The following is a 57,671-nucleotide window of genomic DNA, read 5'->3' on the forward strand; positions in this document are numbered from 1 at the left end:
GCAGGCTGGCAGCGTCTGGGAAAAGGACTGACTAGAACAGATGCACCCGACCTGAGCGGTTGGGTTGAAGTTGGTTGCCGACTGGGTGGATTTGGGTGGGGGTGCGATGCCGGAGAACCTCCGCGTCGACTGACGGATGATCAACGTAGTGACCTGCACACCCTGCTGAAGCGGCGGGAGCTGAAGCACTACACTCGGCGACGGGCGAGCGTGTCGGTTTGCTCGGTCGGGGGTGGGCGGTGACCGAGGCCGCCGGTCTGCTGGAGTGCAGCCCTGTCCCGGGCCGCGCCGCTGTCCACCGCTTTGTCGAGGGCGGCATCGTCGGATTCCCCGACGCGTCGTGCCTCGGCCGCCCGGCGAAAGTGCCGGGGGCCAATGACGCGGATTCCCCAGCGGCGTGTGATGCCTTCTGTCGTTCCGCACGCTCCGTAGCGGCCGTCCAGCGGACCTTGGATACGGCTGGTGGAGCCACTCGCGGCATTCGGTTGACAAGCAGCCACCCCTGGCACGTTCGTTTTGCCGAAGCCCCAGCTCAGCCAGCTTCTCCAAAGGAGCTACACACCAGCCGCTGAGGCCCCTAGGCGGTGGTGAAGTGGACGACGTAGATGCCTCGCGTGGGGAGTGAGTGCTGACAGCGGGGGCAGGGCCGGGCGAGCGCGGGGGCTCCTGGCCGGTCGACGCGGGCCACATAGGCGACACGGCCGGGCGGGGTTCCGGCGCGTCGCAGCAGCATTTGCCCTGCCTGAGAGGTAGCGTGGCGGTAGTCGATCGACGGTGCAGCACGGTGTCGGTAATAGGCATGCGCGAGGGCTCAGCGGCCCTTTGTGGGTACGCCTCCTCCCTGTTGCAGCGGCAGGGCAAGTGCGCGGCTTGTTTCAGTGCCAGAACTAAGAAGGCGAACATCGACGATCTCTTCTCCTTCTAGTACGGGGAGGGCCGACGACGTGGTTCGTCGGTCCGGACTGACCACGGCTGTGGGCAGGGACGTGAGCGAGGTGGGAGTCGAACCCACAGATGCCCTGAAGGGCTGCGGCTTTTAAGGCCGCCGCGTCTGCCATTCCGCCACTCGCCCGGGAAGTGGGAAGGCTATTCAGGGCATTTTGTGCGGGCGAGGCCCGTATCTCGATGGTTGGTGATCAGCTTTCCGCTGAGATGCCCTCTCGCTTTGAGATAAGCAGCCTCAGCGAGTGAGCCGAGGGGAGATCGCCGAAGCGCGACCTCAAGGCTGACCAGAGGTTTTGAATAGCCGTGCAGGTTCAGCAAGTCAGTTCACCTCTGACGCTGCGAGAGGATCTGGGTGGAGTGCCTGCGGGCACGTCAGCCAGGCTGGCCGCTTCCGAGGAGTGCGTCACAAGGACAGATCGAGACCGGCTCAAGACCGTGCGCCAGGACTCGACACGGCGGCATCGAGCCAGCAGGCGCTGGTGCCAACGCGCAGTGGCACCACCGTAGACACCGTGGCTGATGGGTTCGTCCTGGGTATAGGCCAGGCATTCGGTCTGGAGCGAGCCTTGGACGCACTGGGCCAGGGCAGCCCGTTCGACGGGCGAGCCGACTTCAGAGAGGAAGCGTTCCGTCGCCAGCCCAGCACACGAAGCCTGTTCAGGCAGGTCCGCGTTGCATGCCGCACCGACCGGACTCCAGGCTGATTGGCCAAGGCCGACAGCCCGGCTCACCGACACCTCCTGCACCATGCGGAGCAGTTCCGGCACGGGGAAACAGCCTTGTCACCGCCGCTCGAAGGAGGGATTCCATTGCGGCGGCCAGGCGCCAGGGCAGCCGCCTCCATCGTGCGGCGCGGCGCTGGAATGTGCCCCCAGCCAAGTGTGGCGCTGCGCGCCTTCCAGTACCGTGCGCGGCAAGTCGCGCAGGCGGGCCTGGCGCAGGAGCCGGATACCCTGGTGCTGGCTGACGCCCCCCAGCGAACCGTGATCAGGAGCCTGGCGGCAGCCCTCAGCCCCCAGCGTCGCAGGCTGAACACATAGAGTGGCAAGGAGACCGTGGCCCACCACCGGGCCTGCTGGATACAGCTAACCATGCCAACGTGCACCTGCCACTTCCATCGTTCGAAGACGTCTGCCAGGTAGGACGACATCACGGTGACGCGGCCGGGAATCCTGCCGTCGTCTAAGCACGGCACTGGCTTGCGTATAGGCAGTAGCAGAGGGTGTCGAGGAGAAGGAATCATCACGGTCTTCCTTCGAGTAGGAGATGGTGTCCTGCTGTGTGGTGTAGGGGCGACCGCTCCAGGGCGGCGGGTCGTGCGCTGGAGCCTCCTGAGCGGTACCCTGGTGGTCTGGCTGGCCGTCAGATACCGGGCCCTGGCCGTGAGCCGACCGCAGAGGCCCTGGCGCTGGCCTTGGAGAGAGATATGGCCAAGTCAGCATCACCGTGTCACGGTCAGCAGCAACTGAAGTAGTGGAGCCAGATCTGCTGTCGACAAGCACTTAGATCTGGCCATGGCCTGCACTTCTGCCGTGATCGCCACTGCACTACCCGGCGGGACACGACCCGAGCAGGGCCACAACGGGGGCCACCACTCGTGGTAGTCGGAACAGTTGGGTCCAACTGCCGAATGTTTGTCAGCGCGGTGCGGCACTACGGCGAGACGTGAGGACAGAACAACCAGTCGACAGTGCAGGATGGAGAAGCGCCGCTCGTGAGCGTCCGCTGGCGGGAGGGCTGGTGTGCGCCTGCCAGCATCCAACGTCAGTACTCTCGCTCGTAGTCCTGTGCTAGTTGCCAGCACCAGACTCGGAGCGGGCGGGCGGCCAGGAGTCAGCAGCCTTTCCCCTGCCGCAGCGGGTTGTTCCGCAACCCATGCCCACGGTGTTTCCGGTGCCCGCCAGTCGCGGGAGTCTGCGACCGTGGCAAGGACACGAACAGGCAGTAGGGGGGACATCGCAGGGGGGTATAGCCTCTCTGGAGGCACCGGCTGAGCTGGGGCTTTGGTGAAGTCGCTTGTCTGCCCAATGCCGCGGGTGGCTCCACGAGCCGTACCCAAGATCCGCTGGACGGCCGCTACGGAGCGCAAGGAACGACCGAAAGGATCACGCACCGATCCGGAATCCGTAGCTCTGCCCTGGCAAGGCGGTCGGTGCCCCCCACATTCGGCCAGGTACCTCACATACGCGCGGAGGTTAAGCATCTCCAACGCCACAATCCCGTCGGCACCGAGAGTACTCAACCGGCCGAGCACCTCGACTCGGGCAGGCATCCATGTCATGCCGCCCTCGGAGTACGGTCTCCAGCCGCTCCCACCGCAGCCCTCAGAGACAGCCATCTCCCCATCGCTGCCCAGAAGCCATTCCGCCGCTGTCCGCAGCGACGGGCGGTCATTTCGCCAGACGCGCACACGATTAGCCGGATCTACTCGGTTGTTTTGCGGCGTATATGGCGAGAGTCGACGAAGCTCGTCGGCGGCAGGCAGTTCCGCCGTGCTGATCGCAGCCTGGGGGGAAGCTGACGATGCTCGCTCTAGGTGGCTTGCTGTCCTCGTGTGGAGGCTGGCGCTCGCATGCTCTCCTGGAGACGACGCTGCAGCCCGAACCGTCACTTCGGTGCCAGCCGCTGACCTCATGGATGGAGCGGCCTTGAGAACTGGCGCTTGCGGTACCGGACCGCTTCCCTGCAGCACCGAGCACCGCGCGAATTGGGCCGACCGCGACCAGGAGATCCGCAGGCGCCAGGGCAAGATCCTCCGATTGGTGTGCGGCTGGATCATCTTCGTATATCCCGCTCCCGGGCACGGCCCGGATACTCCGTGCCGCCGCGGCACCAAGCGGCCGACTGCCGCCCCCCTCTCGGCGGTTGTGAGGACGATCGCCGACAAGAAGGCCAGGCGCTCCAACACCCACCTCCGGGCCTTCTCGAGGATTTGTTGGATTCTCACGAGCTGCTACTCCGAATCTCGGTTCGTGCTGAGCTCACTACGCTGTTTGCGCAGCTGCTTGCCGTCCGCCTTGCGCGGGAGCGAAGCGTTCTTCTTGCATCTGGTGCACTGCTGCTGACTCCATGAGGAGATGATTCGACAGCGGCTTCGGAACCGATATTTACATACCATCACGGTGAAATCTCGACGAAGGGATAGGTAAATGCCTGCAAAGGAAGCATCAGTGCGCAGGGGGAGTGAGGAAATGCCTGAACTGCACTCGTAGAAAACCGATGCCGAGTCGATGACCCAGCTCAGGAGTCCGATTCACAGGGGTGCCAGCCCCCTTCTTTCTGCGGCAGGCGCCAAGCATGCATGTCGTGCCGCGATCCGGGAACTGGCCCCGAGGCCGCGAGAGACCGTCAGCAGAGCCCCGACAAGGGAGCGGCGCCCTTGCGGCTGGAGCTGATGCCGTGGTGCTTGCTGGAGATCAGCGCCCTGCCCTGGCTGGCCCAGGCTCAGGTGAGTATCAGGGTGCCGTCGGCCCGGACGACGCGGCCAGCGGACGGCTTCAGCCGGGTCGGGGATAAGCGCGGCCAGGATCCGCTCCACCGTCGGCAGCAGTGCTGTCCACTGTCTGGAGGCGGTGACCTGGCTGATGCCGGGAGTCATCCTGATCAACTCCATGAATAGGCCTCTGGCTCAGCCGCGTGCGGGCCAGTCCCCGGCCGCCTGGCAGTCCGAGAGGCCACTCAAAACGTCTGGTCGACCTTTGGTGGCGCTTCGGTGATTCTGCCTTGGAGTGCTCGCCGAGGGCTCGTTGACTCAACGTGGGAGGGCATCTCGGCGGAAAGTTGACCTCCAACAGTTGAGACGCTGTCCCAACCTGCGGAAGCAGTCCTGAATGGCTTTCGGGGCGCATGGCCCTTCAAGCGGCGGAACAGGATGATTGCCTAGAGGCAAGCGCCTAACTCCTGAGCGCATTCCAGGCAAATGCCAACAGGTTCGCTCTGCGTGCTCCTGAGAACGGTATAAGTATGAGAGTAAGACAGTCGCGCACAGGCTGGGGAAACTCCCCGACTCCGAAACCTGGAAAATATTTCAGTATTCCAGGCGGAGTGCGCGACTCCCCCCCCCTTTCCCTGTGCGAAAGGGAAGAGGATAGGAGTAACCGTCGTCGTGGCAAGACATGGTTCTATGCGGTCCACCCAGGTGTGGACGCGCCCAGTGGCCCTGATTGGGGCCTTCGTCCTATTCACCGCTACCATCGCAGGAGCCGGCATGGCTACCGCCTACTGGCTATTGGCTCCTCAGTCACGACAAAGTGTTGCAGCCGGACCACCGCCAGCTGATACGGTCCGCCAGCCAACCCGGACTGCCTCACGTCCACGCTCCGTCGGCGTCCCATCAGCTGAGGATTGGCCGATGTACCGACGAGGCCCTGACCAATCCGGCCACCATCCCCGCCTGACTGCGGTGGACCACACCACGGTGGGCAAGCTCGTGCAACGTTGGCGCACACGGATTCCCGGAACCACATCCCCTGCCGTGGCCGCCGGAGGTGCTATCTACGTAGGTGCCAAGGACCGCCATCTTTACGCACTGGACGCCGTCAGCGGCGCCATCAGATGGCGCTACGCCGCCAGCGGCACCGTCGTGTCTGCGCCTTCACTGGTTGAGAACCGAGTGGTCTTCACCGCCAGCGACGGCACCCTCACCGCGCTGGAGACTAGGCGGGGACATCGCATGTGGACCTACGCCGCTGGCTACGGCGCCTCGGCGCCAACGATCACGACACCCGGACCGGGCAAGGCACGCCCATGGATCTACGTCGGATCCAATAGGGGGACAGTGGATGCACTTGACCTCGACGGGCGTCTTAAGTGGTCGTACCGTACCGGCGGACCGGTGGCGTCCTCCCCGGCTGTGGTGAGCGGTACCGTCTACGTCGGTTCCGCAGACAAGAAGGTTCACGCCCTGGACGCCACCACCGGAGCCCGGCGCTGGCAGGCGCCAACCGCAGGTAACGTAACAGCAACTCCGGCTATCCACCACGGCACTGTTTACGTGGGATCAACGGACTCCATGATGTACGCCTTGAACGCGCGTAGTGGACGTCCTTTGTGGACGCACCGAACGTATGGGCCGCTGCGTTCCGCCGGGGCCGTCGCCCCTGGACGAGGCCGGACGGCTGGCACCGTCTACATCGGCTCCGACGACGGAAACCTCTATGCCTTCGACGCCAGCAGAGGTAGCACTCGGTGGAAGACTGCCCTCAAACCCGCTACCGCTCCTGCTCACGCCAACGGACTGCTCTTCGTCGGCACTGCATCATCTACCGTCGTCCTAGATGCCCGTAGTGGCCATCGCCTTTGGGCTAGCCCTACAACCGGAGCCGCTAACACGGCGCCCATCCTCGCTCGAGGACACCTCATCGTCAGTGCCGTCGACGGTCACCTCTACGCCTTCGCGCTGCCTGGTCACCCAACAGGCCCACCCCCGCCTCTTTCGGGGCCCGAGACACCCAGCACCCCTGTCCCTCCGACAGCAACTCCTGCACCAAGCTCACCCCGACGACCTCCGGCCGCTATCTCGAAGCCCATGGACGTGATGTCACCACCACTTGGTAGCCCTCCCGGTCAGAGGAACCCGGCTGCGTGCCCTCTTCCCCCCACACCCGCTCCACAAGGCCAACGAACAAGCCCTACCTCGTAAGCTTGTCCTTGACGTTAGAGCGTGCGCGGATAGGCGGAGTGGGAGGGCCTGGGTATGCAGGCACGGGTCTGCGCGATCATGTGAGTTCCTACGCTCCGTGATCGTGGAGCCTCCGTGCCTGCGCTCCCATCATGGCTCACCGGCCCGCTGTGGAGCCAGTTCGAGGAACTGCTTCCCATGCAAGGTGAGTTCAACCCGAATCACCCGCTGGGCTGTCATCGCCGGCGCACTGGTGACCGCACGGTCTTCGACCGGCTGGTGCAGGTGCTGGTGTTCGGCTGCGGTTACCGGAAATTGAGCGTTTTCCAACCTTACGCTGATGCCTGGTGAAGGCCGTCCTCATCCTTCACCAGGCATCAGCGTAAGGTTGGAAAACGCTCAGTGCGCGTGCGTCAGATCAGGACGCTGTCGCTTGTCCCGGCCGAGCCTCCTCGGGATGAGGCGCTGGAGACGGCGCCGAGGTAGAAGCTGCGGAAGGCTCGGCGCGAGCGGCCGTGTCCCGGCAGCGCAGGTCCGCGCCGGCGGGAGCTACCACTGCTGGCGAAGGTGGGCGGCGATCGGGTCGGGGTCAAGGTGGGCGATGCCGCGCCGGATTGGCTGTCGGGCCTTGACCCTGCGTCCTGGACACGGGCTTATGCGGCTTCGGGCAGCGTAGTTGATGTTGTTGCGGAGGCTGTCTCGTAGGCGATGGGGCTGCGGTGTCCGAGGCGGGAGTGTCGCCGTCGGGTGTTGTATCGGTGGAGCCAGCGGAACGTGTCGAGACGGGCCTCGCGCTCGCTTGACCAGCCCTTTCGCCCCTTCAATGTCTCCCTTTTAAAGCTGGCGTTGAAGCTCTCCGCGGCGGCGTTGTCCGCCGGGCTGCCCACGGCGCTCATGCTCTGGAGCACGCCCGCGCGGTGGCAGGCGTCGGTGAACGCCCTACTCGTGTATAGGGCCCCGTGATCCGTGACGCTCCTATAGATCGTCAAGTCGTGGGGCAGAGCTGTTCGGAGGTGATCTGTGGGTGTGGAAGCAGGCGGTAGATCTCGCGGGCGGCGAAGCGTTTCAGGCACCGGATGATCTCCATCTTGGACATGCCTTCGGCGGTGCGCCGGGAGACGTATTGCTGGGTGCGCGGGTCGTACTTCATACGGACCAGGACGATGGTGTGCAGGGCCTTGTTGGCCTGGCGGTCTCCGCCGCGATTGAGTCGGTGACGGTGGGTGCGGCCGGAGGACGCGGAGATGGGCGAGGCCGCGCAGAGGTGCGCGAAGGACGCTTCGGAACGGAGGTGTTCGGGGTTGTCGCCCGCGGTCTCCAGAAGCTGGCCGGCGGTCTCGGGGCCGACGCCGGGCAGGGCGACGAGCCTGGGGGCGGCCTGTGTCACGAGCGGTCCGGTCTCGGCCTCGGCGTCCCGGATCTCGTCGTCGAGTACCTGGTAGCGGCGGGCGAGCCTGTGCAAGGCGACCTTGACCGTGTAGGCCGGGTCATCGGGGCTGCCGGTGGGGCGGGAGCGGGCGAGGGTGTCGATCAGGGCCTTGGTGGGCAGGCCTCGGAGCTTGTCGCGGACCTCGCTGGTGGCGCTGACCATCAGGGTGCGGATCTGGTTGATGACCTGGGTGCGGGCCTTGACGGCGGAGTTGCGGACCACGCGCAGGGCGCGGATGGCTTCCACGATCCGGTCGCGGGTCTTGGGGGTTCCGGTGGCACGGCCGGACAAGACGGCGGTGGCGGCGGCGTAGGCGTCGACGGGGTCGGACTTGCCGTTGGCGCGTCGAGCCTTGCGGTCGGGGCGGTCGGCTTCGATGACGGTGAGACCGTTCCCGGGCAGGAAGCGGGCGAGCTCGGCGCCGTAGGAGCCGGTGCCTTCCATCCCCACGGCCAGGATCTCGCCGTGGGAGGCGAGCCATTCCAGCAGCTGCATGTAGCCGTCGTCGGTGGTCTCGAACTGCTCGGTGGCCAGGTGCCGGCCGACCGTGTCGATGACCGCGGCCTGGTGGAAGTCGGTGTGGGTGTCGATGCCGCTGATCACGGCTATCTCGTGTACTGCCATGCTGGTGGTGCTGTCCTTCCGAAACGCGCTCTGGGGGATGGCACGGGCCGGTCGGGCAGACGGACAGCACAGTGATGGGACCTCTGGTCAGGCTCCTATTACTGATCTCTTCGGGGTGTTGTCGGGTGGTGACGTTCCTTGATCCCTGCGGTAAGCCGGGACTATGCGGTATGCGCAGGGTGGAGGGCTGACTCCGGAGCGGCAGCGGTTCCGTGAAGGGATCCGGTTTGAGGCCGGTCAGCGGTTCGAGCGGGGTGAGAAGACCGCGGCGATCGCGAGGGAATTGCGGGTGAGTGAGCGGTCGGTGGAACGCTGGCGGCATGCGTGGCGGCACGGCGGCATGGGAGGTCTTGCCTCATCGGGGGCGGCGAAGCTGCCCAAGGTGTCCGATGGCCAGTTCGCCGCCCTGGAGGCTGAGCTGGCGCGGGGGCCGGCCGCACACGGCTGGGAGGACCAGCGGTGGACGCTCCAGCGGGTCAGAGAACTGATCGCCCGCACCTTCGGTGTCGTGTGCTCGTCGGCGGCCGTGTGGCGGCTCATGCATCGGCACGGCTGGTCCTGGCAGTGCCCGGCACGTCGTGCCCTGGAACGAGACGAGCGCGCGGTCGAGCTGTGGAAGAAGGAGGTGTGGCCGCAGGTGGAACTATAGCGGCGACGCTCGGGGCCTACCTCGTGTTTGAGGACGAGGCCGGATTTGCAATGACGCCGTCCATCGCCCGCACCTGGGCCCGACGTGGCCACACGCCCGTGGTGCAGGTCCGGGGCCGGTCCTGGCGCCGCTACTCGATCGCCGCAATGTGCTGCTACAAGCCCGGCGAGACCTCAAGGCTGATCTTTCGGCCGAGGCGAAACCCGTCCCCCAATCGCTCCGGACGCAGGAGCTTCGACTGGTGCGACTACCGCGACCTGGCCGTGCGCGCGCACATCCAGCTCGGCGCCCCCATCGTGCTCGTCTGGGACAACTTGAGCACGCACAGAGCCGCCGCGCTACGCAAGTACGCCGATGCCCATGACTGGCTCACTATTGTCCACCTTCCCTCCTACGCGCCGGAGTTGAACCCGGTCGAGGGAGTGTGGTCGCTCCTGCGCAGAGGACCGCTGGCCAGCGTCGCCTTCACCGACGACGACCACCTCGAACGTACCCTCCGCCGCGGACTACGGCACATCCAGCACCACCCCGAACTCATCGACGGATGCCTCGCCAGCACCGGACTCACCATCACCGACTACCACCCGACAACACCCCGAAGAGATCAGTAATGACGGAGCCCCCTCACCCCCGAGTCCTTGCCGCCCGTCCGGTCGTTTGCCGGGTGTGGATGATTTCAGTCAACCGCTCCTGCTGACCGTCGGCGCCCTGCGCCGCCTCCTGGATGCACACGGTGTCGAGGACCGTGTGCCCATCGCGATCCATGCCGACATCCTCGGCGGCACCTACACCGCCTCCCTGCGCTTCGAGTCCGCCACCCTCGTCGGCCAGACACCACCCCACCTGCTGTCCGACAGCGGTGGCCGGCCCCACGACCACGGACACATCACCCGTGTCATCCTCAACGCAGGCCCCGGCTACGGCCCCTCCCCGCACCCAAAGGCCCCCACGCCCAGGGACTGACCCGGCTGGCACGGAGGCGCACCGCCCCTCCGGCGGCTGTCGGGGCCGGTCATGGCCGACGGCGTGGTTCTCCGGCGGCGTCCAGGAGGTTGCGCAGCATCAGGGACGTGGTGTCAGCGTGTGCGGCGATCTCATGCAGGCACATCCCGGCTCGGCTGTTCTCGTGGGGCTGGTGTGATCAAGCTGCGTATGGAAGGCCTGCTTGGGCCCAGGCTTGGTGGACGGCCTGGATTCCGGCGTGGGCCGGCTGGTCGGGGGTGGCAGGGAGGAACCGGGCGGTAATGATCACGCAATGCCGCGAAGTCAAGGAAGACCCGCGGGTGCCAACTGGGGCCGGGCATACAGATGGGGACTCTGCTGTTCAGGCGATCGACCAAGATCTTCCCGAAGCAGAGACCCCGGGTGTCCAAGTATGTCATGGCCGGTGTCCCGGCTGCCGCAGACGTCCGTCTACGTGTGGACGCTCACGTAATTACGTGAGCGCCGACAGTCTGGGGCAAGATGGTCGCAGGACTCGACAGTGCGATGCCGTCTCCGTCGGAGAGGCCCTGCGCGATCTGCGCCGCCGCATCGACATCGCGCCCGTCGAGCAAATGTTCGACACCCTGCCATGATGCCCTGGCTCTCAGGGACGGGCGGGCATCCCTACAGGTCCCAGACGTCACCAGCGTCGCCCGCGATCTTCGTGATGCTCTTTGCCGAGCGTACGGCGTGGTGGGCCAGGGGTCAGCGATTCCCCCCGCCCCTCGATGTCGGTGTGCAGGGGTGTCCGGCGTTCGGCCTCGATACCGAACTCGCCTCCTGGCCAGATCATGAATCCGTAGGCCGTCGACACCCGCGGGCCCCTCCCGCGGCAACCGACCCCAAGACCCTCCAAGGCCCCCCGGCCAGCCCGGCGACGTGCGACGTGGGTCCGTGTCCGTCAGGCTCGGGCATCTACGTCATGGGCACCTTGGTGACCGCCCTCACCCCGACGGAAACTCCGAGGGGGAAAACGGGTCGGGTTCGTCGTGCTCCTTCCACCAGCCGCTGTCCAGGCATACTCGGCCTTCCGGGTCCAGATCACCCACCTGGTAGTCACCGTAGCCAGTCGTTTCGCCGTTCGGCCCCGTGAACCAGCTCGTGTAGTAGTAGCGGCATCCCTCCCGGGCATGGGCGACGGAGGCGGTCCCCGCGACGGCGGCCAATGCGCAGGCCCCGGCGACCGCAAGGCGGCTCAGCGTCCTCAGCGTCATGGTCAGCTCCTCGGCTGTCTGATGAGCTCGTCCTTGATCAGGTACGGCGGGAGCAGCATGGCAAGAGGACGACGGCGAGCGGGCGACGTGGCCTGGCAGTCCGGGGAAACCACCACAACGGGTGAGTGACCTCTCCTGCTCCGGCCTCCTGGCGCCACTGGTAACTCCGCAGGTGGCCAGGCAGGACGACTTTGCAGTGTGACGGGACTCCGTTGCTCAATTGCCTGCGGGTGGCGTCGGGGTGAGGGCATGATCGCTTCTGTGGTCGGGGGCCGGTCGTGTGGTGTTGGTGGGGAGTGGAGCGATGTCGATGCGGCTCAGGGGTCTGCCGCCGGTTCCGGAGCAGACTGCGGTCGTGGCCTGTGCGGCGTTTCCGAAGGGCAGTCTGGCGATCCGGGTCCGTGACCGGCTGGCCGGGGTGTTCGCCGACGCGCCGTTCGCCGGCTCGTTCGGGGTGCGGGGCGCCCCGGGGATGTCTCCGGCTGTGCTGTCGCTGGTCACCGTCCTGCAGTTCGCCGAAAGCCTCACCGGCCGGCAGGCCGCGGACGCGGCGCGGGACCGCCTGTCGTGGAAGTACGCCCTTTGGCATGGATCTGACCGATGCCGGCTTCGACTTCACCGTGTTGAGCAAGTTCCGCGCCCGTATTGTCGAGCACGGTCTGGATGGGGTGGTCTTCGACCGGTTGGTGGACCACTGCCGCCAGGCCGGGCTGGTCGGCGGGGGCGGCAGACAGCGCACCGACTCCGCCCACGTCATCTCCGCGGTGCGCGACCTGAACCGTCTGGAGCTGGCCGGGGAGAGCGTGCGCGCCGCGCTGGAGGCCTTCGCGGTCGCGGCCCCTGCCTGGCTGGCCGAGGTGATCGACGTCGCCGAGTTCGCCCACCGCTACGGGCCGAGGATCAACGGCTGGACCATGCCGGACTCCCAGGCCAGGCGGGACCGGCTGGCGCAGGTGTTCGCCACCGACGGCTATGCGCTCGTGCGGGCCGCCTATACCGCTTCCGCCCCGGTGTGGGTCCGTGACGTCGAGGCGGTGCAGATCCTGGGGCAGACCTACTACGTGCGTACCGACTGCCGGGGACGGGAGGTGATCATCAAGCGGGACGCCGACGAGGAGGGCGTCCCGCCCGGCAGATTACGCCTGGCCTCTCCCTGTGACACCGACGCACGCTGGGCGGCCAAGGGCGAGGACCTGTTCTGGTGCGGATACAAGATCCATCTGACCGAGAGCTGCGACGCTCCTCCCGAAGCCGAAGCCGAAGCCGAAGCCGAAGCCGAAGCCGAAGCCGAAGCCGAAGCCGAAGCTGGACGGCGTGTCGGACCACGGCCGGCTCTGATCACGGATGTGCACACCACAGATGCGACTGTGCCGGACGTGAAGGCCACCGCCGGCATCCAGCAGCGCCTGGCCGAGCGCGGCCTCGCCCCGGGCGAGCACTATCTCGATGCCGACTACCCCTCGGCCGACCTGGTCACCGCCGCCGCGAAGAACAGCATCACCGTGGTCACCCCGCTGCTGGCCGACCACTCACCGCAGGCCAAGGCCGCCGAAGGCTTCGCCAAGAGCAGCTTTCGCATCGACTGGAGGCCCCGGACCGTCCGCTGCCCCGAAGGATCCACCAGCACCGGTCGGCACCCCGTCACCCAGCACCGACGCGACGCCATCGTCGTGGAGTTCGACCGACGGGACTGCCGGGCCTGCCCCTCGCAGAAACGGTGCACCACCTCGGCCCGCGGCTCCCGCATGCTCATCCTCCGCCCGGAAGAAGCCCACGAGACCCTCACGCGAGCCCGCACCGAGCAGAAGACCCAGACCTGGAAGGACAAATACGCCCTAAGGGCGGGCATCGAGGGCACCATCAACCAGGCCCTGGACATCACCGGGATCCGCCGGGCCCGCTACCACGGCCTGCCGAAAGTCCGCCTCCAGCACACCTTCTCCGCCACCGCGATCAACATCATCCGACTGGACGCCCACTGGACCGACCGAACCCTCCGCCGCCAACGCACCAGCCGCCTCGAACGCCTCGCCTACCGACTCACCGCGTGACCAGCAATTGAGCAACGGAGTCTGCCGTGGCTCCCTGGCGGTGCAGCCGCTGAGATATCGTGGAGAGCCTGATGAGCACCGCACATGATCTGGGGGAGTCCCACGTGGCCGAGGACCGCATCACGCAGCAGGAGATTCACGCGCTGACCCGCCGTGTCGAAGCGGTGGAGGACCGTGTCGAGGCGCTGCAGGTGCAGACGGGCGGGAATTTCGCGGCGGTCATCGAGGGCCAGGCGGCGTTGCGCCGTGAGGTTCGTGACGGGTTTACCAAGGTCAACGCCCGCTTCGATGCCCTTGAAGAGAAGATGGACCACAACCAGGCGCAGATTGTCGGTCTGTTGACGGAGCTCGTCGGCAGGAACGCGGACGAAAGCTGATCGCCCTGGCGGCTGCCGCCGCCACAGTGTTCCTGAAGGCCCGGATCTTGCGATCCGGGCCTTCGGTGTTCTGGCTGCCACGCACAGCCTCCTCAGTGGGTGACCACCTGGTTGCCGCGTCCGGCGGACCGTATGCGGCTGACCGTGCCGGGGCGGCCAGCGACTCGACGGTGGCATGATCCTGGCGACTTCCGACCGGCGGTTTCACATGTTCAGGACCCTTTGGATCTTCTTCCAGTGCCTGGGCGGGAAGTCCGCGAACGCGGTCAGATCTTCCTTCGCGCCCAGCAGCATGGCTTTGGCCTGGGGGAACTGGGCGCCGGGCATGTCGGCGACGGTGTCCAGCTGGGCGCGCACGAGTTCCGCGGCGGGCTGGGTGAAGACGGTGCGGATCGTCGCGGCAACCATCTCCCCGGAGTCCTGGTCGATCACGCCGAAGACGTTGCGCAGGAAATGCACCCTGTACCGCTGCCAGGCGGCGCCGAGCATCACCTTGCGGACCGCGGCGACCAGGCCCGAGTGCTGGCCGGTGACGACGAGGCGGACCCCGGACAGACCGCGTTCGCGCAGGGAGCGCAGGAACTCCTTCCAGAACGCCTCGCTCTCGCTGTCGCCGGCCATCAGGCCGGGGACCTCGCGGCCTCCCTCCTCGGTGATGCCGGTGGCGACCACGACGGCCCGCGAGACGATCTGGTGGTTCACCCGCGCTTTGCAGTAGGTCGCGTCCAGGTAGACGTAGGGGAAGCGGACATGATCCAGCGCACGGGTGCGGAACGCGGTCAGCGGCTCGTCCAGCGCCGCGCAGATCCGCGAGACCTCCGACTTGGAGATACCGCTGTCCCCGCCCAGGGCTTTGACCAGGTCATCGACGCTGCGGGTGGAGACGCCGTGCACGTATGCCTCCATGATCACAGCGTAGAGGGCCTGGTCGATCCGGCGTCGGCGTTCCAGCAGCGACGGGAAGAAGCCGCCGGTGCGGACCTTAGGGATGGCCAGGTCCAGATCGCCGGCGAGCGTGGTCAGCACCCGCTCGCGGTGCCCGTTGCGGATGTTGGTCCGTGTCGGCGTGTGCTCGTTCCACTCGGCACCGATGTGGGCCGTCGCCTCGGCCTCGATCAGCTCCTGCACCATCCGCTCAGCAATCGCGCGGATGAGTCCGATTCCGTCGGTCGAGCGCAGTGACTCAAGCAGCCGTATCAGCTCAGACCGGGACAGGGCCACCGCGCACTCCTCGTGGTTGAACTGGCAGTTCACCAAGGAGGGTTACGCGATGGCCCACCCCCTGTTCAGGGAGCGGTACGCACCCGTGGAAGTGCGCCCCGGGCAGACGCCCGCGCACTCCCAGCCACTGATCCCGTACACCACGACAAGGGACACGATCCAGCAACCTCCCTTCAATTCCTCCCGGCTGAGCCGGGGATACGACAAGGCGCCTCATGGCGCACTGCCACCGATCTGCGATCTGGACAGCGTCCGGGGCCGCGGCGGAGGCGGCCGAGGCATACGCCCCGGCACGGTCTCGGCAGATCGCCTCGATGCCCTCGCGTCCGGCGAGCCAGCGGGCGAAGGTGTCCGCTTCCCGGTCTTCCAGCAGGTCAACGGGTGCGCCGGTCTCGCAGTCCACCAACACGCTGCCGTACACGTACGAGCGTTTGAAGGCGAAATCGCCCACGCCGAGCACCCTCGGTGTCGGCGCGGGAGCGTCCGGCGTCAGCATGACCAGGCGCAGGATGGTGGTCCGGCTCCCCGGCGTGGGCAACAGCGCCGCGAGCCTCGCGCCCGGCAGGCCCGACAGCGCGATGCCGATCGCCGTGAGCAGACGGTGAAGAAGGGGCGTGCGCCTTTGGTACCGCCCCGTCAACCCTTCGGTCTGTTCGGCGAACGTCACCCGCTCGCAACGAGAGTTGTCACAGAACAAGCGCCGGACCACCAAGGCGATCACGACCATGCGCCCGCCAACCGCACTGAAGCTCCCCTCCTACTGTGGAGACCGTGGCCGGAGGGACAGTTGAGGTCATGGCATCTAAGTGGACGTTAAGTCCGATCTTCCTCGGTTCGTGATCGCTCGATCGTGGTACTGATCGCCGCGCCGGGCACTTGCTGGTCATGTTCATGCTGAGATGCGGGTCATGGAGAGAAAGCCGTACCCCAGCGACTTATCGGACGAGCAGTGGGCGTTGATCCAGCCGATGATCACGGCCTGGAAGCAGGACCGGGTGGCGCGGTCGGCGACCGGGGATCCCGGGGCCTGCGACCTGCGGGAAGTCGTGAACGCGATCTTCTACCAGAACCGAACGGGCTGCCAGTGGCGCTACCTGCCGCATGATCTGCCGGCCTTTCTGTGGAATCAGTTTTGTCAAGAACATCCCGGCTTGCCCTGGCGGACGTCGACGATCGGCAGCAGTGTCGCCGTGGCTGGCACTCCGATCTGGCGTAGGGTCGACCCGGCTGGGGTGGGGACGTCGGTGAGCCGTTCCAGGAGCTGGTCGAGGGCGGCCTGGCCGTCGTCGACGGCGGCTCGTCGTCGTCGGTGAGCGGGATGCTGGCCAGCATCCGCTGGAGGTTCTCCTTCGCTTCCAGCAGCTGGCCCTTGCTGGAGTTCTTCGGGGTGTAGAAGTCGCAGCGCGCGCAGGCCATGCGATGCTGGCACTGTTCGAAGAAGGTGTAGGTGCACCAGCCGTGGCCGAGGTCGAAGTACTGCCAGGGCTCGCCGTTGGCGGCGGCGCCGGAGGCGACCGCGTCGCGGTCGACGAGGGCTTCGACGGTGCGGACGTTGCGGGCGAAGTATCCGGCGTCGTTGTAGGCCCTGGCCAGCGTGTTGGGGGTGAGCTTCGCGTAGTGCGTGGTCGCTTCAGGAGTCCGGTGACCGAGCCATTCCTGCAGCTCGAAGAGGGTCATGGGTTCCTTGGCGTTGTAGAGCTGGCTGGCGATCGTGGACCGTGCCCGGTGACTGGTGATGTTGCCGCGGACATCGGTAGTGGGGACGCCGACCTTGCGGCAGAGCATCGGGATGACCGCCGTGTTGATGTAGTGCTTGGCGGCCCCACGGGCGCGATGGGCGAACAGGAAGTCGGCGTACTCGTTGGTCTTGCGGTCGAGCATGGACGGCTGGGCGGACCTGACGGCCTGCCATGCCTCGATGGCTTGGCCGAGCAGGGGATCGACAGGCTTGGTGAACGAGGTGCCGGTCTTGTGCGTGGGCACGTCCAGCAGGCAGACGGCATCGCGGGCGAGGACTTCGCCGGAGTCGCCCGGGATGGGCAGGCCGTCGTGCTGCCAGCGGATGCAGCCCACTCGGAGCCTGGCGATCTCATCGCTGGGTTGACCGGCGAATAGCCAGGTCAGCGTGATGGCGCGGATCAGCTCGACCGGATAGGTGCGGCCGTCCGCAGTCGGCAGGTCGCCGGACTCGACGTTCAGGCCGGCCCACAACAGTTTGGCCCAGATGCCATCAGCGATCACTCGGGGATCCGGACCCATCAGAGCGCGGACGCTCCGCGGCGTTCTCAGCGCATGGGCGGGGTCGAAGCGTCGAGGGACCCACTCCCATTCGTGCAGGTCACGGTAGAAGGCGCGAGGCACCTTGAGATAGCCGGACTTCGACTGCGGTGTGAGTGGTTTGCCCAGGCGGCCCTGGGAGCGCATGCCGTGCGTCCACTGCGAGAAGTCGCCGACGGTCATCCGGTCCACCGCCGCGACCCAGGAAGTGCAGGTCTGGCGGGTCCACTGGTTGGGTTCGGTGATCTCGGGGTGTTCGGCGGCCAGCCAGCGGCCGATCTTGGCGAGCACGCTGCGGTAGCTGCGGTGGATCTTCGGGGTCAGTGTCGACGTCACGTACCAACGCTCGACCCATTCCGCCCACGGGGCCGGGACTCCTTCCATCGCTGCGGGCCCGGATGCGTGTCCTGACAGCGGCGGGTCCGCGTGACCGAGCGCCGCGACCGCACGGTGGAGACCGTAGAGGTCCTTGCCCCACTGTCCGCTCATTAGGAGACCATCCCTTCTGCAGCCCTCTTCGGTAGGGTTGTGACCTCTCGGTCCCGGTGGGTGCACGGCCATGTTCGCGAGCCGCTCGACGGCCACGATGAGTTCCGCCGGCCCCACCGGGCCGAGGCCGTCTGATCGGCTTCAGGGACACGCCCCGCAGAGGGCCGATTAATGAGCTCCCGGCAGACGTCCTCGCCACCGAGCAGGTGCTCCGCGCACGACACAGGAGTACTTCTTCCGTGTACATCGGCTGGGACTGGGCCACCGACACCCACGACGTGACCGTCATGGACGACACCGGCAAGCGCATCGACAGGTGGGAACTGCCCCACACCGAGGAGGGGTTCACCAAGACCCTGGCGAGGCTGCGCAAGCACGGCGACCCGGCCGACCTGCCAGTGCCCATCGAGACGACCCGTGGCTTGGCCGTCGACCGGCTGCTGGCCGCCGGCCATCCGGTCATCCCGGTCCACCCCAACGCCTTCCACGCCATGCGCCCGCGCTGGGGCGCCTCCAAGGCCAAGACCGACGCGGGCGACAGCATGAAGCTCGCCGACTACCTGCGCACCGACGGGCACCTGCTGCCCCGCCTGGGGCCCACCGAGCAGGCCACCTTGGACCTGCAGGCCCTCACCCGCCAACGCGCCGACCACATCCACGCCCGCGTCGCCGCCGTCAACCAGCTCGCCGCCCTGCTGGACGAACACTGGCCCGGAGGCAAAGTCCTCTTCTCGACCCTGGACAGCGACATCGCCCTGGCCTTCCTGGAGCGTTACCCCACCTCCGGCTGGGCCGCCAAGCTCACCGCCGGGCGCCTGGAAGCCTGGTGCAAGCGCCGTGGCTACTCCGGAGGCAAGACCGGCAGCGTGCTGATCGAGCGCCTGCGCTCGGCCCCGGCCGCGGCCTCCCGCCTCAGCGAACCTGTCGCCCGACAGCTCATCCTCATGCAGGTCCAGCTCGTTCAGGGCATCCGGGCGACCATCCGCGCCTCGGAGAAGGCCATCACCGCGGCGGTCGAAACCCACCCCTACGCCCCGCTGTTCGCGACCATGCCGCGTATCGGCAAAGTCAACCTGGCGCAGATCATCGGCGAGATCGGCCCCTTCCTGGAGCGCGCTCAGAACTGCGAACAGCTCATCGCGGAGACCGGAGTCGTCCCCGTCACCCGCGCCTCGGGCAAAACCCGCTCGGTCGGCTTCCGTTTCGCGGCCAACCGCAGAGCGCGCCTTGCGATCGCCACCTTCGCCGACAACAGCCGCCATTCCAGCGACTGGGCATCCAAGATCTACAACGACGCCCGGGACCGGAAGAAGCGCCACCCCCACGCCACCCGCATCCTCGCTCGCTCCTGGCTTCGCGTGATGTGGGCCTGCTGGCGCGACGGCACCTGCTACGACCCCGAAATCCACCAGGCCAACGGCAAGATCAAACCGGCAGCCGACGAGCCCTTGGCGGCCTAGAGGTTGACTCAGGAAACTCATCAGGGAGGGGTGCCCGGCGAACCGCTGGTGGAAGGCGGCCTCGTGGATGACCGCCCACAGATTCAGGGGCCCCTCGGGGCGGGTGAGGATGGCCTGGCGGGTCTTGCGGACCTCGGCCAGGGCGGCGACCTCGCCAGGGGTGCGGGTCAGGGCGGTCGCGGCGATGATCTCCCGGGCGTAGGCGCCGGTCTGCAGCAGGCCGGGGATCAGGCTGGGGGCGTAGATGTGCGTGGAGGCGGCGTCGGACTCCAGGGTGAGGAAGTCCTTGTAGCCCAGCGCCACGACGTCCCCGTACGACTGCCACCAGCCCTGCTTCCCGGCGTCCTTGGCGAGACCCTCCAGCGCGGCGATGACCTTGACGTCGCTCTGCCCGTACACGGCCAGGAGCTGGGCGACTTCGGCCGGGCGGATGCGGGCGAGGGCATTCTCGATGCGGGAGAGCTTGCTCTCGGCCCAGCCCATCGCCGTGGCGGCCTTCTCCAGGCTGAGTGGGGGGACGGCTTCCTTGCGGGCCCGGCGCAGGGCTTCGCCGAGCCGGCGGCGGCGGAGCGTGGGCGGCGACACCCGCGGGGCCCCGCCGCCGGTGCGCTACGGCGGCCCCGTCGTCGCCGTCTTCGTCCACCACACCGACTCGCCGAACGGGTACGACTGCGCCGACGCGCCGCGCATCATCCGGGCCCTCGCGGCGGGCCAGACCGGTGCCCGGCTCTTCGACGACATCGGCTACAACTTCCTCGTCGACCGCTGCGGAACGATCTACGAGGGCCGTGCGGGCGGTGTCGACCGGTCCGTCGTCGGCGCCCACACGCAGGGCTTCAACCACCGCACGGCCGGGGTCGCCGCGATCGGCACCTTCACCGCGGGCACCCCGGTGCCTCCGCCGATGGCGGAGGCCATCGCCGCGCTCGCCGCGTGGAAGCTCGGCCTCATGGACGTCGACCCGCGGCTGCGGGCGCAGCTGGTGTCCAGCAACAGCCTCAGCCGGTTCCCGGTGGGGACGCGCGCTACGTTTGATGCCGTGGCCGGGCACACCGACGGCTACACCACCAGCTGTCCGGGCGCCGCGCTCCGCGCCCAGCTGCCCGCGATCCGCGAGCGTGCCGCCCAGCTCCAGGGCCGGTCTCACGCGCTGAAACAGACGCGAGAGCCGCACAGTGAACTTCTTCAACAATGAATCTTCAGTCTGGATCCACCGTGTAACGGTCGTCCTGCGGAGGGTGGTAGGAGAAGAGGTGTCTGCTGACCTGCGAGGGTGGGAGTTCCTACGCCTCCACCCGGCACCGTCAGCAAGGCACCTCGTAAGCGGAATCCTCCCATACCGCTGCGGCGACGGTCGCGGCGTTCGATGACCCGAATCTTCTCGCCCACGGCGGGCTCGCGCCAGTGGTGCGGCTGGCGGAACGGTGCAGTCTGCCCGTGCTGGTGCGGGACAAGGTCCGGCTGGCCAGGGCGGTGAACGGCACCGGGACGGCTGCGGACGCGAAGGTGATGTCGCTGGTCGCGGCGATGCTCGTCGGCGCCGACAGCGTCAACGGCACCGACGTGCTGCGGCACGACGCGATGACCAAGGCATTCACCGGGATGCGGGCACCGTCCATGCTGGGCACCTTCCTGCGCGCCTTCGCCATCGTCTATCTGGACATCACATCGACTCCAAGGTGAAGCAGGTCTACGGGGCCGCAAAACAGGGGGCCGAGCACGGCTACACCAAGGTCCGGGGCCTGCACTTCCAGATCGTCACCGCTTCCACCTCACTCGTGGCCCCGGCCATTGTGGCCACCCGGTTGCGCAGGGGCTCGGCCGGCTCGGAGTGCCGCTCTGCTGATCTCCGAGGGACTGTCAATCTACTGATCTCTTCGGGGTGTTGTCGGGTGGTAGTCGGTGATGGTGAGTCCGGTGCTGGCGAGGCATCCGTCGATGAGTTCGGGGTGGTGCTGGATGTGCCGTAGTCCGCGGCGGAGGGTACGTTCGAGGTGGTCGTCGTCGGTGAAGGCGACGCTGGCCAGCGGTCCTCTGCGCAGGAGCGACCACACTCCCTCGACCGGGTTCAACTCCGGCGCGTAGGAGGGAAGGTGGACAATAGTGAGCCAGTCATGGGCATCGGCGTACTTGCGTAGCGCGGCGGCTCTGTGCGTGCTCAAGTTGTCCCAGACGAGCACGATGGGGGCGCCGAGCTGGATGTGCGCGCGCACGGCCAGGTCGCGGTAGTCGCACCAGTCGAAGCTCCTGCGTCCGGAGCGATTGGGGGACGGGTTTCGCCTCGGCCGAAAGATCAGCCTTGAGGTCTCGCCGGGCTTGTAGCAGCACATTGCGGCGATCGAGTAGCGGCGCCAGGACCGGCCCCGGACCTGCACCACGGGCGTGTGGCCACGTCGGGCCCAGGTGCGGGCGATGGACGGCGTCATTGCAAATCCGGCCTCGTCCTCAAACACGAGGTAGGCCCCGAGCGTCGCCGCTATAGTTCCACCTGCGGCCACACCTCCTTCTTCCACAGCTCGACCGCGCGCTCGTCTCGTTCCAGGGCACGACGTGCCGGGCACTGCCAGGACCAGCCGTGCCGATGCATGAGCCGCCACACGGCCGCCGACGAGCACACGACACCGAAGGTGCGGGCGATCAGTTCTCTGACCCGCTGGAGCGTCCACCGCTGGTCCTCCCAGCCGTGTGCGGCCGGCCCCCGCGCCAGCTCAGCCTCCAGGGCGGCGAACTGGCCATCGGACACCTTGGGCAGCTTCGCCGCCCCCGATGAGGCAAGACCTCCCATGCCGCCGTGCCGCCACGCATGCCGCCAGCGTTCCACCGACCGCTCACTCACCCGCAATTCCCTCGCGATCGCCGCGGTCTTCTCACCCCGCTCGAACCGCTGACCGGCCTCAAACCGGATCCCTTCACGGAACCGCTGCCGCTCCGGAGTCAGCCCTCCACCCTGCGCATACCGCATAGTCCCGGCTTACCGCAGGGATCAAGGAACGTCACCACCCGACAACACCCCGAAGAGATCAGTAACGGTAGTTCGTTAAATCCGGCGGTAGAGGTCGAGGGGTTTGCCGGTGGTGACCGCGTCGATCAGGGACTGGAGGTGAGCGGGTGGGTCCTTGTCGGTCCAGGCCTGCCACCAGCGTTGCAGGGTGGTGGCGGGGGTGAGCCAGGCCCGGATGGCGCGTAAAGCCCTGGGCCAGCAGGGCAGTTGGGGCTGGTGGGGCATGGGGGTGCCCCCTCTCTGCCCGGTCGTCGGGGCAGGGGTCGGGAGCGGTGGTGTCCACGGGTCCGGGTGGGGCGAACCATTGGTCCCAGCAGAAGGAGAACGCGCAGTTCACCAGGGTCTGGTGACGTGCGATAGCGCGGGCGGACCGGACCTGGAAGTCGGCCCACCCGAGCTCGTCCTTGATCTGTTTGTAGCTCTGCTCGATCCAGGGCCGCAACCCGTACAGCCGGACGATCTCGGCGAGGTCGGCGGGCGGGTGGGGGTCGGTGGCGGCGTGGGGTGCGTCGGGGTGGGGCAGGTTGGTGGCCAGGTACCAGGTGGCCTTGGGCGGCAGGGTGGCCGGGTCGGTGGTGGCCACGACCAGCCGTACCCGGTTATGGGGTCCCCAGCCGCTCAGGCGGGCGTCGGCGGCCCACCAGGTCTCGGTGTGCCCGTCGCGGAAGTGGCGCTCAACCGGTGTCCAGTCGCCGGGGTGTTCGGGGTCGTGCCAGGCCAGGGCGCTGGCGGCGTCGACGGGGGTGTGCGGCTGGTGGGCGGGTGCCCAGGTGCCGCGGTGCGGCTTGAGGTGAACCACGTAGGGCAGGCGGGCCTCGCGCAGCGCGAGATACCAGTCGTCGCTGACGGAGTAGGCGCAGTCGGCCACCACCGCCCGGCACGCGAAGCCCGCCTCCTTGCCCCGGGCCGTAAGAGCTGCGGCGATCTGCGGCTTGGTGCGGAAGGCGGGATCACGCCGGCCGCGCGGGAAGTGGTGGGCGGGGGTGTAGGGCTGGGCGTGCAGCGGGTAGTACACCCGCCCATCGGTCCATACCGTGGTCACTGTGACGATGCAGTTGTCTGTCTTGCCGTACCGGCCCAGCCACTGCCGGCCCACGTGGGCGGTGGCCGTGCCGTCCTTGCGGTCTCCGGAATCGTCGATCACGATGACCCCGCCCGGGTGCGGAGCGGTTTCCGGCTGCTCGCGCAGCAACTCAAGCCGTCTGCTGTTGACTTGCCCGGCGTCCCAGGCAGACTCGGACAGGAAGAACTGCAACCGTTGCACCGCCGGGTTGCGGGCACCGACGACCGGTTCCGCACCGGCCAGACAGGTCAGCGTCTTGTTCCGGTCCCGCGGCGCCAGCAGGCCCGTGAGGTACTCGCGGAATCCCCGCCGTTGGGCCAGGGAGGCGAACAGGTCGTCGAAGCACGCGGCATACCTCTCCAGCGGTCCCGGCGCCGGTGGACACGGGCGACGAGCGGTCATCGTCACCACCCCCACCATCCGGACTACCGCTGCCCTGCCCCCAAGTCAACGAACTACCGGTAGTGCGGGAGAAGGGGGAGCTGTCCCAGGCACGGCTGGCCGTCTCCCCATTACCTTCTTGGTGGCCCCGCAATGGGGCGCCCGGCCTCCGGAGTTGGCATGACTTTCTCCCCCTGTCGAACGCATGGCAATGCCGTTGCTTTTGGGGCTACTGAGGTTGATCCTTTGGAGACTCTGCTGGTGAATTTCACCCGGCGGCAGGAGCGGCTGAGGCATCTTCTGGGACGGTGGTGGGAGAGTCGATGACGCGGGGAGCCGGTGGGGTGATCCGTGATGTCGTTGTGGCCTCGGCCTGGTTATGTGTTTCCTGCGGTGACGGCCCGAGTCGCCCGGGCGGCGTTCCCGAAGGGCTCGCTGGCGATCCGGACCCGGGACGCACTCGGTGAGATCTTCCAGGATGTCGAGTTCGCCGAGCTGTTCGCGGTCCGCGGCCGGCCCGCGCTTTCCCCGGCCCGACTGATGACAGTGCTGGTGCTCCAGTTCACCGAGGGCCTCACCGGCCGGCAGGTCGCCGACGCGGTACGCGCCCGGGTGGACTGGAAGTACGCGCTCGGTCTGGAGCTGGAAGACCCAAGGTTTGACGCGTCGGTGCTCAGTGAGTTCCGTGCCCGGCTCGCCGCGGACGGGCAGGCGTCCCGGTGGCTGGAGCTGATGGTTGCCCGGCTGCGGGAGAAGGACCTGGTGACAGTGGGCGGCCGACAGCGCACGGATGCCCCCCCATGTACTGGCGGCCACCCGCGCATTGAACTGGCTGGAGCTGGTCACCGAGACCATGCGGACCGCCCTGGAGGCCCTGGCCGCTGCGGCTCCCGAGTGGCTCATCGCCCACGTGGACGAGGAGTGGTTCGAGCGGTATGCCCGGCGCGCGGACGATTATCGGCTGCCGGATGGGGACACGGCTCGTACGGCGTTCGCCGTCACCGTGGGCCGGGACGGCATCGCGCTGCTGCAGGCGCTCTAACCTTGTCATTTATCCAGTTCGCCGGGGTTTCGTGCCCTTCTGGTGGTGGGCGGGTCGTGCGTAGGCCTCGCCGGTCGCGAGGACTCTGCCCACGTCATGGCGGGTGGCCGGGCGGTGGTTCTTCGAGCCGGGCGGACGGCCGGGGCCGGGCCGTGTCGGTTTCGGTACACCGGCCGGAGAGCCGGTCTTCGTGCGCAGGTTTCTGAAACCCCTGCGGACGCGGGCGGGTGTGAGTCTGTTCGGCGGAGACGGTTTCTCCCAGGGACGCCGGAGGTCGGTGGCCAGGGGACGGGCGAGCCGAAGCTGGGCATATGCGGAGATCACCAGCCAGGTCCACCGGTCGGCCGCCTCCGAGCTGCGAAGCCGGGGCTTGGTCCATCCGAGGGTCTGCTTGAACAGGCGAAACGTGTGCTCGATGTCGAATCTCCGCAGGAAGGACTGCCAGCAGCGGTCCACGTCGTCCGCGGTGGCGTCGGTGCCCGACCACCACAGCCAGACCGGCTTGTTGACCCCGCCGCTGGGCAGCTTCTCCACGACCAGGCGGATGACAGTGCCCTCGATGAGTGGCAGCGGCCCTCGTGGTCGAGCCAGGCCGCCCGACGCGTCAGCCTCGGATGCAGTCGGTCCCACGCCTGCGCGGTCGCCTTCCCGTAGAGCCGGGTGTCGGTGACGGTCACCACCTGCTCGGTGTCCCAGGTAGCGGGGTCGCCGAAGACGAACTCGCCCCCGTGCTTGGGCGGACGGCCTGGCCGACACACTCGTGGTGGTGTCGGGCGCCGCATGACGCGGTCGGAGCGGAGACGGCCGAGGATCTCGACGGGCAGGCCGCCCAGCAGATGGGCGATGCGGGGTGCGTCGTAGCCGGCGTCCAGGACGACCAGGACCTTCGGGTCACCCGGCTTCCACTGGCCGGCGGCCACGAGCCGTTCGACGACCTCGCGGAGTTGGACCGTGGCCACTGCAGCGACGTCAGCGCCGGCTCCAGACGGACCGCGTCAAGCACTGCCGTCCAGGACGTGCGGCCGGTCTCCAGCGCGGCGACGAACGAGTAGGGCCAGCCCGGGACCATCTGGTGCTTGCCTTCCCCGCGGCCGAAGGTGTGGCCGAAGGCCCGGTCAGCGCAGGTACCGGCGCCCGGCCGCAGCCACGGCGAGACGTCCGCGGCCAGGACGATCCGGCCGTCCGCCGCCTTCGGCAGCGGCATCCCGGCCAGCGCGCGACGCAATCGGGCGACATCGATCCGCCCCTGGTTCAGGCCACCGTAAAGGGCGCCGTGCCCGCGGCGGTGTTCCGGTGCGAGTGCGAGATCGACCAGCGTCCGCACTGGCCCGTCCGTGCACAACAACGCATCACACAACTCGAACATGGCGTCGCCCCGCGCGGTCAGAGATGCGTACAACTCCGTCCTGAAGCGTGACACTTCCGCGAACGCATCCCGCAGGACATCCTGATGCTCCAGACTCACAACCACGGCCTTCGTGCTGTTCCTCTGCCTCTGTGACGGAGCACAGGATCAGACGAAGGCCGCCTTCGCGTCCGCTGAACTGCGAAAACACTGATCAAGTTCGAGTCGCGTTCGACGCCACACCATAAATCACAAGCTCTGTGGACCGGGACGGAAGCCTCACGCTCAGTGACCAGGGCCAACTCGAGGCCCGCCCCCTGACAAAGACAGAATGCCGCGCCGCCCGCCGCCTGGTCGAGACCCGTGCACGCGATGAGGCCGACCTGCGTCTGCTGCTGGCCGCCCTCGGCCTGACGGACGCCCCACCGCCCGGCAGCACCCCTTAACAGGCGCATCAATACGGCGCGGCCTCGGTGTCCCCGGCCGCACGTCCACCCTGTGACGGCTCAGATGCGACGGTCCCGTGCCCCCGGGCGGTGGCCCAGGGGTCCTCGGGGGCGGTGGCCTGGGCCGGCATCATACGGGTGGCCCGATGGACGGCCACGGTGGCGAACGCCATCGAAGCGGCAACCTCATCCGCGTCCATGACCACCTTCGAGCGTCTTTCCCCCTCCGCCGTTTCTCACCGCTCGGTCCGCAGCCTGCCCACCACCAGACGAGCGCCCTTGCGAACCGAGGCAGCCACGTTCTCCGCGAGCTGCCGCCACACGGTGCAGTCCAGGAACGTCGGCTCCCCATCCCACCATGCATCCCTCTCCCGGTCAAAGACCCGTGGAGTCGAGGCGACGGTGAAATTGATCACCGGCGTCCCGTTCGGGGTGAGCCGCAACACGGGAGGCCTCCACCAGATTCCCGGTCACCGTCAACGGAATCTCGTTACGCATACCCCCGCCCCTCACACACCCCACCCACACCCCGTGCCTCCTCGCCTGCCCTTCGTGGCGCTGGAAAGCCAGCCACACCCCGCACAAGGGAAAAACTCCCTCATGCCGTCACTCCCGCCGCCACACACAGACCGGCTGCCAGACGGGCAGGTGCCCGCGCCGATGAGAACAGAGGGGGGTACAACGCAGCCGCCGCTGTGGCAGGGGAGGCCAGGCTCGCGACGGCTGCCAGACGATCTTCACGGCGCTGACGGGCGACGGCAAGCGATCCGACACCCTCCCGAAGGAAACAGGGCTTTCGTCCCGACCCTTCAGACAACCGCGAGCACGCCCGACACTCCGCCAGGCACCCTTCTTCCCTCCACCCAGCCAGACCCGTGTCAGGCCGCCATGGTGAACAGCAACGCGGCCAGGATGGTCGCGGCGGCCAGAACCAGCATCAGGTCCCGGAGCCGCCCCCACCAGAACCGCCGCTCATGCCCGCGCGGCAAGACCACACCACGCCCCACGCAAGCCTCACAAGCACACATCACAGGACACTTAACCGCGCACTCCCAGAAAAGCAACGGAATTGCACCCACACGGCGAGCACCGCATGGGTTCAACCAGCGCCAGCCCACTTCACCCCGATGGAGCGTGACCGGAACCAGGACGAGGCAGTTGTCTCACATGTCGCGTGCGGTGACATCCATCCCCCACGAAACCGCACCGATAGCCCTGCCCGGCCCCACGCCCGGGCAGGACCCCACACCCAAGTGCGACCAAGGCGACGCAAGCGCAGCCGGACCACCCAGACACGACCTCCACCAAACACCGGAAAGTTCTAGGAGAACAGCTCCCCTAGGACCACCGTGCTGACATGTCAGCACACAAAAACCCGGCCTGACCAACATTTCCGCAGGTCAGACCGGGTTTGCTGCTGTGGAGCCTAGGGGACTTACTGATCGTTTCAGCATGAGTTGAGCTGTGGGTCTTGTGCTTGCTGGTCTTGGTCGGCAGGCCGTCCCAGGTGCGTGCCGATCTTGTTCCTGATGGCCTGTGGGAGCGGGTGGCTCCCCTGTTGCCGCCGACTCCCGAGCGCCGCCGCTATCCGGGGCGACTGCGTATTCCGGACCGAACGGCGCTCGCCGGCGTCATGTACGTGCTGCGGACCGGTGTCACCTGGCGTGATGTCCCCGCGGAGACGGTGGGCTGCTCCGGGGTGAGGGCCTGGCGCCGGCTGCGGGACTGGACCGAGGCCGGCGTATGGCCCCGCCCGCACGCCGCCCTGCTCAGCGAGTTGCGCCGCGCCGATCTATAGGACCTGGACGACTGTGCCGTGGACGGCTCGCACGTTCGGGCATTGAAAGGGGGGGGGGATCACGTCGGTCCCTCACCCGTCGACCGGGCCCGGCCCGGCTCCAGGCACCACCTGACCCTCGACCATCACGGGCCCCCTCGCCGTCACACTCACTGGCGGCAGCCGGCACGATGTCACCCAGATCCTGCCACTGCTGGACGCGGTCCCGCCGATCCGGGGCCTGCGGGGCCGCCCCCGCCACCGGCCCCGGCGACTGTACGCAGACCGGGGCTACGACTACGACAAGTACCGCCGCCTGCTGTGGAAACGCGGCATCAAACCCATGACCGCCCGACGCGGCGTCGCCCACGGCTCCGGACTGGGCAAAGTCCGCTGGGCGATCGAGCGCGCCTTCGCCTGGCTGCACCAGTTCAAGCGACTCCGCCTCCGCCACAAGCAACGCGCCGACATCCACCAGGGACTGCTCGAACTGGCCTGCAGTCTCATATGCCTCCGCCGCCTACGAACCTCGTTCTGAAACGATCAGTTAAACCCGGAACTGAGACCCTTCTCACCTGCGGTTTTGTCAGAGAACCGGGATGAACAACCCCGTTTCCATCCGACTCGATCTCCCTCGGTCCGGCTCCGTCCGGGACGTGTGCCCACGCGTGGGCACACCCGGACTGGCGTTTGCATTCAACAATCCGAAGTCGCGAAGTGCCCTGCTCGAGGACCCATCGGGGCGGCGCAAGATGCAGTTTGCAGCGAATTGCTGTGGCGCACTCCCGCGGCGTGTCTCCGTCAGCTGTTCTCCGGTTCGGGCCGGGGCAGCTCGTCCAGGTCGAGGGTGAAGGTCCGCCCGTCGGCCAGCTCGATGGGGAGCTTGCCGGTGCCGTAGGGGTGGGTGCGTGCCGTGATGTAGCCGGCCCCGGCGGGTTCGGTGTGGACGACGACCTCCCCGGCGTACGGGTCCACGATCACGTAGACCGGAATGCCGTAGCGGCCGTACTTGGCAGTGCAGTCGTCGTAGTCCTTGCGTGCGGAGGAGACCGAGACCACCTCGGCGATCAGCAGGACGTCCTCGAAGCTGTAGCGCTTGCCCTGCTTCCGCGCGTCCTCACGCAGGATCGCCAGGTCGGGGGCGGAATTCTCGTCGGCAGGAAAGTCGATGTAGACGTCGGACGTGACCTTCGCGTGACGACCGAGAGCGAGGGTGTCGATCTGCATCGAGCGGATCGTGCTGGAGTGCTCCTCACTCTGCGGAGTCATGATCACCTTCCCGTCGGCACCGAAGAAAACCGTGTACCCGGCGGGAAACTCGGTGTACAGGATCGCGTCGACGCTCATCAACGACTCCTTCCGTCACCTCTCAGAATACGGTCGCGACAGCGCGGCGGGGTGCGATGTGGCGGCCCCTGGGCGAGCAGGGCCGGACTGACACCGACCGGGCGGGGAGTCGCAAGCTACCTGCTCACCAGAGTGCTGCTCGGACGCGCCCAGCGTCAACGGGCACCAACACCGCCGCCGGGCCGGGCACCACCGGCAGCAGCGGATCGTCCCCGTCGAACAGGCCCGGCTCCATTATCTTCCCGCACCCGTCGCAGTCGATCAGGACCGGCACCCCGTCGTCATCCTCGTCACCGGAAGCGGAGGACTGCCCCGGCCCTCTGATCAGCATTGAGGCCCGGATCAGACTCTGACCAACATCCACACAGGGTCTCTCACCGAACTCGCGGCAGATCTACATCCTGGTTGACCGGCGGGACTGGCAGCGAGGCATCAGCCGCCGCGCCAGTCCCCGGCCCTCCGGTTCCGGTCTGCCCGGTGCCCTCAGGAGAGGATGATCTGCACGCAGCCCGACTGGCTGGAGGCGCCGCTCTGAGCATTGACCTGGCCGTCGGAGTCGACCACCACGTCGCCTCCCTTGCCGGAGGAGCCACAGGCTTCGGGCACCGGCGTCGGGGGCAGTCCTCCGGCGCCACCCGGTTGCGCTGCCCGACTGCAGCGTTTTCGCTTGGCCGTCGCCTCCCCGCCCGCCGCTGCGCGCGCTGATGAGCGTGCTCCCCTGACAACTGCCGCGCTCGGTGGGATCCTCGGACGTACCGACGGAACCGCCGCGGCCTCCTCTGGCGCCGGAAACATTGGCCGTTTCCCCGCCGTCTCCTCCCTGTGCGGTGACGAGGTTCTTAATTCCGGTTTCCTCAGGGAGGAGAACCTGAGCGGCACTGCCACGAGCGCCCCCTCCGCCGCTCACCTGGGCCAACACCGGGAGGTACGATGACCGTATCGTCGGCCGCGGGGTAGACCTGTCCCGGGTCGTAGCCGATCGTGAAGCCGCATTCCGCGCCTGAGCCCCCACCTCCGCCCGAGGTTGCGCCACCCCTAGTAGGGCTTGGTCGGGTTGGTGCGGGGTCGGGGATGTCGCGGTGACAGGTGGGGCAGGCGCCGGTCCAGAGTGCGAGGAGTAGCTGCACTTCGCGGACGACTCGGTAGAGGCTCAGGCTGGCGCCGTCTCTTTTGGGGAGCGGGTCAGCCGCTGCAGGGTGCAGAAGGCGTGGGCGACCGAGACGAGGGTGACGTGTGGTGGTGCCAGCCGGGCCAGGTGCGGCCTTCGAAGCGGGCCAGGCCCAGGGCCTGTTTCATCTCGCGGTAGTCGTTTTCGATGCGCCAGCGGAGTTTCGCGGTGCGGACCAGGACGGGCAGCGGGGTGTGCTCGGGCAGGCTGGAGAGCCAGAACTGCACCGGTTCGTCCTGGTCGGCGGGCCATTCGGCCAGCAGCCAGCGCACCGGCAGCTCGGTGCCGGCCGTGGCTTTGCGGACTTCACGTCCGGCGGGGCGGATCCACAGGGCCACGAAGCGCGAGTACATGCGCTTGTCTCCGCTGCGGCCGCTGCCCGGCCGGGAGCCCTCGCGCCACTGCACCGGACGGGCTACGCGTTTCCCGGCCGCGATGACCAGTTCTTTCACCCTCAGGGCCGCCTCCGGGTAGGCGGGCACCGGCGGGCGGCCCTGGCCGGTGCAGGGCGGGGTGCACGGCCGGGCGTCCTCGGGCTGGGCGGTGGTCGTGGTGGAGATGCCCACCACGTAGTCGAGGCCGCGCTCTTCCAGGCCGAGCCGGAAGGCGGCGGTGTCCCCGTAGCCGCCGTCGGCGAGGACCTGGGGCACCTCGATGCCCCAGGACCACGTCTCGTCGATCATGCCGAGGGCCAGCTGCCACTTCTCAACGTGCCCCGCCCCGGCGGGGATGGCGCACTTCGCACGTCGTTTCACCTTCACTGCATCGGCCTTCGCCGAGGCGGGATCCCAGCTCTCGGGCAGGAACAGACGCCAGTTCACCGCCGCCGAGGCCCCGTTGGAAGCCAGATGCAGCAAGACCCCGGCCCGGCAGTGGGTGACCTTGCCCGGGGCTCGTACGTAAATAACTGTCAGATTGGATCTGCAGTGCTGTTCTCGGCAGGCCCAAGGCGGGTCTTCAGCTGGTCGAGAGTGCGTGCCGGTGATCCGGACATCGATGTGATGTCGATCTTGTGGAGATCGAGAATCCGGTGGCCGTCCTGGAATTGGTTGGACAGGTTGGTACGGGTGACTCCCAGCAGGTGGGCCATGAGGGTGCTGGTCACGGCCCTGCGGCGGCGGAGCAATGCGGTCAGGAGCCGATGGAAGTGGTCCAGGCTGCTGGTCTGTGGGTGGAGGTAGCTGCGCGGGCGATGGAAGCGGCGCTGGAAGAACGCCTCGGCCAGGGCGTCCCAGTACGGTTCCGAGATCTCCACCAGGTGTGCGAAGTCCGAGCGCGGGATGCCGGTCAGCACCGGATCGGTGAGCATCAAGGTCACGGCCGGATCGATCGGTTGGCGGGTCGGTGGCTCTTGGGAATGCTTCGCGCAGTCGCGGGCCAGGGTGTAGTTCCACTCGCCGTGGAAGGGGTCGGGCGTGATCGGCAGGGCGTGGAATTCGGCGACGTCACAGTGGCGCCCAGCGGGTAGCTGCCGGTGTCCAGCTCGGCGCCGATCGTGAGCCCGGCCCCGGTGGTCGTCGCTGTGATCGTCTCGATGACGACTTGGTAGCTGGTCAGTGGCTGGCCGCGCCAGTTGGCGGTGATGTGGCAGAACATCCGGTGCTCGATCCGGTTCCATTTCGATGTGCCGGGCCAATGCCGTTGTTTGAGTTACTGAAGCGTTGCCGGGCTGAGGGTGATCACCTTGGCGGGGACTCGCCGGGTGGGGCCGGGCTGCTGTTTCTTGACCGAGGGCGAGTATTTCGCGTCCGGGCGTTTGAGGACCCGTGGCGCACTACGGCTGCGGCGAGGCCCGGTGTCGAGCTTGCGGCGGATCTTGACTTCCAGCATCGCCAGGAATGCCCCGACGGCCGAGACGGCGTCCTTGGTCTGCTGGATCACGCTGCGCCGTACGTGCTTGTGAGCCTTGACGAAGGAGATCCGGTGCGGGTCGATCCGCTCGCCGTCGGCGACTCTCATGATGATCCCGTTCAGGCAGTGGTGCACCACCAGATGCGCCCAGACCTCCTGATGCGCCAGCGCCGGAGTGGCCGAGCGCAACACCTGCGCGGGTCCACGCTGGAACGTCTTGACCTGCCGGTAGGCCGATTCCGCCTCCCAGCGATCATGGTAGAGCGAGGCCAGCTCCGCTGCTGGATAGGCCTCGGCGTCCAGCAGATCGGTCAACAGCCTGATCAGCTCGCCGCCGTCGGTGCGGTACTCGACGACCCGGACCGTCACCCCGCCCGGATGCGAGGCCCGCTGCCTACCCAGGCTCACCCGCCCCAGGTAGCTCCCGTCCGGCAGCACCTCAAGCGGCCGGGAGGCGACCGTCGACCGAGCCCTCAGCAGCAGATGTGCTCCGGCGTGGGTGTACGCCTTCCACAGTTCCACCCCGGGGAAGTTGCGGTCCATGATGACCAGCATCCCGGCCGCGGAGGAGGCCATCTGTACCGCCAACTCCCGCTCGCCACCGTTGAAGCCTCCGATCCGGGCGTCGATCGAGGCGTGTGTGCCGGTCTCGGTCAGCGTCACCACCCGCACCTGCGGAAACCCGGCCGGCGCCCCGCGCGCGTCGCTCCACCCGCCAAAGAGCTCCCGGTTGGCCTTGTTGTCCGGCAGGTCCAGTACGAAGCCGTCGACGGCGGCCAACCGCATCCCGCGCCAGAACGCCGTGCCCACCCGGGCAGGGGCCACCGGTCCGCACACCCGACGGAACACCGTCTCCAACACCTCTGGCCCCAGGCGCTGCCGGGCGCGGGTGAACAAGGCCCGGTTCGGGATCGTCTCGTCCATTCCCTCCAGCGCCCCGACCAGGTTCTGCGCGACATCGTCGTAGGAGTCCTGCGCGAACAGCGCCAACGCGAGCGTGAAGTAGACCATGAACCGCGGCGAGAGAGCACCCGGCCTCACCCCGCCCCGGCCCCACGTCATCGGATCGCCCCGTCCACGGATGCATGACGTGTCAACGCCTGGCGAGCCGAATACCTCCCGCCCACCACGAACTGATGAATGGTCAAACAACGGCATTGGGTCCCGGGAGGGAAGTGGCACACCGTGATCTGAAGGCCGCTCTCGTGGGCGAAGGCGTGCAGCTGCTTCTTCCAGGTCCAGTAGCGGGGATTGTTCGAGCCGCCGGAGTCCGCCGTGATCAGCAGCCGGGTGGCGCGCGGGTGGTCGAGTCGTCCGCGTCGGCGCCACCAGCGACGGATGGACTCCACGGCGAACGCGGCGGTGTCGTGGTCGGTCCCGATGTTCACCCAGCCGGCGTTGGTGGCGAGATCGTAGATACCGTAGGGGATGACAACCGGCTGAGGCGCCCCCGGTGGTGTGGACACTCTGACAATGGATCTTGTGGATCCGAGGAAGGGTGTCCTGGTGGGACGAAGGTCTCCGTATCCGGCGGAGTTCAGGAACGATGCGGTGGCGCTGTACCGGACGGCGGGAGGGAAGCGCACATATGCCGCGGTCGCGGCGGATGTCGGGGTGACCGGCGAGACCCTGTGCAGTTGGGTGCGCCAGGCCGGCGAACAGGCCGGCCGCGCCAGCAGCCGCGGAGGGGAGTCTGCGGCGGAGAGCCGGGATGAGGAACTGGCGCGGCTGCGGGCGGAGAACGGCCGGCTGCGCAGGGCCGAGAAGGAGTGGGAACTCGAGCGGGAGGTCCTGCGCCGGGCAGCCCCGTATTTCGCCAAGGAGATGAGGGCATAACCCGCCGCTGGGACTTCATCTCCGCCCACCGCGCCGACTTCGGCGTCAAGCGGATATGCCGGGTCCTTCACGTGTCCCGCTCGGGCTACTACCGGTGGCTCGCCGGGGCGAAGGCCCGCAGCGAGCGGCGGGCCGCGGACTGCGCCCTGGTCGCTGAGATCCGCGAGATCCACACCGAGCACAAGGGCACGTACGGGGTCCGCCGGGTCCACGCCGAGCTGCGGGGCTTCGGGCATACCGTCAACCGCAAGCGCGTCGAGCACCTCATGAGGAAGCACGGGATCAAGGGCCGCCACCTGCGGCGCCGCAAGCGCACCACGGTCCCCGACCGGCTCGCACCACCCGCCCCCGGCCTCGTCCGCCGCGACTTCTCCGCCCGTCAGCCAGACGAGAAATGGTGCGGCAATCATCACCTACGTGCAGGTCGGCGGCTCGTGGCTGTATCTGGCCTGTGTCCTGGACATCTGCTCGTGCCGGGTGCTCGGCTACTCGATGGCCACCCATATGCGGTCCGAACTGGTCATCGACGCCCTGAAGATGGCCGCGTCGGCAGCGTCGGCGGGGTGATCTTCCATACGGACAGAGGCGCGCAATACACCTCGGACGCGTTCGCCCAGGTCTGCGCGGGTTTCGGGATCCGCAGGAGCATGGGCCGGGCCGGCTTGAGCTACGACAATGCCCTCGCCGAGTCGTTCTGGCAGGGGCTCAAGAGGGAGACGATGCACGAGAGGCTGTTCTCGACGGTGCGCCAGGCAAGGCTGGAGATCTTCCAGTGGCTCACCTACTACAACACGCGCAGACGCCACAGTGCCCTCAGCTACCTCTCGCCCACAGAGTTCGAACAACAGCACCTACGAGCAGATAGACTCACAATCGCGGCATGAGCCCCTGTGCCCACACACCGGGCGACGCCTCAGATCGCTGTTACACCAGATGAGGGGACACGACCCCGAACGGGGGCGGATCGCGAGCAGTGCGCGTACCTGTTGTGCAGGCTGGCAGGGGAGCCGACGGGCGCTCCGCCTGGCGAAGGAGAATCTTCTGTGACGAGCCGACGTTCAGTGAGCCGGGAACGGGTCCCCGCACAATCACGACGGGTGCCGCGCGTGCGGTGGAGCGGCCGGACATGGCTGGGACAGGTGACGGGCGTGGCCACCGTGCTGGCGGCTTCCTGTGCTGGCACACTGCTGGCCGCCCCGCTCGCGCACGCCGCAGACGACCAGCTGCCGGCCGGCTGCACGGCCGATGCCACGGCCGGCGCGGCCATCACGGTCGAGGACACCACCATCCCGGCGGGCGCCGCCTACATTGACTGCCCCCAGGGCATCACCACGCCCATGGTTCTGAACAACGGCAGCCACTTCGTCTACGTCCACGGCGGCAGCGTCAGTAGCAGCATCGATGCCTCCGACACCGGCAACACCGACACCATCCTCATCCAAGCCCCCAACGGCTCTGACAACACCGGCAGCTATTCCAAGGGCTCGGATACCCCTGGGCGTGGCGGCCGGGGTGCCGACGGCATCACCGGCACCGGCGCCGTCACCACCCACGGCGGCACTCTCAACCTCGCTGTCCAGGCAGGCACCGGCGGCAACGGCAACACCGGCAGCAGCACCCTTGGCATCGGTGGCCACGGCGGCACCGCCATCGCCGGCACGATCACCACGAACGGCGGCAGCAGCATCAGCGCCGCCGGTGGCAACGGCGGCAACGGCAACGGCAACGGCAATCTGCGCGGTGGCGACGGCGGTAACGCCATCAGCGGCACCGTTACCGCCGACACCAGCAACACCACTACTGTCCTGGCCCGCGGTGGCAACGGCGGCACAGGTCATAGCGCAGGTGGCGGCGGCGCAGGTGTCAGCGGCGAAGTCGATGCCCGTTGGGCCTCACAGTTCACTCTGTCCAGCACCGGGGGCAACGGCGGCGCCGGCTACTTCAGTGGTGCTGGCGGCGGCGCCGGTATCGGCGGAGCCGGCGCCAGCCACAGCCGGGATCTGGCCGCCACCGGGGGCGGCAACGCCCGAGTCGCCGGCCCCGGCGGCAGCAAGGGCTACGCGAAGGTTACGGGAGGCAACGGCGGCAACGGACTCAGCGGAGGCACTGCCGGTGGCGGGGGCGCTGGCACCGGCGGTGGCGGGGGGGACGTCAATAACGGTCAGGGCAACGGTGGCAGCGGTGGCAACGCCGAGGTCGAGGGCGTCAGCATCACCTCCGTCAGCGCCGGAGGCTACGGCGGCAGCGGGGACGGCGGCAATAGCGGGGGCGGCGGGGGCGGTGCCGGCATCGGCGGTGGTGGCGGTGGCAGCGTCAGCGTGGGCGGCGCAGGTGAGAACGCCAGCTTCCGCGGTCTCAATGTAGGCACCCCTGGCCTCGGCGGCATTCCCGGCGGCGGCAGGGGTGATTCCACCGGCAGCGGAGGCAGCGGTGGGGGCGGCTTCATGCCCTGACAGCGGCCATGCCAAGCGGTAGGGCCGAGGGCTGGCGCGGCAGCTGATGCTCCGTTTCCAGCCCCCTCCGCCCGAGGCGCATTCCATGGGTCGTCGCAACACAGTGGTCAACTGGCTGCCGCCAGGAGCTTAGCGAGACGCTCGGCTGGGGTTTCCCAGCCGAGCGTTTTACGTGGGCGGCCGTTGAGTTCGGCGGCCACGGCGTCCAGTGAGGCGTCGCCCGGTGTGTGGGCACAGGGGCTCATGCCGCGATTGTGAGTCGATCTGCTCGTAGGTGCTGTTGTTCGAACTCTGTGGGCGAGAGGTAGCTGAGGGCACTGTGGCGTCTGCGCGTGTTGTAGTAGGTGAGCCACTGGAAGATCTCCAGCCTTGCCTGGCGCACCGTCGAGAACAGCCTCTCGTGCATCGTCTCCCTCTTGAGCCCCTGCCAGAACGACTCGGCGAGGGCATTGTCGTAGCTCAAGCCGGCCCGGCCCATGCTCCTGCGGATCCCGAAACCCGCGCAGACCTGGGCGAACGCGTCCGAGGTGTATTGCGCGCCTCTGTCCGTATGGAAGATCACCCCGCCGACGCTGCCGACGCGGCCATCTTCAGGGCGTCGATGACCAGTTCGGACCGCATATGGGTGGCCATCGAGTAGCCGAGCACCCGGCACGAGCAGATGTCCAGGACACAGGCCAGATACAGCCACGAGCCGCCGACCTGCACGTAGGTGATGATTGCCGCACCATTTCTCGTCTGGCTGACGGGCGGAGAAGTCGCGGCGGACGAGGCCGGGGGCGGGTGGTGCGAGCCGGTCGGGGACCGTGGTGCGCTTGCGGCGCCGCAGGTGGCGGCCCTTGATCCCGTGCTTCCTCATGAGGTGCTCGACGCGCTTGCGGTTGACGGTATGCCCGAAGCCCCGCAGCTCGGCGTGGACCCGGCGGACCCCGTACGTGCCCTTGTGCTCGGTGTGGATCTCGCGGATCTCAGCGACCAGGGCGCAGTCCGCGGCCCGCCGCTCGCTGCGGGCCTTCGCCCCGGCGAGCCACCGGTAGTAGCCCGAGCGGGACACGTGAAGGACCCGGCATATCCGCTTGACGCCGAAGTCGGCGCGGTGGGCGGAGATGAAGTCCCAGCGGCGGGTTATGCCCTCATCTCCTTGGCGAAATACGGGGCTGCCCGGCGCAGGACCTCCCGCTCGAGTTCCCACTCCTTCTCGGCCCTGCGCAGCCGGCCGTTCTCCGCCCGCAGCCGCGCCAGTTCCTCATCCCGGCTCTCCGCCGCAGACTCCCCTCCGCGGCTGCTGGCGCGGCCGGCCTGTTCGCCGGCCTGGCGCACCCAACTGCACAGGGTCTCGCCGGTCACCCCGACATCCGCCGCGACCGCGGCATATGTGCGCTTCCCTCCCGCCGTCCGGTACAGCGCCACCGCATCGTTCCTGAACTCCGCCGGATACGGAGACCTTCGTCCCACCAGGACACCCTTCCTCGGATCCACAAGATCCATTGTCAGAGTGTCCACACCACCGGGGGCGCCTCACCACGCACCAGGCCCCACCAGGATGGTCAGCCTCACCAGCGGTTTCGAGGCGGCGCGAGGGGAGAACAAGGTCAGCGGAACGCACGCTCCTGATCATTCTTCGCTCCATCACACATGAACGCACTCCGGATCACACCCCGGGAAGCATGTTCACGTCGTGCGCCCCTGGCCTGCGCCTTCCTGTTGGTACCTGCATCTCGCAACGATGTGCAGCAGTCGTCCCGCCCATCAACGCTGCGGAGGAGGGTGCGATGACGCAAACAGGAGACACGCGCAGGCCGCGGGAGGTAGCCGAGCCCCCGGTCGAGAGCGGTGCATGGGAACGGTACTGGTCTGCCATCGGCAGCAGGGACATTCCTCCCTGGGACACCGATCCGGAAGGGCAGCTGAGCGACTGGTGCCGGCAGGTCAGCGGCCTGCTGCGCCCGGGGTTGCCGTTGATGGACGTGGCCTGCGGCAACGGACACCAGACGTCGTGGCTGGCACAGCGCTTCGCCACCTCTGTGGGTCCGGTCATCGGTGTGGATGTATCTGCAACGGCCGTGGCTCTGGCCCGCGAGCAGCAGTTGCACCTGTCCGGAGTCGACTATCCGGGGGTGCGTTTCGAGGTTGTCGATGTTCTCGACGACCAGGCGGTGAAGGCACTGGCCGCGCGTACCGGGCCGGCCAATGTGTGGGTGCGGTTCCTGCTGCACCTGCTGGACGATGACGACGCTCGTCGGCGCGCGATCGCTTCCCTCGCTACCCTCGCGGGCGGGCAGGGGAGGATCTTCGACTACGAGTTCCTGGCGCAGGAGCCGGGGAAGATGGAGGGCTATGCCGCTCGGCACACCAGTGTCCGCGCGGTATTCGAGGCGGGCGTGCGGCCGGGGCAGCTGATGCCCCGGGAACTGGCCGCCCTCTACCGCGACGCGGGCCTGACGGTGCTGACCGAACGCAGCGACGAGTTCCACGGCGCACACGGTCCGGCCGAGGGCACCTTCCACGCGGAATGGATCGTCGCAGGGGGTGAGCGCGATGCCGCTGCTGTGTAGGCCCGCAGTTGCCGTGCCCGAGCACGTGATCACGCAAGACGACACCCTGGCACTCGCCGCGCGACTGCACGCCGACCACCCGCAACTGCGCCTGGTGCTACGTCTGATCGAGCACACCGGCGTGGTCAAGCGCCATATCATCCGCCCCATCGACCAGACTCTGGAGCACTCCGGGTTCACGCACCGCAGCGGCGTGTTCGAACAGGAGGCTAAGAAGCGGGTGCCTCCCGTGGTCGACGAGGCCCTGGCCAATGCCGTTCTTGTGGCCGAGGACATCGATGCCATCGTCTTCGTGTCCTGCACCGGGTTCATGATGCCCTCGCTCACCTCATGGATGATCAACGAGCTGGGGTTTCGCACCGACACGGTGCAGCTGCCCATCGCGCAACTCGGCTGTGCCGCGGGCACCGCGGCGATCAACCGGGCCACCGACTACTGCGTCGCCCACCCCGGGGCCAACACCCTCATCGTGGCCTGCGAGTTCTGCTCCCTGTGCTACCAGCCCGACGACCACGACGTCAGCAGCCTTCTGTCCAACGGCCTGTTCGGGGACGCTGTCGCGGCAGCGGTGGTCCGCGGGGACGGCGAGGGCGTCGGAGTGATCCTGCGGGCACAGGCCTCCCATGTCATCCCCGGCACCAGCCAGTGGATCGCCTACGAGGTCAAAGACACCGGATTCCACTTCCGCCTCAACAAAGGCGTACCGGGCACCATGCAACAGGTCATGCCTGAACTGGGTGCATTCGTCGAGAAGAACGGGCTGCAACTGCCGGGCCTGGACTTCTACGTCGTCCACACCGGCGGCCCCCGGGTCCTGGACGCCCTGCGCACACACGGCCACGTTCCCGATCAAGGACTCCAGGACAGCTGGCACACCCTCGCCCACCACGGCAACATCGCCTCGGCCGCCGTCTTCGACGTCCTGTGCCGCACCGCCGACAGCCAACCCCGAGACGGGGCCTGCGGCATCATCGCTGGCTTTGGCCCCGGAATCACCATGGAGCTGGCCCTGGGCACCTGGCAGACAAGGCCCATGCACACCGTGCTCTCGACGCCCGCAGCAGGGGGACTTCAGTGAGCTTCGGGAGATCTTATGAGGAGTTCGAGGTCGGCGCCGTGTACCGTCACTGGCCCGGCAAGACCGTGACCGAGTACGACCACCACCTCTTCTGCCTGCTCACCATGACCCACCACCCGAAGCACCTGGATGCCCACTACGCCCAGACCTCCACGAACCTCAAACGGAATCCGGTACTGACCACTTACCTCTACTCCCTGGTATTGGGCATGTCCGTACGTGACGTAACAGGACAAGCCCTCAGCCACGACGAGGAACTTCTCGAACAAATTGCCCCGGTATTCCACGGGGACACCGTGTACGCACAGACCGAAGTGCTCGCCAAGCACGTCGTCCCCAACCGCCACGGCCGCGGCGAAGTGCAGGTCGAGACCCGGGGATTCACCCAGGAGGATACCTTGTTCCTGCGCGTGCGACGCCGCATCGCTGTTCCCAGGAGCTGAGCAATGCCCTCCGGACGGTATTTCGAAGACTTCGAGACAAGCGCGACGCTTCGTCACTGGCCCGGCAAGACCGTGACCGAGTACGACCACCATCTCTTCTGCCTGCTCACCATGCACTGCCACCCGCTGCACCTGGACCACCATTACGCACAGTCGGCCACGCGATGGCAACGGCCCCTCGTCACCAGTGCCTATGTCTTCTCACTTCTGTGCGGACTGTCAGCCCGGGACATCACCGGTCAGGCGATCACGCATCTGAGTTTCGGCTCCTTCTGCCACCCGGCTCCGGTCTTTCACGGAGACACCCTCTACGCCCAGACGCGAGTCCTCACCATGCGAGATCCCAGCCCGTCGAAACGAGGCGGCGAAGTCCACGCCGAAACATCCGGCCACAAACAAGACGGCACGCTCGTCTACAGCTTCACCAGACGGCTCATCGTGAACAAACGCTGTCCTGCCCGCCCAGCTACAGAACCCAGGGCCGCAGCAGAGCCCGATCGCTAAAGGGAGCCAGCCATGAAGGACTCCGACCTTCTCAGGCTCATCATCCACGGCACCACAGCCTTCGAGCTGCTCCACGCAGGCATCGAAACCGACTTGTTCGCCAGGCTGGAGGAGGCTGGCGGCCTGGACATTGCTGGCGTGGCAAAGGCGCTGAACATCGAAGAACAGCCCGCACGAGTACTTCTTCTCGGCCTCGCGGCCCTGCAGCTCATCAAGAAGGAAGGCAATAAGTACGTCAACTCCGAGATCGTCCGGTCGAAGCTCATCCCCGGCCCCCGTTATCTTGGCCCACTCATCGACCTCCACGCAAGAATCATCAATCCCGCCATGACCGACTTCACCCAGTCACTGAAGGAGAACAAGAACGTCGGCCTGCGCACCGTACCGGGACCAGGCGCCACTCTGTACGAACGCCTCACTAACCACCCACACCTGCAGCAATGCTTCTACCGCAATATGGGTAACGCGTCAGCGCGCACTCTTCCCACCTTCCTGGACACCGCCGACCTCGCCGACTTCACCCACCTGCTCGATCTCGGTGGCGGCGACGCCACCACCGCGATTGCCGCAGCCCGGCACCATCCCCATCTGGAACTAACGGTGTTCGATCAGGGTTCCTCACTGCATCTCGCCGCAGCAAACATCCAGGAGGCAGGGCTCGAGCAAAGAATTCACACCTACGCGGGGGATATCTTCTCAGCCGACTTTCCATGCGGGATCGACGGAATTCTTTACATCCACCTCTTCGAAGTCTGGTCACTGCAGCGCAACATCGAACTCCTGACGAAGTGTTATGAGGTACTACCCGAACAAGGAAGTGTATTCATCTATAACTTCGCATCGAACAACGACAATACCGGGCCACTCACGGCAGGTCTGGTATCGCCTTACTTCCTGACCCTTGCTTCAGGCGAAGGCATGAATTACTCCGCCCGCGACGTCACAGCCGTCCTGAAGGCCGCAGGATTCCAACATGTCGAAACCCACGACGACCTACCGTATGGACACACGCTTCACGTCGGCACCAAGTAGGCAGGTCGGCTCAATCTCCGCACCTGAGCGCCTTTCTACAGGAAGGCTGAGGGGCCCCGAAGTTTCCGGACAGGGGCTCAATAGGGTTTCCCTGAACAGGGAACGAGGGAGCACGATGTGGCGTCACTCAGCAAGTACACACCTGAGTTCCGTGAAGAAGCCGTCCGGGTCGCGCTGAGCTCGAGTAAGACGATCTCCGAAGCAGGCCGCGAGCCCGGGATGAACCCCGAAACCCTCCGGGGCTGGGTGAAGAAACACAAGGCACGCCAGGAGCCGGCGCCAGACGCGGAACTGACGCTCAGCGAACGAGCACGCCTCAAAGAGCTGGAACGCCGGATCCGCGAAGCCGAGATGGAAAACACCTTCCTGAAAAAAGCCGCAGCGTACTTCGCGGGGGATCCCCGGCAGCGAGCACGTACGAGTTCATCGACGAGATGCGGCTCGACACGACGGAGTACGCGTACAGCGTCGGGTACAGGTGCAAGCGACTCGGCGTCTCCAAATCCGGCTACTACGACTGGTGAGGCCGTCCCGAATCCGCGACAGCCGAACGGCGTGAGGAACTGAAACTGCTCATCACGAAGGCGTTCGAGGACTCCGACAGCACCTACAGCCACCGGCGCATCCACGCACAACCGCACCGCCGGGACGTCACCGCTGGCCTGGAGCCGGTCCGCCGCCTCACGCGCGAACCGGGCCTGGAGCCCTCCCAGCCGAAGCCGAAACGCTTCGGCCTCACCCAGGGCACCCCCGGCCCCGCGCCTGACCTCGCCGGCCGGAACTTCACCGCCGACGCTCCCGGCCAAAAGCCGGTCGGGGACATCACCTACGTGTCCACCAGTGAGAGGTGGCTGTACCTGGCGACCGCCATCGACCGCCGCACGAAGGAAGCCATCGGCTACGCCATGGACGACCACTACCACACCCCCCTCACATCCCGGGCCATCCGCAACACAGCCCGGAACAGGAAACTCACAGACGGCACAATATTCCACTCGGACCGCGGATCGAACTACAGGCCAGCCGAGCACGGTGAGACATTGAAACACCTCGGCCTTCCACGTTCCGCCGGACGGACCGGGACCTGTTTCGATAACACTATGACGGAATCATTCTTCGCGGCGCTGAAGAACGAGCGTGTATCCAGGATGACTTACCTGACACGCGAAGCCACCCGGCAGGACATCACTCGACACATCGAATCCTGGCACAAACACAAACACCTCCACTCGGCAGTGGGTAACCGCCCACCTCGCGAAGTCCACACCGAATACCAGACATTACACATCGCGGCGTGAAGTCATCACCAGACACCTGCCCGGAAAGCGCGAGACCCCTCACTTCGTAGCTGATTGGCCGTTGGAGGAGGTATGCCCGAAGGGCGCCACCCCGCGGGGTGGCGCCCTTCGGGCATACCTCCTCCAACGGCCGCTTACGGGTGTGGGCGTCGGCCCCATGTGGACAGGGTGAGGAAGGCGAGGCCGGTGTAGCTGCCGCTGGCCAGCAGTTCCCTGCAGTCGGTGAGATCCTGCTGTGCGACAAGGCCCTGGTGCACCATCGCTGGTCCGAGTTGTTCGAGGGTGAGCTGTGTGAGTGCGTCGGCGTTGCCGTTCCGGCCCACCCGGCCCGGGATACACATGAGATCGACGTCTTCCAGGCCTGCCTGTGCGAGCAGCCGCGGCAGGGCGGTGGCCACCGGACATCGACCTGCATCTGGCCGGATACCAAGGTGATCAGAGCGTCCATGCAGCGGTGGTAGGCGTTCTGAGCGCCGTCGGGGGATGAGACCACGATCAGCCCGTCTACACACACCCAGCCTCGGGGGGCGGTCCAGCGCACCATCCGTGCGATGGTCTTGTCGCGTTCGGGCAGGTGCTCGAGCAGTGCGCGTGCGTGGACGAGGTCGAAGGATGCCGCCGGAAAATCGTCCCGGACGACGTCGTGGCGCAGGACGGTCAGGTTCGGCACTCCCTGAGGCAGCAGTCGGGTGTCGGTGTCGGTGACCACCACTTCCCCCGGCGCGCACTGCCGGGCCAGCCACTGTGCAATGGAGCCGGCACCACCCCCAGCTCCAGGCAGTGCCAGCCCGCTTGGAGCCCCCGGCCGCTGATGGCTGCACGCGTGATTGGGTCGGCAAACTTCTCCAGGGCGCGCAGACGCCGTAACTCCAGTGGCGTTTGGTAGTCGAGAAGCCCTGCCCCGTAGTGATGCTCGCGAGACTCGCCAGGTGTCGCTGTCGCTGGCATGACCATGCTCCCTTGGTGTGTTGTGCCGAGCCCGTACCCGCAGATCGGCCGGGATGATCGGACGGGAGGCCTGGGTGGGAGCGTGTGTCCGCTCCAGGTGCGGTATGCCTTTTTCTGTGCGGGTTTACCCGGTGATGGTGTCTTGTGGGTCCGGGGGGAATGGGACTCCGATGAGTGTGGCGAGTTCGGTGGCCAGGACTGCCGGGGTCGGGTAGGCCATGATGATCTTTTGTGTGATCTTGATGTGGAGTGCGGCCTGGAGGCGGTGCCGCAGTTCGAGGGCGAGCAGGGAGTCGAAGCCGAGGGACCTGAGTTCGACTTGCGGGTCGAGGGGGGCGGTGCCGAGGTGGAGGACGGCGCGGATGTGGTCGGCGAGGTAGTTCTCCAGCCAGGCCCGGCGGCGGGGTCCGGGCGGCAGTGAGAGGAGGGTATCGCGGACGGCATCACCGGAGGCAGGAGCGTGTGCGGGGCCCGGGCTGCTGGCGGGGGCATGGTTGGGGGCTCCGGGAGGAGGCGGGATGACGCGGCTGAGAAGCGAGGAACTGGTGAGGATGCTGAAGGCCTGGCAGAGGCGGTGGATTTCGGGTAGGTAGCTGGCGTGGGGCCGGTCGGTTTCAAGGAGTGTGTGGAGGGCTGCGATGCCGTCTGTGGTGCTGATGGCGGGGTAGCCGCGGTCGGCGAGGTCGGTGGCCAGTCCGGTTTCGCTCCAGGGGCCCCAGGCGATGCTGAGAGCGGGCAGGCCGCGGGCCCGGCGCCAGATGGCGAAGCCGTCGAGCCAGGCGTTGGCGGCTGCGTAGATGCCTTGGCCGGGGGAACCGGTGACGGCTGCGAGGGAGGAGAACAGGACGAACCAGTCCAGGCTGTGGTTTTCGGTGGCCTCGTGCAGCCGGAGTGCACCGTCGACCTTGGGCCGCCAGACGGTTTGTGTGATCTCCTCGTCGATCTGTACGACGACGGCGTCTCGGAGCACTGCGGCGGAGTGAACGGCTCCGCGCAGCGGGAGTCCAGTCGCGGTGGCCGCCTCGACCAGGGCATGGGCGGTGGATGGGTCACTGATGTCCCCGCGGGCCACGTGAATGTCCGTACCGGCCTGCCGCATGGACGTCAGCCGGAGTTCGGTCTTGGGTGTGGGGGGGCGTCGGCCGTTGAGGACGATACGGCCGGCGCCTTGGCTGGCGAGCCATTGGGCGACTTCCAGGCCGATGCCGGTCAGCCCGCCGGTGATGATGTAGGAGCTGTCGGCCCGGACCACGGGTGGGGGCTGCTGGCGGACGGTGGCCGTTCCGCTCTGGGGGATGCTCAGTACCAGTCGGCCGGTGTGCTGGGCCCTGGCCATCAGGCGGAATGCGTCTTCGGCGTGAGTGAGGGGGAAGGTGCGGTGGATGAGCGGGGGCAGTCCGCCGTCCTGCACTTCGGCCATGGTCTTGCGCAGGAGGCAGGCGAAGCGGCGGGGCTGTTTCTGGGCCAGCAGCCGCAGGTCGACACTGCTGAGTGTGATGTTGCGGTCGAAGGGGCTCATGCCGATGGCGGTGTTGGCGGTGATGTCGCGTTTGCCGATCTCGATGAACCGCCCGCCGGTGCGCAGTAGTTCCAGCCCGGCCTTGAGCGCTGTGCCGGTCAGACAGTTGAGGACGATGTCCACTCCATCGTCATGGATGGTTTGCCGGATTTCGTCGGCGAAGTCCGGGGTGCGGGAGTCCATGACGTGGGTGATGCCCATGTCGCGCAGGTAGGTGCGTTTGGGTTCGCTGCCGGCGGTGGCCAGGATCTCCGCTCCTGCCGCGCGGGCGACAGCGATGGCCGCGTGCCCAACGCCGCCGGAAGCGCAGTGGATGAGCACGCGTTCCCCCGCTTCCAGACGGCCCAGATAGTGCAGGGCGTACCAGGCGCTCAGGTACGGCGCCACCAGAGCGGCGGCAGCTTCGGGAGTCAGATCGGCGGGGGCGGGTGCGAGGAATTCTTCGCGTACGGTCATGAAGGTGCCGAAGGCCCCGTACTGGGGGTTCATACAGACCACACGGTCGCCGACGGTGAAGCCGGTGCCGGGCGCGCCGACGGCGGTGACTACCCCGGCGCAGTCGATGCCCAGTCCGCTCTGGGCGGAGCCTATGTCGTCAGCCAAGCCCATCAGGAGGAGGACATCGCGGAAGTTGACGCCGGCCGCCTGGATCTGGATCTCGGCTTCTCCGGGGTTGGGGGCACGGCGTGGGCTGGCGGTGAGTTCGGCTCCGTCCAGATGCCCGGGCCGGGCCGGGGCGAGATGGAATCCGTCGCTGCCGAAGTCCATCGGTAACAGTGGGCCCCGGCCGCGCTCGTCGGGGGATACCGGGACGTAGGCAAGCCGGGCGACGAGACGGGTATGGAGGCGCAGGGCGACTTCGTCCTCGTCCCGGTCCGCGATCAGCTCGGCGGCCAGTTCCTGCAGGTCGTTGCGGGCGGGATCGGTATCGACCTGGACGGTGCGGAGTTCGGGGTATTCCAGGCCGATGACCCGGCCCAGTCCGCGCAGGGCGCAGTGGGCGATGTCGATGCCGTCGCCGGGGAAAACGGCCCGGGCTCCGCGGGTGACGATCCACAGGCGAGGGGGATCTGGCCACGGGGTGTCGGTGATGTAGCTGACGATGCTGGCCAGCCGGTGCAGGGGGGCCCGGTCGGTGGAAGGTGTTCCGGAGGGCGGGTCGGCGGTGGCCAGGACGACGACACCACGGTAGTCGGGGATGTCCGCGCCGGTGCGTTCTGTGAGGGCAGCGGCCAGTGCATCCAGGCCAGCGGTGGGTGATACGTCGACGATGTCGGCGTCGGCCCGGGCCTCGCGCAGGATATTGCCCAGGGCTGCGGCGGTGCCGTCACCTTCGCCGACGATCAGCCAGCGGCCTTGGTCACCGAGGGCCTTGACGAAGCCGCGTGGGCACGGCTGCCAGTGCACGTCGTAGAAGGACTGCTGGGGCGGGGCATCCGCGCTGCTTGCGCTGTGCCGGGTGTAGCGCACGCCCTCGAAGGAGACCAGGGTGTGACCGGTGCCGTCCAGCAGCCGGACCGCTCCGCGGCCACGGTCCCCGTCCTGGGCTGTGAGCTGTCCGGTGCAGTGCTGGGCCTGGCCGGCGTCAGCGTAGAAGCGCAGGGATGCCACCCCGGTGACCAGCAGTGTCCCGCTGGCCCGGTCGGAGGTGGGGGTCGGGTGGGTGAAGGCCAGTGCCTGTATGCAGGTGTCGAGGAGCACGGGGTGGCAGCGGAAGGAGCCCGTGGGGCCGCCGCGGGCTGACACGGGCAGCTGGATGTCGGCGTAAGCGGTGATGGGGGCCGTGCCTGCGCGGCGCAGGCGGGTGATCCCTGCGAATGCCGGGCCCAGGCCGATTCCGAGCAGGGTGCGGGCCTGTTCGTATGCCTCGGCGGCAGGAACGTCCACGGGGTGCGCTGAGGCGAGCGCGATGTGCGGCGGCTGGGGTTCAGGGGGCTCGGCAGGGGTGTCGTGCAAACGGATGGTGGCATGCGCATGGCGTGTCCAGGTCTGATTCTCGTCGCGGGCCCAGACGGCGAATTCGGCGGCATGCTCGTCCGTGCGGCTGGCAGTGGAGGTGACGGCGGTGCGTTCGTCGAGCTGGAGTAGTTCTTCGAAGGTGGCGTCGGCGACCTCGATGTACTCCGGTGTGGTGTTGAACAGCTCGCAGCCGGCGGCCAAGGCCATCTCGCAGTACGCGGCACCGGGCAGCACTGTGTCTCCGTGCACCGTGTGGTCGGTGAGCCAGGGCAGCGAGTCGGGTCCGATCTCACCGTGCCATAGGTGTGCGTCGGGCCGGTCGGGCACGGCGGTGTGGACGCCCAGCAGCGGATGCCCCCTCCTAGTGGCGAGGGCGGGGGAGCGGTCGGGGAGATCGAGCCAATACGAGCGGCGGTCGAAGACGGTGGTGGGCACCTCCGCGAGTGCCGCATCCCGGTACAGGGGGGACAGGTCGACCGTAAGCCCCGCGCAGAAGGCGGCACCCAGCTGGGTACGCATCGTGGTCAGCGCATCCTCGTCACGGCGCAAAGTGGACAGTACGACATGTCCCTCCGTCAGCTGGTCGAGAGTGGTACTCACGGCCCGGGCCAGCAGGGGGTGGGGGGAGACTTCGATGAAGACGCTGTGCCGGTCGGCGGCGGCCGCCGCCACCGCGTCCATGAGGCGCACCGGTCGGCGGAGGTTGGCGACCCAGTAGTCCGCGTCGTATCGCGGCGTGCGGCGGGGGTCTTCCAGGGCCGTCGAGTACGTCGCCAACCGCGGGGCCCCTGGGGTGAGGTCCTGCAGCGCCCGGGTCATACGGGGGAGCAGCGGGTCAAGTTGCGGGCAGTGCGAGGCCACGTCGACGGCGACCGTTTCGGCGGGGATACCCCGCGCCTCCCACGCGTCCACCAGGCGCGCGATCTGTGCGGCGTCTCCGGAGACCACGGTGGACTCCGGGGCGGCGATGACGGCAACGACCACGGCGGAGGCCTGGTGGATGGCCAGTTCCTCGGCGACCTGCTGGTGAGGCAGCGTGACAAAGGCCATGGCCCCGGTCCCTGACAGTTCCGTTAGCAGCCGGGAACGGCGGCAGACCACCTTGGCCCCGTCGCCGGGGGAGAGGGCCCCGGCGATCACCGCGGCGGCGGCCTCGCCCATCGAGTGCCCGATCACCGCAGCCGGCTCGACCCCGTAGTGCCGCCATGTCGCCGCCAGCGCCAGATGCATTGCGAAGATCGCCGGCTGGACCCGGCCGACACCGCGCACCGTATCTGGCGCGGTGAGGGCCCGCGTCACCGAGAAGCCCGCCTCCTGCTGGATCAGCGGTTCGACCTCCTCCAGGGCCGCCGCGAAGGCGGGTTCCTTCTCCAGCAGGGCGGCGCCCATGGCAGCCCACTGGGAGCCGTGCCCGGAAAACACCATCACGGGCCGGCGCTTGATGCCGCGGGGCGCGGTCCCAGAGCGCAATGCCGGATCGGACCGCCCCTCCGCGAAGCCGCGCAGCGTGGCTGTCAGGTGCTCCCGGCCAGTGGTGGCCACCGCCAGCCGCCCCGGGGACGGGTCGCGCCGCAGCGCCAGCGTATGGGCCAGGTCACGCACCGGAACCTGCGCCCCTTCCCCTTCGACCCAGCTGGCCAGCCGGGCGGCAGCTGGGCCAAGGACCGCGCCGGAGGAAGCGCTCAGCACCACCACGTCCGGGCCGTCCGGCCGGGATGCGCGAGTAGCGGCAGGCTTTCCGCCGGCCGTGGCCGTACGCCGGGGCGCCTGGTCCAGGACGATGTGCGCATTGGTGCCGGACACACCGAACGCGGAGACCGCCGCCGTGCGCGGAGCCCCCTGCACCGGCCACGGCGTGGGGTGAGTGGGGACGAACAGTCGTGTGGCCGACGGGTCGATCTGCGGGTTCCACCGAGTGAAGGCGGCGTTGGCAGGGACGGTGCCGTTGCGAAGGCACTGGACTGCCTTGATGAGCCCGGCGACCCCGGCGGCGGGCTCCAGGTGCCCGATGTTTCCCTTGACCGCTCCCAGCGCGCACCGGCCCCGCCCCTGTCCGTACACCCGTGCCAGCGCCGCGAACTCGACCGGATCGCCGACGGGCGTGCCGGTGCCATGGGTCTCCACCAGACCCACGCCAGCCGGATCGATACCGGAACGCGCCACTGCCTCACGCAATACCATGGCCTGAGCCTCGGTGGACGGCATCATCATCAACTCGTGCGAGCGGCCCTCCTGATTGACCGCTGACCCGCGGATCACCGCAAGGACCCGGTCGTCGTCCTGCTGTGCGTCATCCAGCCGCTTGAGAACCACCACACCACAGCCCTCACCCCGGACGAACCCGTCGGCCGCCGCATCGAATGCGTGACAGGCACCGGATGCCGACATCATATTCAGCTGCGCGAAAGTGACCAGCCCATGCGGAGCCAGAATGAGGTTCACCCCCCCGGCGAGCGCCAGGTCGCAATCCCCGGAGGCCAGACTCCGGCACGCCATATGCACTGCGGTCAGGGACGAGGAACATGCCGTGTCCAGCGTCACGCTGGGACCATGCAGTCCCAGCAGATGCGACACCCGTCCCGTGGCGACACTCATCAACGTGCCGAAGCCGAGATGCCCGCTCCACTGATCCAGCCGGTCCCCCCAACGCATGGAATAGTCCGGATAGCACATGCCGACAAACACCCCCCCGCGTGCGCCGGCCAGCGAGCTGGGCGGAATCCCGGCGTGCTCCACGGCCTCCCACACGACCTCCAGCAGCAGCCGCTGCTGAGGATCCACCTGCGCCGCCAGCCGCGGAGACATCCCGAAGAACTCCGGGTCGAACCCCTTGACATCCGCCAGAAAACACCCATGCTCCGGCAGAGGCTGCGGGTCCAGCTCCCCCAGCATCCGCGGATCCCACCGGTCCACCGGCAGCGGACACACAACCTGACGCCGTTCCTGCAGCAGCCGGTCGAAAGCCGACGGCGAATCGACACCACCAGGGAAACGACATCCCATTCCCACAACGGCGACCGGAACATCGCTCATAACGCCGCTCCTCCAAGTTTTGGTCACTAGCGTTGCGTAACTCCGTTGCTGTCACTTCGTTGGCGCTGCGCGGTACTGCCGGAGGCGGCCCTGAGGGTGAAAGAACTGGTCATCGCGGCCGGGAAACGCGTAGCCCGTCCGGTGCAGTGGCGCGAGGGCTCCCGGCCGGGCAGCGGCCGCAGCGGAGACAAGCGCATGTACTCGCGCTTCGTGGCCCTGTGGATCCGCCCCGCCGGACGTGAAGTCCGCAAAGCCACGGCCGGCACCGAGCTGCCGGTGCGCTGGCTGCTGGCCGAATGGCCCGCCGACCAGGACGAACCGGTGCAGTTCTGGCTCTCCAGCCTGCCCGAGCACACCCCGCTGCCCGTCCTGGTCCGCACCGCGAAACTCCGCTGGCGCATCGAAAACGACTACCGCGAGATGAAACAGGCCCTGGGCCTGGCCCGCTTCGAAGGCCGCACCTGGCCCGGCTGGCACCACCACACGTCACCCTCGTCTCGGTCGCCCACGCCTTCTGCACCCTGCAGCGGCTGACCCGCTCCCCAAAAGAGACGGCGCCAGCCTGAGCCTCTACCGAGTCGTCCGCGAAGTGCAGCTACTCCTCGCACTCTGGACCGGCGCCTGCCCCACCTGTCACCGCGACATCCCCGACCCCGCACCAACCCGACCAAGCCCTACTAGCAGTTCTCGGCGCAGGCCCGGTGCGGCCAGTCCTGAACGTGCCCCGCACTTCCGACAGTTCAAGAATAATCTTCGCTGCCCGGGCGGCGGCTGTCAGGTGGCAGAGCCCGCATCGGCGTCTGCTACTGCACCCCTATCCGGGGCGTAGAATTGCTGACACCACTTACGATATGAGCCGATGGGCCCTTCCTCCCTGACCAGTGCGGGAGGACTGGTGTAATGCTTCCGGTCCCAGATTCCGTGGTCAGGCGCCGCGTCAGCCATCAGCATCCGCATATTCATTGGAGTGATGGTACGGGAGAACCATGCGACGAGCTTTTCGGGCAGTCGGCGCCGCCATCCGAATCCAGGATCCAGGGATACGGAGCTCACACCTAGGGCGAGATGGACACGCCACGGCTCAACGGGGCGCGGAGAAGCCATGACAACCATCTTGAGGCCGATTTTCGGAACATGGAATGTCGCCTCAAAAAACCCCAGGCCGTGGAGCGAAATGTCAAGATCACTTTCGAGTACGCCGAATGGAGGGAACGGCCTGGAGAATCGCAGGGCGGCCGAGTACTCATGCTTGTCCGCGACCGGCGGCCTCCTCATGAAGCAGTCGGCATACCCGTGCACGGCACGGGTATGCCCCGCATCAAAGATATTCTCACAAACCTCTTGAGGATGAGTGTGAAGATCGAACGTTTTGAATAGCGGAGCGCGGCTTGCCTGCCCCGGCAGTTGCGGAAGGCGCCATGAAGGGGTTTCACCTCCCTGTCCCGACCAGGCAAATATTCCTCCATTCATTTCTTCGCTATGGAGAGTGGAAACGCGCCGTTGGATGAGCGGCACATCGTATCCCGGGCCCACACGCACATTGTTCCCATCCGGGCCGAAGGCAAAATGATGGAACGGACAGACAATCTCCTCACCATCCACCCACCCGCAACCCAGGTGCGCACCAAGATGCGGGCAGTAAGGGCGCACCACCCGCAGCCGCCCGCTCCGGGTCCGGTACACCACCACGTCTTCTCCCATGAACCGCCTGGTCACCACGCTCCCCGGAGGCACCTCGGCGGACGGCGCGAGCATGAACCACCCTTGGGGATACGGCAGCGGCACGGGCCCGGATTCGTACGCGAAGGCCGGACGCTCCTGCTTGACGAGCCTCTTCTTCCACTGCGATGCCATGATTGCCCCTTGAATTCACGTGCCGTTTGACGCCCCGAGGGGGCAGGTTGAATACTGGAGATTATTCAGAACTGTTTCTGCGGCTCGGTGTCCTCCCGTTCGTCTACGAGAGGATAGAACTGCCTCGCCCAGCGCCGGAATTCGCCGATCGGGCCGTCCTTTGCGTTCAGGCCGGGGTGCGGTAAGTGTCGCTTGTGGTTCCACATCAGAGTGTCGTCGTAGAGGTCAGGTATGGCTGCCTGGACCAGGAGCCTCGCCAGCACCTTCGCCAGAGATTGCATCAATCGCCAGCGGGCGATCTGTGAGGCTTCGGGCAGATGCAGTCGCATCGCCATCGTGACTTGGGTCCTCCATGGACCCGTCGGGGTGGCAAGCATCCAGAAGAGAATTTTCAGCCGGCCGCCCAACGTGGATATGCTCGCGTACATACCCGAAAGGCCGAGTATTGTGATGTCGGCCTCCTGGCGCGTTTGTATCATCGGGATGAATTTGCGAGACCCTTTGCATCCAATGTGGAACAGGGGGTCGTCGATCCTGGCCGGCGCCTTGGGCGCAAGGGTCATCCGGTGAAGTTCCTTTAAATGCTGCGCGTCGACAGCGTTCTCGCAGACCTCCTGCGGATGCGTCGCAGACTCAACCACACGCCAGGCTAAGGGCCCTTGCATCTCAATTCCCAGTTTGCCAACTCCGAGATGGGCACCAAGATGGGGACAGTGAGGGCGCGTCACGCCGAGATCGCCGCGCGCCGTCCGGGAAACGACGACATCCTCGCCGGCCAGTCGCCGGGTCCTTATCGTTCCCGGCTTCCATTCACTCGAGAACCCAACAGCGAACCAGCCGTCAGGGTAAGGCAGCAGCTGCCGCCCCTCTTCGTAGCCCAGGGAGACTCCCTCTGCCCTGCTTCGGCGAGTGCGCATTTCGATTTCCCGGTGTGCAGGGCGCTGACATTCCCCAGCAGGGTCCGGAAAATATTTCCGGGGCGAGCGAGCATCCAGAGTGAGGATTCCACCGGCATAGCGGTGAACATCATTGGTCCCTTAAGCAGGTAGCAGCACACGTGCATGGTTATCAAGAAACGCCGGGCATGGCTCTCCCCATTCACCAGAAGACAGCGGCGCGGTGCGCACGCCGCTCGTACACCGTCACAGGGTGCGGCCAGGCAAGGAAACAGTCGGAATCCGCACCGCAGCCTCCTTGGACCTGGAACACCTATTCTGCAATCTTCGTGGAATAGCTCCACCGGAAGACCGGGAGCAATCGGCCGCCCACCTCACGAACCTCGCAGGTGCGAACATAGTGCTCACGGCCATTGAGATAGATGAGAGAGACCTTGTCCGTCATGCGATTGCCCGTCAGAGCTGTCGTGGACGGCAAGGCCACCGGTCCGCCCTCTAGCGCCACCAGATCTTCCACATGGCACAACAAGGACTCATTCATGAGCGGGTCTCCATCCGTGACACATCAGCGATCCGTGACGCTGAAGCACACCAACCACTGCTCTGCGGGAAGCGGCGGTGTACCAGGACGCGCCGACCCCTGCGCGGAGGGAACGGCATTCACTACTCTGCTTGGGGATGTGCCCGCCTGGAGCGAAGAGATAAACCAACGGCGCATCCCAACAGGAAGCGTGGAGCGCACACGGCGCATACACTCCCCTCCTGTAGATGCTATTGGCTTAGTCCGCACCACCGCGATCCTATGGTGCGCCCCTTGCGCTCTCAGGGCACAAGCGTTCTCAGCGCGATGACGGCGGCTACGGCTGGGGCTGCAGGACTAATGAGTGATCTGGGCATAGCCGATCCCTCGCCTGTGAAACACCGTCACCCGGCGGACGCATCCAGGGCGAACCGTGTTTCATAAGTTGTCGCAAACGGCTCGACGTTTTGCAACAACTCATGAAACAGTCGGGGCTCGTGAGCGACGACTTCAAGCGCGTGGAAACGCACTACTGCCCGATGTCCACCTGCGCCGCCCCCGCGGGCTCGCCGTGCCGCACCGGCAAGGGCAAGGTGGCCATCCAGTACCACACCAGTTACACCGAAAGCTTGGCTCTGTCCCGTAGTCGGTGGTGACGGCGGGTAGCCGTCCTTGATCGTGATCTCGTGATGGATGTCAACTCCTTGGTGGGAGCGGTGTTTTCGGGGCTGTCGCTGTTGGTCGTCGAGGATGTGGCGGACGGCGGCGACTCGGTCGTGGTCATGGCCCGCACTCGGGATGCCGCGGTCCCGTGCCCGGCGTGCGGGACGCCGACGGCGAAGGTGCACGGGTACCACGGGCGGACGGTGAGGGACCTGCCTGTCGATGGGCGGCCAGTAGTGCTGCACCTGCAGGTCCGGCGGCTGGTCTGTCCCGTCGTTGGCTGTCGACGGCAGACCTTCCGCGAGCAGGTCCCCGGACTGGTGGAACGTCATCAGCGCCGCACGGTTCGGCTGGCCGCCCAGATATCCCAGGTGGCACGGGAGTTATGCGGCCGTGCGGCTGCGCGTCTGGCCGGCCTGCTGGCCATGCCGGTCTCCCGCAGCACCGCGCTGCGCTATCTGAAGTGCCTGCCGCTGCCCGAGCGACCTGTGCCGAGGGTGATCCGGCGTGGATGATTTCACCCTGCGGCGGCGCCACCGCTACGCGACGATCATCACGGATGCCGAAACCGGCCGGCGCATCGCTGTCCTGCCCGGCCGCGAGATGGCCACCCTTGAGTCCTGGCTGCGGACGCACCCAGGTGTCGAGGTCGTCTGCCGGGACGGACCGGCCAGCCACGCCGAGGCCATCCGTCGCGCCCTGCCCGCCCCGGTGCAGGTGAGCGACCGCTGGCACCTGCGGCGAAATCTCTGCGGCAAGGTCCTGCTCGAAGTCCGCGCGCACACCGGCTGCCGGGCCACCATCAACCCGCCGCGCCCCGGCGGGGTGCGCGAGCAGACCACCCGCGAACGCTGGAACAAGATCCATGATCTCCTCGGGCAGGGCACCGGCCTGCCCGACTGCGCCCGCCGCCTGAACCCGGCCCTGAACACCGTCAAACGCTACGCCCGCATGCCCGAACCCCAAGCCCTGCGCATCACGCCCCATTACCGCCCCGGCCTCGTCGACCCCTACCGCGATCACCAGCGCGAGCGTCGCAAGGCCAACCCGGCGGAGCCGGTCACCCACCCCCTGCAAGAGACCAGGGAGTCGGGCTGCACAGGCAGCACCAACCTGCTGGTCCGCTACCTCAACCAGGGCCGCGCCGAGGATGATCGCCCGGTGACCACCGCACACCAGGCCACGCGGCTCCTGCTCACCCATCCCGAGAAGCTTCGCCGGAAGGACGCCACCCTGCTGCAGCAGACCGCCGCGGCCTGCCCGGAAATGACCGCGCTCGCCGAACTCGTACGCGGCTTCGCCACCTTGCTGAGACCCGCCGAGGGCAACGACATCCAACTCACCCAGTGGATCGCGTCCGCCCGCGCTGCCGGACTGCCCCACCTACGCAGTTCCACCAACAGCCCGGAGATCGACCGGCCCGCCGCGAACGCCGGCCTCACCCTTCCGTTTCACAACGGCCGCACCGAAAACGTCAACACCCGCACCAAGCGGATCATGAGACAGATACACAGCCGCGCCGGATCCGATCTCCTCCTCCCCTGACCACTCGGTGTCACCACCGACTACGGGACAGAGTCTGATTTCTTGTGTTCCCCGGGCGGTTCGGTGTTCGGGCGGCGCTTGATCGGGGTGATCACCGTGCCGCCAGCACCTTGGTATCCCCTGTCTGCCAGGACCTCGGGGTCCAGTGCGGCGCAGGCGTCGGCGATGCCGTGCTCGCGGGCGGCCCTGACATCGTGGGTGGTACCGGGCAGGGCAGGCGAGAGCCACAGCTGGTTTTCCCCTCCTGCGCGGTGATGACCCGCGGGTTCACGCCCTCACTACGGGCTTTGCCGGAGAAGTGCCCCTCGGCCTGGACCCGGTCGGTCTCCGCGACGGTGGCGTCGAGCAGCACGTATCCGTTCGCGTGGCGGCTGGTGAGCGTGCCCAAGATCAGACCGAGCCGAGATCAACCTCTACAGGGAAGGGGGCGACGGCCTTCACGGCGCCGGTGAACATGTCGCCTTCCCGGTACGCCTGGGCCGCGGGATCGAGGACGTACGTGTAGACCAGGGGAACCCCCGTCGCGGCCTGCTCGATCCTCCAGTAGAAGGCGATGCCGGCCTTGGCGTACTGGTCCGTCTTCACGATCCGGTCGGTTGTCTCCGAGCCCGGGGAGACGACCTCGGCGACCAGGAGCACGTGCTCGGCGCGGGTGGGTGAGATGTCGATGGTGTCCGCCCGGTAGACGACAACGTCCGGGCGCCGGTTGGTGAGGGGGATGTCCTGGAGGCGGACGTCGAAGTCGGTGTCCGCGTTCCACTGCGGTCCCGCTGC

At 67.3% G+C, this 57,671-nt stretch carries 36 protein-coding genes, 1 tRNA gene and 17 pseudogenes (1 of these 54 cut by a window edge); 26 read left to right on the forward strand and 28 right to left on the reverse strand.

Annotated elements, in window-relative coordinates; translation table 11 throughout:
* Positions 1-577: 577 nt before the first annotated feature.
* Both C9F11_RS48025 and C9F11_RS46715 read right to left on the reverse strand, forming a co-directional pair.
* Positions 578-733, reverse strand: coding sequence for a hypothetical protein (locus C9F11_RS48025; RefSeq protein ID WP_171076251.1), 156 nt, complete (start codon positions 731-733; stop codon positions 578-580).
* A gap of 254 nt (positions 734-987) precedes the next feature.
* Positions 988-1,072, reverse strand: a tRNA-Leu gene (locus C9F11_RS46715).
* 5,628 nt (positions 1,073-6,700) lie between these two features.
* Here C9F11_RS46715 and C9F11_RS46730 point away from each other — a divergent pair.
* A pseudogene (locus C9F11_RS46730) lies at positions 6,701-6,874 on the forward strand (IS5/IS1182 family transposase); the annotation flags it as partial.
* 676 nt (positions 6,875-7,550) lie between these two features.
* On the opposite strand, the gene C9F11_RS46740 reads toward C9F11_RS46730, so the two are convergent.
* Positions 7,551-8,618: an IS110 family transposase gene (locus C9F11_RS46740; RefSeq protein ID WP_138968629.1), complete on the reverse strand. Its 1,068-nt coding sequence runs from the start codon at positions 8,616-8,618 to the stop codon at positions 7,551-7,553.
* 163 nt (positions 8,619-8,781) lie between these two features.
* On the opposite strand from C9F11_RS46740, the gene C9F11_RS46745 reads away from it, so the two are divergent.
* From C9F11_RS46745 to C9F11_RS48030, 4 genes are all read left to right on the forward strand, one after another.
* Positions 8,782-9,267, forward strand: coding sequence for a winged helix-turn-helix domain-containing protein (locus tag C9F11_RS46745; RefSeq protein WP_138968208.1), 486 nt, complete (start codon positions 8,782-8,784; stop codon positions 9,265-9,267).
* Positions 9,264-9,878 carry an IS630 family transposase gene (locus C9F11_RS46750; protein WP_138968809.1) on the forward strand — a complete coding sequence of 205 codons (615 nt, stop codon included), beginning with the start codon at positions 9,264-9,266 and terminating at the stop codon, positions 9,876-9,878. The genes C9F11_RS46745 and C9F11_RS46750 overlap by 4 nt, the downstream gene beginning before the upstream one ends.
* Positions 9,879-9,933: 55 nt before the next feature.
* Positions 9,934-10,230 (forward strand): hypothetical protein, encoded by a 297-nt coding sequence (locus C9F11_RS46755; RefSeq protein ID WP_138968631.1) that lies wholly within the window; start codon positions 9,934-9,936, stop codon positions 10,228-10,230.
* Positions 10,231-10,706: 476 nt separating this feature from the next.
* Positions 10,707-10,844 (forward strand): hypothetical protein, encoded by a 138-nt coding sequence (locus C9F11_RS48030; RefSeq protein WP_171076254.1) that lies wholly within the window; start codon positions 10,707-10,709, stop codon positions 10,842-10,844.
* Between the two features lie 351 nt (positions 10,845-11,195).
* Here C9F11_RS48030 and C9F11_RS46760 read toward each other — a convergent pair whose 3' ends face one another.
* Entirely contained in the window at positions 11,196-11,465 is a 270-nt protein-coding gene (locus C9F11_RS46760; protein ID WP_138967937.1) for a hypothetical protein, read from the reverse strand.
* 472 nt (positions 11,466-11,937) lie between these two features.
* Here C9F11_RS46760 and C9F11_RS50070 point away from each other — a divergent pair.
* The 3 genes and pseudogenes from C9F11_RS50070 to C9F11_RS46770 all read left to right on the forward strand — a co-directional run.
* Positions 11,938-11,990: pseudogene (locus C9F11_RS50070) on the forward strand (hypothetical protein); the annotation flags it as partial.
* Between the two features lie 62 nt (positions 11,991-12,052).
* A complete protein-coding gene (locus tag C9F11_RS49840; protein WP_269078170.1) occupies positions 12,053-13,516 on the forward strand; it encodes a transposase in 1,464 nt (487 codons plus the stop codon).
* Between the two features lie 71 nt (positions 13,517-13,587).
* Positions 13,588-13,893: a hypothetical protein gene (locus C9F11_RS46770; protein ID WP_138968633.1), complete on the forward strand. Its 306-nt coding sequence runs from the start codon at positions 13,588-13,590 to the stop codon at positions 13,891-13,893.
* Positions 13,894-14,118: 225 nt separating this feature from the next.
* Here C9F11_RS46770 and C9F11_RS46775 read toward each other — a convergent pair.
* Both C9F11_RS46775 and C9F11_RS46780 read right to left on the reverse strand, forming a co-directional pair.
* Positions 14,119-15,114, reverse strand: a pseudogene (locus tag C9F11_RS46775) (IS256 family transposase); the annotation flags it as partial.
* Positions 15,095-15,841 carry a transposase gene (locus tag C9F11_RS46780; RefSeq protein ID WP_138968635.1) on the reverse strand — a complete coding sequence of 249 codons (747 nt, stop codon included), beginning with the start codon at positions 15,839-15,841 and terminating at the stop codon, positions 15,095-15,097. The gene C9F11_RS46780 and the pseudogene C9F11_RS46775, both read right to left, overlap by 20 nt.
* A 172-nt stretch (positions 15,842-16,013) precedes the next feature.
* Here C9F11_RS46780 and C9F11_RS46785 point away from each other — a divergent pair.
* Positions 16,014-16,226 (forward strand): annotated as a pseudogene (locus tag C9F11_RS46785) (transposase); the annotation flags it as partial.
* 547 nt (positions 16,227-16,773) lie between these two features.
* Here the strand turns inward: C9F11_RS46785 and C9F11_RS50075 are convergent.
* A pseudogene (locus C9F11_RS50075) lies at positions 16,774-17,952 on the reverse strand (site-specific integrase); the annotation flags it as partial.
* 167 nt (positions 17,953-18,119) lie between these two features.
* Here C9F11_RS50075 and C9F11_RS46795 point away from each other — a divergent pair.
* The gene (locus C9F11_RS46795; protein ID WP_138968559.1) at positions 18,120-19,340 is read left to right on the forward strand and encodes an IS110 family transposase; all 1,221 of its coding nucleotides are present in this window, start codon (positions 18,120-18,122) and stop codon (positions 19,338-19,340) included.
* Between the two features lie 33 nt (positions 19,341-19,373).
* On the opposite strand, the pseudogene C9F11_RS49565 reads toward C9F11_RS46795, so the two are convergent.
* A pseudogene (locus tag C9F11_RS49565) lies at positions 19,374-19,883 on the reverse strand (Scr1 family TA system antitoxin-like transcriptional regulator); the annotation flags it as partial.
* Between C9F11_RS49565 and C9F11_RS46805 the strand changes: the two are divergent.
* Positions 19,771-20,535, forward strand: coding sequence for an N-acetylmuramoyl-L-alanine amidase (locus C9F11_RS46805; RefSeq protein ID WP_249402397.1), 765 nt, complete (start codon positions 19,771-19,773; stop codon positions 20,533-20,535). The pseudogene C9F11_RS49565 and the gene C9F11_RS46805 overlap by 113 nt on opposite strands.
* Positions 20,536-20,777: 242 nt before the next feature.
* Positions 20,778-21,023, forward strand: a complete 246-nt coding sequence (locus tag C9F11_RS46810) for a hypothetical protein (RefSeq protein ID WP_138968639.1) — start codon at positions 20,778-20,780, stop codon at positions 21,021-21,023.
* Positions 21,024-21,205: 182 nt separating this feature from the next.
* On the opposite strand, the gene C9F11_RS46815 is transcribed toward C9F11_RS46810, so the two are convergent.
* Genes C9F11_RS46815 through C9F11_RS46825 form a run of 3 tightly spaced genes read right to left on the reverse strand, consistent with a single transcriptional unit; the run spans position 21,206 to position 23,806 of the window.
* Complete coding sequence (locus C9F11_RS46815; protein WP_138968809.1) at positions 21,206-21,820, reverse strand: IS630 family transposase; 615 nt, start codon at positions 21,818-21,820, stop codon at positions 21,206-21,208.
* Positions 21,817-22,302 carry a winged helix-turn-helix domain-containing protein gene (locus tag C9F11_RS46820; protein ID WP_138968208.1) on the reverse strand — a complete coding sequence of 162 codons (486 nt, stop codon included), beginning with the start codon at positions 22,300-22,302 and terminating at the stop codon, positions 21,817-21,819. The genes C9F11_RS46815 and C9F11_RS46820 overlap by 4 nt, the downstream gene beginning before the upstream one ends.
* Before the next feature lie 58 nt (positions 22,303-22,360).
* A complete protein-coding gene (locus C9F11_RS46825) occupies positions 22,361-23,806 on the reverse strand; it encodes an IS701 family transposase (protein WP_138968419.1) in 1,446 nt (481 codons plus the stop codon).
* 519 nt (positions 23,807-24,325) lie between these two features.
* Here C9F11_RS46825 and C9F11_RS49570 point away from each other — a divergent pair.
* Both C9F11_RS49570 and C9F11_RS48035 read left to right on the forward strand, forming a co-directional pair.
* Positions 24,326-24,433, forward strand: a pseudogene (locus tag C9F11_RS49570) (transposase); the annotation flags it as partial.
* Between the two features lie 142 nt (positions 24,434-24,575).
* Positions 24,576-24,827 (forward strand): hypothetical protein, encoded by a 252-nt coding sequence (locus C9F11_RS48035; protein WP_171076174.1) that lies wholly within the window; start codon positions 24,576-24,578, stop codon positions 24,825-24,827.
* 9 nt (positions 24,828-24,836) lie between these two features.
* Here the strand turns inward: C9F11_RS48035 and C9F11_RS46835 are convergent.
* Together C9F11_RS46835 and C9F11_RS46840 are read right to left on the reverse strand one after the other, a co-directional pair.
* A pseudogene (locus tag C9F11_RS46835) lies at positions 24,837-26,268 on the reverse strand (NF041680 family putative transposase).
* Positions 26,269-26,854: 586 nt separating this feature from the next.
* Positions 26,855-27,064, reverse strand: coding sequence for a single-stranded DNA-binding protein (locus C9F11_RS46840; RefSeq protein WP_171076255.1), 210 nt, complete (start codon positions 27,062-27,064; stop codon positions 26,855-26,857).
* A gap of 1,061 nt (positions 27,065-28,125) precedes the next feature.
* Here C9F11_RS46840 and C9F11_RS46845 point away from each other — a divergent pair.
* Positions 28,126-28,933, forward strand: a pseudogene (locus tag C9F11_RS46845) (IS5 family transposase).
* A gap of 263 nt (positions 28,934-29,196) precedes the next feature.
* Here the strand turns inward: C9F11_RS46845 and C9F11_RS46850 are convergent.
* The 7 genes and pseudogenes from C9F11_RS46850 to C9F11_RS46870 form a co-directional block, all read right to left on the reverse strand.
* The gene (locus C9F11_RS46850) at positions 29,197-29,742 is read right to left on the reverse strand and encodes a Uma2 family endonuclease (protein WP_138968645.1); all 546 of its coding nucleotides are present in this window, start codon (positions 29,740-29,742) and stop codon (positions 29,197-29,199) included.
* A gap of 483 nt (positions 29,743-30,225) precedes the next feature.
* Entirely contained in the window at positions 30,226-30,348 is a 123-nt protein-coding gene (locus C9F11_RS49845) for a hypothetical protein (protein WP_269078171.1), read from the reverse strand.
* A 544-nt stretch (positions 30,349-30,892) separates the two neighbouring features.
* Positions 30,893-31,797 (reverse strand): annotated as a pseudogene (locus C9F11_RS46855) (IS701 family transposase); the annotation flags it as partial.
* A gap of 23 nt (positions 31,798-31,820) precedes the next feature.
* Positions 31,821-32,228, reverse strand: coding sequence for a hypothetical protein (locus C9F11_RS48040; protein ID WP_171076175.1), 408 nt, complete (start codon positions 32,226-32,228; stop codon positions 31,821-31,823).
* Between the two features lie 60 nt (positions 32,229-32,288).
* Positions 32,289-32,542, reverse strand: a pseudogene (locus C9F11_RS46860) (ISAzo13 family transposase); the annotation flags it as partial.
* A gap of 18 nt (positions 32,543-32,560) precedes the next feature.
* Positions 32,561-33,919, reverse strand: coding sequence for an IS4 family transposase (locus tag C9F11_RS46865; RefSeq protein ID WP_138968649.1), 1,359 nt, complete (start codon positions 33,917-33,919; stop codon positions 32,561-32,563).
* Positions 33,820-34,227, reverse strand: coding sequence for a hypothetical protein (locus C9F11_RS46870; protein ID WP_171076257.1), 408 nt, complete (start codon positions 34,225-34,227; stop codon positions 33,820-33,822). Before C9F11_RS46870 ends, C9F11_RS46865 begins: the two co-directional genes overlap by 100 nt.
* 40 nt (positions 34,228-34,267) lie before the next feature.
* Between C9F11_RS46870 and C9F11_RS46875 the strand changes: the two are divergent.
* Positions 34,268-35,481, forward strand: a pseudogene (locus C9F11_RS46875) (IS3 family transposase).
* Positions 35,482-35,745: 264 nt separating this feature from the next.
* A complete protein-coding gene (locus C9F11_RS49850; RefSeq protein ID WP_171076258.1) occupies positions 35,746-37,050 on the forward strand; it encodes a hypothetical protein in 1,305 nt (434 codons plus the stop codon).
* Between the two features lie 241 nt (positions 37,051-37,291).
* Here C9F11_RS49850 and C9F11_RS46885 read toward each other — a convergent pair.
* A pseudogene (locus C9F11_RS46885) lies at positions 37,292-38,505 on the reverse strand (IS3 family transposase).
* 317 nt (positions 38,506-38,822) lie between these two features.
* Between C9F11_RS46885 and C9F11_RS46890 the strand changes: the two are divergent.
* From C9F11_RS46890 to C9F11_RS46920, 6 genes and pseudogenes are all read left to right on the forward strand, one after another.
* A complete protein-coding gene (locus C9F11_RS46890; protein WP_171076259.1) occupies positions 38,823-39,605 on the forward strand; it encodes a class I SAM-dependent methyltransferase in 783 nt (260 codons plus the stop codon).
* A complete protein-coding gene (locus C9F11_RS46895) occupies positions 39,589-40,683 on the forward strand; it encodes a type III polyketide synthase (RefSeq protein WP_138968872.1) in 1,095 nt (364 codons plus the stop codon). Before C9F11_RS46890 ends, C9F11_RS46895 begins: the two co-directional genes overlap by 17 nt.
* Positions 40,680-41,126: a MaoC family dehydratase gene (locus C9F11_RS46900; RefSeq protein WP_138968655.1), complete on the forward strand. Its 447-nt coding sequence runs from the start codon at positions 40,680-40,682 to the stop codon at positions 41,124-41,126. Before C9F11_RS46895 ends, C9F11_RS46900 begins: the two co-directional genes overlap by 4 nt.
* A gap of 3 nt (positions 41,127-41,129) precedes the next feature.
* Complete coding sequence (locus C9F11_RS46905) at positions 41,130-41,630, forward strand: MaoC family dehydratase (protein ID WP_138968657.1); 501 nt, start codon at positions 41,130-41,132, stop codon at positions 41,628-41,630.
* A 12-nt stretch (positions 41,631-41,642) separates the two neighbouring features.
* Positions 41,643-42,662: a methyltransferase gene (locus tag C9F11_RS46910; protein WP_138968659.1), complete on the forward strand. Its 1,020-nt coding sequence runs from the start codon at positions 41,643-41,645 to the stop codon at positions 42,660-42,662.
* Positions 42,663-43,201: 539 nt separating this feature from the next.
* Positions 43,202-43,960, forward strand: a pseudogene (locus C9F11_RS46920) (IS3 family transposase); the annotation flags it as partial.
* A 134-nt stretch (positions 43,961-44,094) separates the two neighbouring features.
* Here C9F11_RS46920 and C9F11_RS49580 read toward each other — a convergent pair.
* From C9F11_RS49580 to C9F11_RS46930, 3 genes and pseudogenes are all read right to left on the reverse strand, one after another.
* On the reverse strand, positions 44,095-44,358 hold the full coding sequence (locus tag C9F11_RS49580) for a hypothetical protein (protein WP_249402431.1): 264 nt from the start codon (positions 44,356-44,358) through the stop codon (positions 44,095-44,097).
* Positions 44,359-44,525: 167 nt separating this feature from the next.
* Positions 44,526-44,672 (reverse strand): annotated as a pseudogene (locus C9F11_RS49585) (class I SAM-dependent methyltransferase); the annotation flags it as partial.
* A 360-nt stretch (positions 44,673-45,032) separates the two neighbouring features.
* Positions 45,033-51,419, reverse strand: coding sequence for a type I polyketide synthase (locus C9F11_RS46930; RefSeq protein WP_138968665.1), 6,387 nt, complete (start codon positions 51,417-51,419; stop codon positions 45,033-45,035).
* A 270-nt stretch (positions 51,420-51,689) separates the two neighbouring features.
* Here C9F11_RS46930 and C9F11_RS49590 point away from each other — a divergent pair.
* A pseudogene (locus C9F11_RS49590) lies at positions 51,690-51,908 on the forward strand (transposase); the annotation flags it as partial.
* A 285-nt stretch (positions 51,909-52,193) separates the two neighbouring features.
* Here the strand turns inward: C9F11_RS49590 and C9F11_RS46940 are convergent.
* The 3 genes from C9F11_RS46940 to C9F11_RS46950 form a co-directional block, all read right to left on the reverse strand.
* Positions 52,194-53,273: a Rieske 2Fe-2S domain-containing protein gene (locus tag C9F11_RS46940; protein ID WP_249402398.1), complete on the reverse strand. Its 1,080-nt coding sequence runs from the start codon at positions 53,271-53,273 to the stop codon at positions 52,194-52,196.
* Positions 53,274-53,338: 65 nt separating this feature from the next.
* Complete coding sequence (locus C9F11_RS46945) at positions 53,339-54,190, reverse strand: Rieske 2Fe-2S domain-containing protein (RefSeq protein WP_138968668.1); 852 nt, start codon at positions 54,188-54,190, stop codon at positions 53,339-53,341.
* 292 nt (positions 54,191-54,482) lie between these two features.
* Positions 54,483-54,710: a DUF5988 family protein gene (locus C9F11_RS46950; RefSeq protein WP_138968670.1), complete on the reverse strand. Its 228-nt coding sequence runs from the start codon at positions 54,708-54,710 to the stop codon at positions 54,483-54,485.
* Positions 54,711-55,186: 476 nt separating this feature from the next.
* Between C9F11_RS46950 and C9F11_RS46955 the strand changes: the two genes are divergently transcribed.
* Positions 55,187-55,345: a hypothetical protein gene (locus tag C9F11_RS46955; RefSeq protein WP_249402399.1), complete on the forward strand. Its 159-nt coding sequence runs from the start codon at positions 55,187-55,189 to the stop codon at positions 55,343-55,345.
* Between the two features lie 60 nt (positions 55,346-55,405).
* Positions 55,406-56,897 (forward strand): annotated as a pseudogene (locus C9F11_RS46960) (ISL3 family transposase).
* Between the two features lie 390 nt (positions 56,898-57,287).
* Here C9F11_RS46960 and C9F11_RS46970 read toward each other — a convergent pair.
* Positions 57,288-57,671 carry the 3' portion of a Uma2 family endonuclease gene (locus tag C9F11_RS46970; protein ID WP_138968672.1) on the reverse strand. Its footprint extends 183 nt past the window's final position, so 384 of the gene's 567 nt are visible here — the last part of the coding sequence; its start codon lies off the right edge, out of view; its stop codon occupies positions 57,288-57,290.

The organism is Streptomyces sp. YIM 121038 (assembly GCF_006088715.1).
Classification (GTDB): domain Bacteria; phylum Actinomycetota; class Actinomycetes; order Streptomycetales; family Streptomycetaceae; genus Streptomyces.

Excerpts from the sequence above, each read along its gene's own strand:
- C9F11_RS48025 (WP_171076251.1), bottom strand. The coding sequence starts at position 733 with ATGCTGCTGCGACGCGCCGGAACCCCGCCCGGCCGTGTCGCCTATGTG.
- C9F11_RS46740 (WP_138968629.1), bottom strand. The coding sequence starts at position 8,618 with ATGGCAGTACACGAGATAGCCGTGATCAGCGGCATCGACACCCACACC.
- C9F11_RS46745 (WP_138968208.1), top strand. The coding sequence starts at position 8,782 with ATGCGGTATGCGCAGGGTGGAGGGCTGACTCCGGAGCGGCAGCGGTTC.
- C9F11_RS46760 (WP_138967937.1), bottom strand. The coding sequence starts at position 11,465 with ATGACGCTGAGGACGCTGAGCCGCCTTGCGGTCGCCGGGGCCTGCGCA.
- C9F11_RS49840 (WP_269078170.1), top strand. The coding sequence starts at position 12,053 with ATGGATCTGACCGATGCCGGCTTCGACTTCACCGTGTTGAGCAAGTTC.
- C9F11_RS46770 (WP_138968633.1), top strand. The coding sequence starts at position 13,588 with ATGAGCACCGCACATGATCTGGGGGAGTCCCACGTGGCCGAGGACCGC.
- C9F11_RS46780 (WP_138968635.1), bottom strand. The coding sequence starts at position 15,841 with ATGGTCGTGATCGCCTTGGTGGTCCGGCGCTTGTTCTGTGACAACTCT.
- C9F11_RS46805 (WP_249402397.1), top strand. The coding sequence starts at position 19,771 with ATGCGGGCGAGGGCATTCTCGATGCGGGAGAGCTTGCTCTCGGCCCAG.
- C9F11_RS46820 (WP_138968208.1), bottom strand. The coding sequence starts at position 22,302 with ATGCGGTATGCGCAGGGTGGAGGGCTGACTCCGGAGCGGCAGCGGTTC.
- C9F11_RS46825 (WP_138968419.1), bottom strand. The coding sequence starts at position 23,806 with ATGACCGCTCGTCGCCCGTGTCCACCGGCGCCGGGACCGCTGGAGAGG.
- C9F11_RS48035 (WP_171076174.1), top strand. The coding sequence starts at position 24,576 with ATGCCCCCCCATGTACTGGCGGCCACCCGCGCATTGAACTGGCTGGAG.
- C9F11_RS46850 (WP_138968645.1), bottom strand. The coding sequence starts at position 29,742 with ATGAGCGTCGACGCGATCCTGTACACCGAGTTTCCCGCCGGGTACACG.
- C9F11_RS46865 (WP_138968649.1), bottom strand. The coding sequence starts at position 33,919 with ATGCCGTTGTTTGACCATTCATCAGTTCGTGGTGGGCGGGAGGTATTC.
- C9F11_RS46890 (WP_171076259.1), top strand. The coding sequence starts at position 38,823 with ATGACGCAAACAGGAGACACGCGCAGGCCGCGGGAGGTAGCCGAGCCC.
- C9F11_RS46895 (WP_138968872.1), top strand. The coding sequence starts at position 39,589 with ATGCCGCTGCTGTGTAGGCCCGCAGTTGCCGTGCCCGAGCACGTGATC.
- C9F11_RS46905 (WP_138968657.1), top strand. The coding sequence starts at position 41,130 with ATGCCCTCCGGACGGTATTTCGAAGACTTCGAGACAAGCGCGACGCTT.
- C9F11_RS46910 (WP_138968659.1), top strand. The coding sequence starts at position 41,643 with ATGAAGGACTCCGACCTTCTCAGGCTCATCATCCACGGCACCACAGCC.
- C9F11_RS46930 (WP_138968665.1), bottom strand. The coding sequence starts at position 51,419 with ATGAGCGATGTTCCGGTCGCCGTTGTGGGAATGGGATGTCGTTTCCCT.
- C9F11_RS46940 (WP_249402398.1), bottom strand. The coding sequence starts at position 53,273 with ATGGCATCGCAGTGGAAGAAGAGGCTCGTCAAGCAGGAGCGTCCGGCC.
- C9F11_RS46945 (WP_138968668.1), bottom strand. The coding sequence starts at position 54,190 with ATGCGCACTCGCCGAAGCAGGGCAGAGGGAGTCTCCCTGGGCTACGAA.
- C9F11_RS46950 (WP_138968670.1), bottom strand. The coding sequence starts at position 54,710 with ATGAATGAGTCCTTGTTGTGCCATGTGGAAGATCTGGTGGCGCTAGAG.